This is a genomic window from Nocardioides halotolerans DSM 19273 (assembly GCF_000422805.1).
GTDB lineage: Bacteria > Actinomycetota > Actinomycetes > Propionibacteriales > Nocardioidaceae > Nocardioides > Nocardioides halotolerans.
This window is the reverse complement of the sequence record NZ_KE383923.1, coordinates 186,639-242,937: the sequence shown is the minus strand read 5'-3', so window position 1 is coordinate 242,937 and position 56,299 is coordinate 186,639. Positions and strand designations below refer to the sequence as shown.

Genomic DNA, 56,299 nt, shown 5'->3' with positions numbered 1-56,299 from the left:
GGCGAGGGTCTGACGCCGTGAGGACGTTGCTGGAGGAACAGTTCACCGTGCTCGCGGACTGGCTCGACGAGGTGCCCGTGAGTGCGCACCTCGTCGAGCCGGTCGGCCTCGGCGACTGGACGGTCCGCGAGCTGGTCGCCCATCTCGGACTCGGCATCGGGCTGTCGCGGTACGTCGCCACGGCCGAGCCCGGGGCGGTCCCGCTCTCGCTCGGCGACTACGTGCGCGCGTACCCGCCGGCCTCGGAGCAGATCGCGGAGATGACGCGGGAGATCTCGGCGTCCTTCGGTGACGACGTCGTCGGCGGCTTCCGGCGTACGGCGGCCGAGGCGTTCGCCGCCCTCGACACCACCCCTGGCCACGTGCTCCAGGCGCGGCGCGGCCCGATCGCCCGCGACGACTACCTGCTCACCCGGCTGCTCGAGCTGGTGGCGCACGGCGACGACCTCCAACGGGCGCTCGGCCGCGCGGACGCACCGCTCCTCCCCGAGGCGGTCACGGCGGTCGCGGACGCGCTCGCGGCGGCCTACGCGGAGCGGGCCGGCGCCGCACCGGCCGGGGCCTCGGGACTCGCGTGGATCCGTGCCGCCGCGGGCCGGGTGCCGAGCGACGACCCGCACCTCCCGCTGCTCTGAGCGCTGGCTAGCCTCGACCGGATGAGCGGTGTCGTCCTCCTGACCCTCGGCGGCACCATCTCGATGGCCGGCCACGCGCGCGGGCGCCTCGCCGGCGCGGAGCAGCTCGAGAGCGGCGCCGACCTCGGCGTCGACGTCACCGTGCGCGACCTGCGCGCGGTCCCGAGCGCGCACCTGTCGTTCGTCGACCTGCTCGACGCGATCGCCACGGCGGAGCAGGCGGTGGCATCAGGCGCCCGGGGGTCGTGCTCACCCAGGGGTCGGACACTCTCGAGGAGACGGCCTTCCTCGTCGACTGCCTGTGGACCCGCGACGAGCCGTTCGTCGTCACCGGCGCGATGCGCAACCCGACCCTGCCGGGCGCGGACGGCCCGGCCAACCTCGCCGCCGCGGTCCGGGTGGCCTTCTCGGACCCGGCCCGTGGCCGCGGCGCGCTGGTCGTGTTCAACGACGAGGTCCACGCCGCCCGTCACGTGCGCAAGACCCACAGCACCAGCACGGCCACGTTCGTCTCGCCCGATCTCGGCCCGATCGGGCACGTCGTCGAGGGCACACCGCGCTTCCTGGCCCGCCTGACGCGCACCGAGCCGGTCACCGGCGTGACCGCGGAGGCGGTCGCGGCGACCCGAGTGGCACTGCACACGGTCACGCTCGACGACGACCCCGCGCTCGTCGCCGGCCTCGCGGAGACCCAGCAGGGGCTGGTGGTCGCGGCCTTCGGCGTCGGGCACGTGCCGGCCTCGCTCTCACCGGTGCTCGGGGACCTCGCCGCGGCCGTGCCGGTCGTGCTCACCTCGCGCACCGGCGCCGGTCCCGTGCTCGCCGACACCTACGGCGCGGTCGGGTCGGAGCGCGACCTGCTCGCTCGCGGCCTGGTCAGCGGCGGCTACCTGCACCCCTACAAGGCCCGAGTGCTGCTGCGGCTGCTGCTCGCCGGGGGTGCTACGCGCGAGGAGCTGAGCCGGCGACTTCGCGCGTTCGAGCAGTAGCCGGGACGCCCCGCGGCGCCCGCTGGGTCCCGGAGATCAGCACCCCGCCGACGACGGCCGCGACCGCGCCGACCACGTAGTCCGTCCGCACCCCGGCCGTCTCGATGAGGAGCCCGCCGGCGGCCGCACCCAGGGCGATCGCGAGCTGGAACATCATGACCACCAGCCCGCTCGCCGACTCGAGGCGGTCCGGCTCGACGCGGGCGACCCACGTCTGGGCGAGCGTCGGGATGCCGCCGAAGGCGATGCCCCACGCCGCGGTCGCGACCAGCACGCCGGCGTACCAGTCCGAGAGCACCGCGAACGACGTCGTGGACACGCCCAGGACGAGCGGGCCCAGCAGCAGCGCGAGACTCAGGCGGGCGTCGGCCAGCGGCCCGGCGACGAGGTTGCCGACGAACGAGCCGATCCCGAAGACCAGCAGCAGCGTGGCGAGCCCGGCCGCACCCAGGCCGGGGACCTGGTCGGCCGCCGGTCGCACGTAGGTGAACACCGAGAAGTGCCCGCCGGCGATCAGGCCGATCGCGACCAGCCCGGTCAGCACGACGCGGGAGCGCACGGTGTCCCACAGCGTGCGGAGCCCGGCGGCGCCGGCCGGCGCGATCGAGGGTAGCCAGGCCAGCTGGAGCACGAACGTCACGGCGGCCGCGGCGGCCGCCATCCAGAACACCGCCCGCCAGCCGAGCGCGTCGCCGACGTAGGACCCGAGCGGCACGGCGGCGACGGTCGCGAGCGAGACGCCGGCGTTGACGGCCGTCATCGCCCGCCCGAGTCGCTCGGCCGGCACCAGCTGCGCGACGGCGGACAGCGACATCGACCAGAAGCCCGCGATCGCCACCCCGAGCAGGAGCCGCGACACCAGCAGGACCGGGAACGACGGCGCGAGCGCGACGGTCACGTTGGAGACGAGGGCGAGGCCGGTCAGCAGCGCGAGCAGGAGCCGCCGGTCCATGCGGGGGACCAGCGCCGCGAGCGTCGGCGCCGTGGCCAGGCCCATCAGCGCCGTGGCGGTGACGGCCTGTCCGGCCACCCCCTCGCTGATCCCGAGGTCGGCCGCGATGAGCGAGAGCACGCTGGCCGGGAGGAACTCGCTGGTCACCACCACGAACCCGCCGAGACCGAGGGCCGCGACCGCCAGCCAGACCGAGCGCGCACGCGGGATCGCCTCGTCGCTCGTGATCGGTGTCGTCTCCAGGCGGTCGGGGGCGAGGCAGTCTGCGGTCACCGAGGCGGAACGTCGTCCGCGACCGCGATTGTTCCGGATCGCGATCGTGGATCCGTCAACTACCTCAGGTGCCGCTCGGTCCCTTGACGGCGTGCGGGCGGTACGGCGCCTCGAGCCGCGTGACGACCTCGTCGTCGAGCACGAGCCCGAGCGCGGCCAGTGCGTCCTCGAGGTGGGCGAGCCTGGTGGCGCCGACGACGGGCGCCGTGACGCCTGGCCGGGTGCGCAGCCACGCCAGTGCCACCCGGGCCGGTGGCTCGCCGAGCTCGCGGGCCACCTCGTCGAGGACGTCGACCACGTCGAAGTCGTCCGGCCCGTAGGCCCACTCCGCGACCGGGTCGTCGCTCGACCGCGTCGTCGTCCCCCCGCCCTCGCGGTGCCGGCTGCCGGTGAGCAGGCCGCGGGCCAGCGGGCTGTAGGGCAGCAGCCCGATGCCCTGGTCGAGGCAGAGCGGGATCATCTCCCGCTCCTCCTCGCGGAAGGCGAGGTTGTAGTGGTTCTGCATCGAGACGAACCGGTGCCAGCCGTGGCGCTCGGCGACGTGCTGGGCCTTGGCGAGCTGCCAGGCGTACATGCTCGACGCCCCGAGGTAGCGCACCTTGCCCGCCCGGACCAGCGAGTCGAGGGCCTCCATCGTCTCCTCGATCGGGGTGGCGTCGTCCCACCGGTGGATCTGGTAGAGGTCGATGTGGTCGGTGCCGTGGCGCCGGAGCGAGGCCTCGGCGGAGGCGACGACGTGCTTGCGCGACAGGCCACCGTCGCCCGGCCGGTCGGACATCGGGTAGAAGACCTTGGTGGCCACGACGTAGTCGTCACGCGACGAGAACAGCTCCCGCAGGAGGGCGCCGGTGACCTGCTCGCTGACACCGAGGTCGTAGACGTCGGCGGTGTCGAACACCGTCACGCCGGCCTCAACCGCGCGCCGCACGATCGGTCGCGCGCCCTCCAGGTCGAGGTGCCAGGCCCGGCGGCTGGTGTCGCCGTAGCTCATCATCCCGAGCACGAGCGGCGAGACGACCAGACCGCTGGCGCCGAGCGTCGTGTGGTCCATCAGTGGGTCCTCCTTCGGTGGTGGCTTCCTGTGACCGGTGGGCGGCGACCCCGGCGACGACGAGCGCGAGGCCCGCGAGGTCCTGGCGGCCCGGCAGCTGGTGCAGCACGGCGATGCCGCACACCGTGGCCGTCACCGGGAGCAGCGCGAGCATCAGGCTGTACGTCGCCCGGGGGAGCCGGACCATCGCGAGCTGGTCGGTGAGGTAGGGGATGACGGTCGAGCAGATGCCGACGCCCAACCCCCACAGCAGCCAGGTCGGGTGGCGGACCGCGGGCGTGGCGGCGGCGACACCGAACGGCGTCGAGACGATCGCCCCGATCGCGACGACGAGGCTGAGCCGGTCGAGTGCCGGGCTGCCGCCTCGCGAGGGGACGTTCGCGAGGCGGTGCCCGACGACGACGTAGAGCATGAAGCCGACGCAGTTCCCGGCCGCGAGGAGCAGCCCGACCGGCGTGCCGGCGATGCGGACCTGGGTGAGCAGTGCGACGCCGGCGACCGTGAGCGCCAGCGCCGCGGCGTTGCGGCGGGTGCGGGCGCCGTACGCCGCCAGCACGATGACGCCGAGGAACTCGATCCCGGCGACCGTGGCCAGGGGCAGCCGCTCCAGGGCGAGGTAGAAGGTGGCGTTCATGACCGCAAGCACGATGCCGAGCGCGACCGCGAGGAGCCGCTCGTGGCGACCGGCTGCGCCCCACACTGCCCACGGTGGCCGCAGCAGGGCGAGCACGAGCGCGGCGGTCGCCATCCGCAGCCAGGCCACGCCGACGGCGTCGAGGTGGGTGAAGAGGAGCACGGCGAACGACGGGCCGAGGTAGTGGAACGTCGCTCCCACCACGACCAGGACGACACCCGCCGCCGTCGGGCCACGGAGGATCGTGCCGGTTGCCATGCGGCCATCATCTGTCGCAGGATGGGACCCCTGAAGGCTCACTTGTAGGTCCTGACGACCAATCTCTTTCAGATCGAAGGCGATCACCCTGTCCGACCTTGACCAGCTCGACGACACCAACCGGCTCCTGCTCCGCGAGCTGCACGCGGACCCGCGGATCACCATGTCCGCGCTCGCCCGGAAGGTCGGCATGTCGGCCCCCGCCGTCACCGAGCGCGTCCAGCGCCTGCAGCGTGCCGGCGTGATCACCGGCTTCAGCATGAGCGTCGACCCCGCGGCGCTCGGCCTGCCGGTGACGGCGTTCGTGCGGGTGCGTCCCGCCGCGCGCCAGCTCACCAAGATCGCGGCGCTGGCCGAGTCGCTCGACCAGGTGAGCGAGTGCCACCGCATCACGGGCGAGGACTGCTTTCTGGTCAAGGTGCACGCGGCGACGATCCCCGAGCTCGAGGAGACGCTCGACAGGTTCCTGATGTTCGGCCAGACGGTCTCCTCCATCGTGGTGACGACCCCCGTGCCGCCCCGACCGTTGCCGATCCCCGACTGAGGAGCGAGGGGAGCCTTGCCGTCGCCGACGTGGCAGGGGAGGCTTCCCAGGTGACCCAGGACATGTTGCTCGAGGCGGTCGTGATCCCCGTGGCGGACGTCGACCGCGCCAAGGACTTCTACGTCGGACTGGGCTGGCGGCTCGACGCCGACTTCCCGTTCGACAACGGCTTCCGCGTGGTCCAGCTGACCCCGCCCGGGTCGGGGTGCTCGGTGCAGTTCGGCACCCAGATCACCTCGGCCGCGCCCGGGACCGCCGAGGGCCTCTACCTCGTGGTCTCCGACCTGGCTGCGGCCCGCGAGGAGCTCGCGTCGCGCGGTGCCGAGGTCAGCGAGGTCTTCCACCCCGACAGCCCGGGCGCGCAGTTCCGTGCCGACGGGACCGGACGCGCACCCGGTCCGGGCGCCGACGACGGCAGCTACAGCACGTTCGCCACCTTCGCCGACCCTGACGGCAACCGCTGGCTCCTCCAGGAGGTGACCACCCGGCTCCCCGACCGGGTCGACGCCGTCACGACGTACTCCTCGGTGAGCGACCTCGCCGCAGCGCTGAGGGCGGCCGCCGCCGCACACGGTGAGCACGAGGCGAGGGACGGCGGGAAGTACGACGAGAACTGGCCGGACTGGTACGCCGAGTACATGGTCGCCGCCCGGGCCGGCACCGAGCTGCCGGCGTGAGCCGGTCCGAGGCCGTCCGCTCCGAGATCGACCGCTACGTCGGCCGCAACCCGCGCAGCGCCGCCCGCCAGGAGCGCGCCGCGAAGTCGATGCCCGGTGGCAACACCCGCTCGATCCTCCACTACGAGCCGTTCCCGCTGGCGTTCGAGCGCGGCGAGGGCGCGCAGCTGTGGTCGCTCGACGGGGACCGGTACGACGACTTCCTTGGAGAGTTCACCGCCGGGCTCTACGGCCACTCCGAGCGCGCGGTGCTCGACGCGCTGCGCGATGCCCTGGACCGCGGGCTCGGCTTCGGCGCGGTCAACGACCTCGAGCCGCGGTTGGCCGAGCTGATCTGCGCGCGGTTCCCGAGCGTCGACCTGGTGCGGTTCACCAACTCGGGCACCGAGGCCAACCTGATGACCCTCGCGCTGGCGGTCGCTGTCACCGGCCGCCGGCGGATCCTGGTCTTCCGCGGCGGCTACCACGGCGGCGTGCTCACTTTCGGCGAGACCGCGAGCCCGGTCACCGTGCCCCACGAGTGGGTGCTCGGCGACTACAACGACGTCGACGGCACCCGCGCGCTGGTCCGCGAGCACGGCCGCGACCTCGCCGCCGTGCTGGTCGAGCCGATGCTCGGCGCCAGCGGCTGCGTCCCGGCGGACCAGGCGTTCCTGGAGATGCTCCGGGAGGAGACGAGCGCCACCGGCGCGCTGCTCGTGTTCGACGAGGTGATGACGTCACGGCTCTCGCCCGGCGGCCTGCAGTCGGTGGTGGGTGTGACGCCCGACCTCACGACGCTCGGCAAGTACCTCGGTGGCGGCCTCTCCTTCGGCGCCTTCGGCGGCCGCGCCGACCTGATGGCGGCCTTCGACCCCACCCGGCCCGGCGCGCTCTTCCACGCGGGCACCTTCAACAACAACGTGCTCACGCTGAGCGCGGGGATCGCCGGCCTCGAGCAGGTCCTCGACGACGCGACGCTGACCGACGTCAACGACCGCGGCGACCGGCTCCGCCTCGCCCTCGACGAGGTCGCCCGGCCCGCCGGGCTGCACGTCTCGGGCCGCGGCTCGCTGATGACCATCCACCCGGCGCCTGCCCCCGTGCTCGCCTCGGTGCCGCTCACGGACGCCCAGGCGGCGGCGCGGGAGCTCGTCTTCTTCGCACTGGTCAACCGCGGCTTCTGGCTGGCCCGCCGCGGCATGCTGACCGTGAGCATCCCCGTCACCGACGAGCAGTGCGACGGCCTCGTCGCGGCGTTCGGCGAGGTGGTGACGACGTACGCCGACGCCTGGGGCTGAGCCCGCCGGAGACACGGGACCCCGGGTGGGACCACCCGGGACCTTCTGCCCTGTGCGCCGCCCGCGCCAGCGTCTGTGCTGGTCATCGGTTCTGTTCCGACTCGATGGTGGAGATGCGCATGTCGCCCTTGGCAACGGGGTCCTGCTCGGCAACAGTCATGGGCAAAGCCTCGGGAGGAGCAGTGACCGCCGTGGACGTCGCCAGTCCCGCAACCTCGCAGCGGGCGGCCGTGCCCGGCGCCGCCTGGCTGATGCTGGGGCTGGCCACCCTCGGCTTCGCGGTCAACTTCTGGGCCTGGGCGCTGATCAGCCCGCTCGGACCGATGTTCCGCGACTCCGGGTCGCTGGGCGTCCTGTCCGAGTCCGACGTGGCCCTGCTGGTCGCCGTCCCCGTGCTCGTCGGCTCGCTGGGACGGATCATCGTCGGCGCGCTCACCGACCGCTTCGGCGGGCGCGTGATGTTCCCGCTCGTCTCGGCCGCCACGATCGTGCCGGTCCTCTTCATCGCGTTCGTCGCGCTCGACTCCTACGCCCTCCTCCTGGTCGGGGGGTTCTTCCTCGGCATCGGCGGCACGGCGTTCGCCGTCGGCGTGCCGTTCGTCAACGCGTGGTTCCCGCCCGCGCGCCGCGGCCTGGCGGTCGGCATCTTCGGCGCGGGCATGGGCGGCACCGCGATCAGCGCCCTCACCACCGTCAAGCTCTTCACCCGGGTCGGCGACACCGCGCCGTTCCTGATCACCGCCGTCGCCCTCGCCGTCTACGCCGCGGTCTCGTTCGTCGTGCTCCGCGACGCCCCGGGGCGCACGGTGCCGACCACCAGCCTGGCCAGCCGCCTCTCGGCCAACGCCCGCCTCTCGATCACGTGGCAGGCGTGCATCCTCTACGCGGTCGCCTTCGGCGGCTACGTCGCCTTCTCGGTCTACCTGCCGGCGTACCTGAAGACCGCCCACGGGCTCACCCCCGCCGACGCGGCCAACCGGATGGCGGGCTTCGTGGTGGTCGCCGTGATCATGCGGCCGGTCGGCGGCTGGCTGTCCGACCGGTTCGGCCCGATCCCGGTGCTGGCCAGCGGGTACGCCGTGGTGGTCCTCGGCGCCGCGATCTCCGCCGGCACCCCGCCGCTCGACGGGATCGGCACGGTCGCCTTCCTCGCGATGGCCGCCGCACTCGGCAGCGGCAGCGGAGCGACCTTCGCGCTCATCGCGCGGGTGACGGAGCCGTCGCGGGTCGGCGGCGTGACCGGCCTCGTCGGGGCGGCCGGCGGGCTGGGGGGCTTCCTGCCGCCGTTGATCATGGGTTATGTCTATGGACGGACCGACTCCTACGCGATCGGTCTGATCCTGCTCTCGGTCACCGCCGCGCTGACCCTGGTGCTGACGCTGACCGTCGTCCGCCGCACTGCAGCCGAAGGAGCATCTGCCGAATGACCTCCGAGACCGGGATGGACAACGGACTGACCGACGCGCTGGTGCGCAGCAGACGGTTCTTCACCAAGGGCACGGTCTCGGAGGACCTGCGGACCCTCACCAAGGAGGGCGGCCGCGGAGCCGACGCGTTCTACCGCGACCGGTGGAGCCACGACAAGGTCGTGCGCTCGACCCACGGCGTCAACTGCACCGGGTCCTGCTCGTGGAAGGTCTACGTCAAGGACGGGATCATCACCTGGGAGACCCAGCAGACCGACTACCCGTCGGCCGGACCCGACCGGCCGGAGTACGAGCCGCGGGGCTGCCCTCGCGGCGCGGCGTTCTCCTGGTACACCTACTCGCCGACCCGGGTGCGCTACCCCTACGTGCGCGGCGTCCTCCTGCAGATGTACCGCGAGGCCAAGTCGCAGCACGGTGGCGACCCCGTGAAGGCGTGGGCGCACATCGTCGACAACCCGCAGCGCGCGCGGGCCTACAAGGCCGCCCGCGGCAAGGGCGGACTGGTCCGCGCGAGCTGGGAGGAGGCGACCGAGCTGGTCGCCGCCGCCTACGTCCACACCATCGCGAAGTGGGGGCCCGACCGGGTCGCCGGCTTCTCGCCGATCCCGGCGATGTCGATGGTCTCCCACGCGTCCGGGGCCCGGTTCACCTCGCTGATCGGCGGCTCGATGCTGTCCTTCTACGACTGGTACGCCGACCTCCCCGTCGCCTCGCCCCAGGTCTTCGGCGACCAGACCGACGTCCCCGAGTCCGGCGACTGGTGGGACGCGGGCTACCTCGTCATGTGGGGCTCCAACGTCCCGGTGACCCGCACGCCCGACGCGCACTGGATGACCGAGGCGCGCTACCGCGGCCAGAAGGTCGTCGTGGTCTCGCCCGACTACGCCGACAACGTGAAGTTCGCCGACGAGTGGCTGGCGATCCGGCCCGGCACCGACGGCGCGCTCGCGATGGCGATGGGTCACGTGATCCTCAAGGAGTTCTTCGTCGACCGGCAGGTGCCCTACTTCGCCGACTACACCAAGCGGTTCACCGACCTGCCCTACCTCGTCTCCCTCGAGCCCGGCCCCGACGGCACGCACCGTGCGGGCAAGTTCCTGACCGCAGCCGACCTGCCCGAGCACGCGGCCGAGGAGAACGCGCACTTCAAGACCGTGCTCCTCGACTCGGCGACCGGTGCGCCGGTGGTGCCGAACGGCGCGCTCGGCCACCGGTTCGGCGACGCCGGCGCCGGTCGGTGGAACCTCGACCTCGGTGACGTCGACCCGGTGCTGAGCCTGCTCGCGCCGGGCGCCGAGACGGTGTCGGTCGAGCTGCCGCGCTTCGACGACGTCGACGGCACGCCGGGCTCGCTGCCCCGCGACGTGCCGGTGCGCCGCATTGGTGACCGGCTGGTCGCGACGGTCTTCGACCTGATGCTGGCGCAGTACGGCGTGGGGCGCGAGGGCCTCACCGGCTACGCGTCGTCCTACGACGACGAGTCGGCGCCGTACACCCCCGCCTGGCAGGAGGCGATCACCGGCGTGCCCGCCTCGGCCGCGGCGCGGATCGCCCGGGAGTTCGCCGCCAACGCGGAGGAGTCGCGGGGCCGGTCGATGATCCTGATGGGGGCCGGCACCAACCACTGGTTCCACTCCGACACGATCTACCGCGGCTTCCTCGGCCTCACGACGCTCACCGGCTGCCAGGGCGTCAACGGCGGCGGCTGGGCGCACTACGTGGGGCAGGAGAAGTGCCGGCCGGTGACCGGCTGGGCGCAGCTCGCGTTCGGCCTCGACTGGCGGCGCCCGCCCCGCCAGATGATCCACACGGCGTACTGGTACCTCCACACCGACCAGTTCCGCTACGACACCTTCAGTGCCGACACGGTCTCGGCCGCGACCGGCCGCGGCCTGCTCGCCGGGCTGAGCACGGCCGACGTGATCGCCAAGAGCGCGCGGATGGGGTGGATGCCGTCCTACCCGACCTTCGACCGCAACCCGCTCGACCTCGCCGACGAGGCCGCCGAGGCGGGACGCCCGGTGGCCGAGCACGTCGTCGACCGGCTCAAGAGCGGTGACCTGCGCTTCGCGGCCGAGGACCCCGACGCACCGGAGAACTTCCCGCGGGTGCTGTCGATCTGGCGGGCCAACCTGCTCGGCTCGTCGGGCAAGGGCAACGAGTACTTCCTCAAGCACCTGCTCGGCACCGACAGCTCGCTGCGGGCCGGCGAGGCGCCGGAGGGCCTGCGGCCGCAGGAGGTCGAGTGGCACGCCGACGCACCCGAGGGGAAGCTCGACCTGCTGCTGACCCTCGACTTCCGCCAGACCAGCACGACGATCTTCTCCGACGTCGTGCTGCCGGCCGCCACGTGGTACGAGAAGCACGACCTCAACACCACTGACATGCACCCGTTCATCCACTCGTTCAACCCGGCGATCGCCCCGCCGTGGCAGACCCGCACCGACTGGGACGCCTGGCAGACGATCGCGACGAAGTTCAGCGAGCTGGCGGCGGGGCGGCTCGACACCAGGCGCGACGTGGTCGCGGTGCCGCTCCTGCACGACACCCCCGACGCGATGGCCAACCCGCACGGCGTGGTCCGCGACTGGAAGCACGGTGAGTGCGAGCCGGTGCCGGGGGTGACGATGCCCAAGATCGTCGAGGTCGAGCGCGACTACACCGCCGTCGGCGCGCAGATGCAGGCGCTCGGGCCGCTGATGGAGACGCTCGGCACGACCACGAAGGGCGTGAGCTACGACGTCACCTCGGCGGTCGACTACCTGCGCGACAAGAACGGCGCGATCCGCGGCGGGCCCGCCGACGGGCGGCCGTCGCTGGCGCGTGACGTGCACGCGTGCGAGGCGATCCTGGCGCTCTCGGGCACGACCAACGGCCACCTCGCGACACAGGGGTTCCTGACCCTGGAGAAGCGCACCGGCACCCAGCTGCACGACCTCGCGGCCGAGCACGAGGGTAAGCAGATCACCTTCGCCGACACGGTGGCCGCGCCGGTCCCCGTGATCACCTCGCCGGAGTGGTCGGGCTCCGAGACCGGCGGGCGCCGCTACTCGCCGTTCACCATCAACGTCGAGCGGCTCAAGCCGTGGCACACGCTGACCGGTCGCCAGCACTTCTACCTCGACCACGACTGGATGACCGAGCTGGGCGAGGCGCTGCCGGTCTACCGACCACCGCTCAACATGGGCGCGCTGTTCAGCGAGCCCGACATCGGGTCCACGGGTGAGCTGGGCGTCACGGTCCGCTACCTCACCCCGCACAACAAGTGGTCGATCCACTCGGAGTACCAGGACAACCTCTTCATGCTCTCGCTCTCGCGAGGCGGGCAGACGATCTGGATGAGCGACAAGGACGCCGCCAAGGTGGGAGTCGAGGACAACGACTGGATCGAGGCGGTCAACCGCAACGGTGTCGTGGTGGCCCGCGCGATCGTCTCGCACCGGATGCCCGAGGGGACGGTCTACATGCACCACGCCCAGGACCGGCTGATCGACGTACCGATCGCGGAGACCTCGGGCAAGCGAGGCGGCATCCACAACTCGCTGACCCGGATCCTGGTGAAGCCGAGCCACGTGATCGGTGGCTACGCCCAGCTGTCCTTCGCCTTCAACTACCTCGGCCCGACGGGCAACCAGCGCGACGAGGTCACCGTGATCCGCAAGCGCTCGCAGGAGGTGCGCTACTCGTGAGGGTCATGGCGCAGATGGCGATGGTGATGAACCTCGACAAGTGCATCGGGTGCCACACCTGCTCGGTGACTTGCAAGCAGGCGTGGACCAACCGCACCGGCACGGAGTACGTGTGGTTCAACAACGTCGAGACCCGGCCCGGCCAGGGCTACCCGCGGCGCTACGAGGACCAGGAGGAGTGGAAGGGCGGCTGGACGCTCAACCAGCGCGGCCGGCTGGCGCTCAAGGGCGGCGGGCGGCTGCGCAAGCTGCTCACGATCTTCTCCAACCCGAAGATGCCGTCGATCCAGGACTACTACGAGCCCTGGACCTACGACTACGCCACGCTGACCGACGCGCCCGCCCAGGAGCACACGCCGGTCGCGCGGCCGAAGTCGCTGCTCTCCGGCAAGGACATGAAGGTGACGTGGTCGTCGAACTGGGACGACAACCTCGGTGGCTCCAAGGCCACCGGCGAGCACGACCCGATGCTGAAGAAGATCGCCGACAAGGTGCGCCTCGAGTTCGAGGAGACCTTCATGTTCTACCTGCCGCGGATCTGCGAGCACTGCCTGAACCCGTCGTGCGCGGCGTCGTGCCCCAGCGGGGCGATCTACAAGCGCTCCGAGGACGGCATCGTGCTGGTCGACCAGGATCGCTGCCGCGGCTGGCGGATGTGCATCTCGGGGTGCCCCTACAAGAAGGTCTACTTCAACCACCGGACCGGCAAGGCCGAGAAGTGCACGTTCTGCTTCCCGCGCATCGAGGTCGGCCTCCCGACCGTCTGCTCCGAGACCTGCGTGGGGCGGCTGCGCTACATCGGGCTGATGCTCTACGACGCCGACAAGGTGCTGGAGGCCGCGGCCACCACGGACGAGCACGGGCTCTACGAGGCGCAGCGCGAGGTCTTCCTCGACCCGCACGACCCGGAGGTCCAGCGCGCGGCCGAGCAGGCCGGCATCCCGCGCGACTGGGTGAGCGCCGCGCAGCGCTCGCCGATCCACGCGCTGATCAACCGGTTCAGGGTCGCGCTGCCGCTGCACCCGGAGTACCGCACCATGCCGATGGTCTGGTACATCCCGCCGCTCTCACCGGTCGTCGACGTGGTGAAGGACACGGGCCACGACGCGGAGGACAAGGGCAACCTGTTCGCGGCCATCGACGCGCTGCGGATCCCGATCGAGTACCTCGCCGAGCTGTTCACCGCCGGCGACGTGGCACCCGTCGACGGCGTGCTGAAGAAGCTCGCCGCGATGCGCTCCTACATGCGCGACATCAACCTGGGCCGCGAGCCCGACCCGTCGATCCCCGCGGCGGTCGGGATGACCGAGGAGGAGATGTACGACATGTACCGCCTCCTCGCGATCGCGAAGTACGACGAGCGCTACGTCATCCCGCCGGCGCACTCCGAGCAGGCGCACGCGCTCGAGGAGCTGGCCACCGAGTGCTCGGTCTCGGAGTACGGCGGCGGCCAGCACGGGCTCTTCGGCGAGGGATCGGGTGTGCCGACGCCGATCGCGGTCGAGAACTTCCAGATGCTCCAGGACCGGCAGACCGCCGACACCCTGGCGTCGCCGGCGGACAAGTCGGCGCGGGTCAACCTGCTCAACTGGGACGGCAAGGGCAGCCCGAGCGGGCTGTTCCCGCCGCGGCCCGGGAATGCTGGTGCCGACCAGCCGGAGGGGGAGGCGCCGTGAGCCGCACCGCGACCGGTCGTCGGGCCGAGGCCCTCACCGACACCCAGCTGACCGTGGCGTGGCAGGCGGCCTCGCTGCTGCTCGGCTACCCGGACGACGAGCTCCTCGGCCGGCTCGAGCTGATCGAGGAGGCCGCGACCCGGCTGCCCGAGCGCGTCGGCGGTCCGCTGCGGGGGTGCGTCGTACGCCTGAGGGAGGCGTCGCTCACCGAGCTCGAGGCCGACTACGTCGACACCTTCGACACCCGGCGCCGGCACAACCTGTTCCTCACCTACTTCGCCCACGGCGACACCCGCAAGCGGGGGATGGCGCTGCTGCGCTTCAAGCAGGCCTACCTCGCCTCGGGCTTCGACCTCGTCGACTCCGAGCTGCCCGACCACCTGTGCGTCGTCCTGGAGTACGCCGCCACGGTCGACCGCGAGCAGGGCCGTCGGCTGATGCTCGACCACCGTGCGGGGCTCGAGCTGCTGCGCATCTCGCTCGCCGAGGCCGGCTCGCGCTGGGCGGGAGCGGTCGAGGCGGTCACGGCGACGCTCCCGCCGCTGCGGGGCGAGGAGTGGACCGCCGTCCGCCGGCTCGCCGCCGAGGGGCCACCGGAGGAGGAAGTCGGCCTCACGCCGTACGAGACGCCGGCGTTCGACCCCGGGCCGGCGCTGCCGGACGGCCCCACCCCGCTGCCGATGCCGTCGTTCCCGGCGCCGTCCGTCTCCGGGGGCCGCTGAATGGACGTCTTCCTGTGGGTGATCGTCCCCTACCTGTGCATCGCGACCTTCGTCGTCGGTCACTTCTGGCGCTACCGCTACGACAAGTTCGGATGGACGACGCGCTCCTCGCAGCTCTACGAGGACCGGCTGCTGCGGATCGGCAGCCCGCTGTTCCACTTCGGGATGCTGGGGGTCGTCGGCGGGCACGTCATCGGGCTGCTGGTGCCGCAGGCCTGGACCGACGCGGTCGGCATCGGCGAGCACGCCTACCACCTCGTCGCGGTCACCGGCGGCCTGCTGGCGGGGGTGATGGCGGTGGTCGGCCTCGCGATCCTGGTCTACCGCCGCCGCACGGTCGGCCCGGTGTTCTCCGCGACCACGGTGATGGACAAGGTGATGTACGCCTTCCTCGCCGCGGCCATCGTGCTGGGCATGTGGAACACCATCGCCGGCTCCATCATGACCATCGGCGGTGAGTACAACTACCGCGAGGGCGTCTCGGTCTGGTACCGCTCGTTCCTCGCCTTCCAGCCCGACGCCGACCTGATGGCCGAGGCGCCGCTCGGGTTCCAGCTGCACGCGCTGGTCGCGTTCGGCCTGTTCGCGCTCTGGCCGTTCACCCGCCTGGTCCACGTGTTCAGCGCGCCGGTGGGCTACCTGACCCGGCCCTACATCGTCTACCGCAGCCGCGACGTGCAGCTGGGCAGCCGCAGCAGGCGCCCGGGCTGGTGAGCCCGTTCGTCCTGCCCACCTACCTCACGCCTCACCCGATGGGAGCCCCGCATGGAAGCCACGTCGCTCACCCGAGCCGGTGAGGAGCAGCTGGACAAGGCGCGAGCCGCCAGCAGCGGCCGCGCCGCGGTCACGGTCCACGGCGGGCACGAGCACGACCTGCGCCAAACGCTGATCGCGCTCGCCGAGGGTCGTTCGCTCGGCGAGCACGAGTCGCCGGGGGAGGCGACGCTGCTGGTGATGTCGGGGCGGGTCCGGCTCAGCGCCGGCGACGACACCTGGGAGGGCGCCGAGGGCGACCACGTGGTCATCCCACCGCACCGCCACGACCTCGCCGCCCTCACCGACGCCGTGGTGCTGCTCACCGTCGCGACCCGGGCCTGACGTCGGTCCCTTCGGCCGCTCGGCTCGGGACCAAGGTCCCTGCTGCCTGCTCCGAGGGCGGACGAGACTCGTGGTGTGTGCGAGCACTGCGGCTGCCGGGGCGTGGAGCCCATCGCCGAGCTGATGGACGAGCACTTCGACCTCCTCGACCTGTCCGGGACCATCCGCCGCGCGCTGGCGGCCGGCGACCGCTGCGGCGCCTGGCAGGCGCTCGCCGTGCTGGCCGGTCAGCTCGACGAGCACGTGCGTCGCGAGGAGGGCGGGGTCTTCCGCGCCCTGCGTGACCAGGGCGAGTTCGTCGAGGCCGTCGAGGAGCTCGAGGGCGAGCACCTCGACTTCGACGAGGCGCTCTCCGAGCTGGGCCTCGACGACGCGGACCTGGAGGAGCGGGTGACCGCGCTGCTGGACGAGCTGTCGCTGCACATCGACAAGGAGAACCTCGGCATCTTCCCGGTCGCGGTCGTCACGCTCAACGCCACGGGCTGGGACACGGTGACCGCCGCGCACGCGCGGGCGCACCACCACGGTCATCCACACGACCACGACCACCAGCACGCCTGATCGCTCGCTGCGGGCGACCTGGGTGGCGCCCCCGGCAGGACTCGAACCTGCGCCAAACGGATTAGAAGGCCGTTGCTCTATCCAGCTGAGCTACGAGGGCATGCGGACATTGTGACCTACCCCCTCCGGCGCAGCGACTTCGCCGGAGAGTGTCCGAAAGGACGAATCTGGACCGAAGCTCGGCGGGGCCAGTGGTGCGGATGGTGCGCTGGTGTCATGAGGACGCAAGCCTCGCGGCGTACCGCCGCGCTGTCCGTCGCAACCGCGGCGATGCTCGCCTGCGGGCTCGCTGTGGCGGTGACTCCGTCGGCGATCGGTACGCCGGCGCCGGCCGCGCGCGCCGTGGTCGAGTCGCCCCGGACGCCGGCGGAGACCAACCCGCTCGCCAACCGCACCTGGGGCGTCTACAAGGGCTCGGGCGACCAGGCGTGGACTCCCTACCAGCGCGCGAAGGGGCGGAAGAAGCAGCTGCTCGCGAAGATCGCGCTCGCGCCCAAGGCCAAGTGGTACGGCCAGTGGATCCCGACCAACAAGGTCACCGCGACCGTCCGGAAGCACATCGCGATCGCCCAGGCGGGCGACCCTGAGGCGCTCGTGCAGATGACCGTCTTCCGGCTCAAGCCGTGGGAGGACGAGGCGTGCCGCCGCCTGCCCCGGGCCAGGGAGCAGCGCGACTACAAGCGATGGATCGACAGGTTCGCGGCCGGCATCGGCTCGGCGCACGTCGCGCTGGTGCTCCAGCCGGACGGACCGTTCGCACTCTGCGCGCCGGGTGGCTCGCAGCTGCCGTCGCAGCTCATCGGCTACGCCTCGCACGTGTTCAGCGCGCTGCCGAACGTCAGCGTCTACATCGATGCCGGCGCCTCCGACTGGCTTCGCAACGACCCCGCGAAGGCGCTCAGGATCCTGGTCCCGGCCGGCATCGACACGGCGCGCGGCTTCGCCCTCAACTCGACGCACTACGCCTCGACCTCCGCGGAGATCGCCTTCGGCACCGCGGTGGTGCAGGCGCTGGCGGCGGCGGGCTACGCCGACAAGCACTTCGTCGTGAACACCGCGTCGAACGGGGCGCCGTTCAACGGCTACGACTACCACGGGCCGAACTTCGACAACGCCACCACCTGCAAGACGGCGGGCCAGACGGCGTGCGTCACGCTCGGCATCCCGCCGACCGCGGACGTCGCCAACCCGGCCTGGGGCCTCTCGGCGACCGACGCGGCCAACGCGGCGGCGTACGTCGACGGCTACCTGTGGATCGGTCGGCCGTGGCTCTACATGCAGGCCGACCCGTTCGACCTGAAGCGCGCACTCGCGGTGGCGCGCACCTCGCCGTACTGACCTCCTCGACCAGCGGAGGACCCTGCGCAACCCTCAGGAGGCAGGACCGGGTCGCGGCCGTCCGTGGGTGAGGGCGACGCCGTCGTCGAGGTGGACGCCGTGGGCGACGCGCTGCCGGTCGGTGGAGCCGAGGTGGTGGGCGCGTCGGTCGGGGTGGTGGACGCCGAGGCGGACGGGCTGGGCTCCGTGGTGGGCGTCGTCGTCGGCACGGCGGTCGGGGTCGGGGTCGGTGCCGAGGGCGTGCCGCTCACGGTGGTCCCGGTCCAGCCGGGAGAGCCGGCATCGACGAACGACGCGTCGTCGGTCGACGACGTCGTCGTCGGGTGCGCCGTCGGCGCCATCGGCGCCACCGGGTCGCGACCGACGCCGGTGCGGACCAGGACGACGAGCTCGGTCGCGGCCGCCTCCTCGTAGTCGGACATCACGGCCAGCACGAGCCGCGCGTACCCGCCGTCGGGGTTGAAGCGGAACACGGCCAGGCGCTGACCCGTGCTCGTGCCCAGGTCCCCGCGGCCGGCGCAGAGGAAGACGGAGGCGGCCAGCGCGGCGTCGTCGAGGTCGTGCGGGTCGCGGCGACCGTCGCCGTCCGCGTCGACGCGCACCTGGCTCCAGGTCGCCGGCACGATCTGGAACGGGCCCAAGGCCCGGTCCACGCGTCGATCACCGTCGAGCCGGCCGGCGTCGGTGTCACGCATCCGGCGGGTGTGGTCGGAGCCGGTGAGACGGGGTCCGAGGATCAGCGGGTGGACGCGGCCGTCACGGCGGATAGCGGACCCCGAGAAGCGGCCGTGGTCCGACTCGACCTTGGCGATCGCGGCGAGGAGCGGCCACTCGAGGTGACAGGTCCGGTCGGCGTGGTCGATGACGGTGGCGGCGCGCTGGTAGGCCTCGAGCGCCCGCGCCGGGATGTCTGCGACGCCGCGGACCGCGGGTTCGCGGAGGCCCGCCCGCCACGCGCTGTGCCGCACCGACCGCCCCGACGACGCCGCGGTCGCGGAGCGCAGCACCGGGAGGGGAGGCATGGGCAGCGTCTCGGCCGCCCCAACGGCCGCGACCGGGGCCGAGGACACCTCCGCCCCGCGCAGTGCGGCGACGGGCCCGCGACTCGCGTCGCCCCCTGTGCCTGTCAGGGCGACGGTGGTCGCCGCGGCGAGCACGCCGACCGTCGCCAGCTCGCCGGCCAACCGCCACCTGCTCGCCACGTGATCCCCCTCCGGAGACGTCGCCCGTCCCTGCTCCCAGGAGCATTCGCGGACGGCGGCGCGCCGACCAGTGCCGTACGGCCCGGTCCGACGGTCCGGGTGGACCGGGCCGAGGGGCCGCGGGCCTGACGGGTCAGGGCAGGTTGGCCTGGAGCCACTCCTCGACGCCCGCCGAGGTGCGGGGGAGGTGGTCGGAGAGGTTCACGGGGCCGTCGGCGGTGACGAGGATGTCGTCCTCGATCCGGATGCCGATGCCGCGCAGCTCCTCGGGGACGAGCTTGTCGTCCTCCTGGAAGTAGAGCCCCGGCTCGACGGTCAGCACCATGCCGACCTCGAGGTCGCCCTTGGGGTAGATGTCCGGCGAGGTGCCGTTGCAGTCGTGGACGTCCATGCCAAGCATGTGGCTGACGCCGTGCAGCGTCCAGCGCGCGTAGACCTTCGAGTCCGGGTCGAGCGCCTCCTCGGCCGAGACCGGCAGGAGGTCGAGGTCCTCGAGGCCGTGGGCGAGGACCTTCATCGCGGCGTTGTGGGCCGCGAGGAACGGCGCACCGGGCACGGTCGCCTCGATGCCCTGCTGCTGGGCGTTGTAGACCAGGTCGTAGAGGTCGCGCTGGAGCGGGGTGAACCGGCCGTCGACCGGCAGTGTGCGGGTCACGTCGGCGGTGTAGAGGTTGCGGCCCTCGACGCCCATGTCGAGCAGGACCAGCTTGCCGGGCTCGATCGGCCCGTCGTTGTCGATCCAGTGCAGCGTGGTCGCGTGCGCGCCGCCGCCGACGATCGAGTCGTAGCCGACGTCGTTGCCCATCGCCCGGGCCCGGCGCTGGAAGGTGCCCTCGATCCAGCGCTCGCCGTACTCGAGCACCTGCTTCCACTCGCGCACGGCGTCCTCGAAGCCGAGCGCCGTGATCTCGCACGCCTCGCGGAGCTCGGCGATCTCCCAGTCGTCCTTGATCAGGCGCAGCTCGCCGACCACGCGCTGGAGGTCGGCGTCGAGGCTCTCGTCGGCGGCGACCATCCGGTCGACGGACGGCGAGATGCCGCGGAGCACCCGGGTCTTCGGCGCACTGTTGGTGGTCAGCGCGTCCTGGAGCCGGTCGATGTGGCGGCACTCGATGCCGAGGGCGTCGGAGATCTCTCGGAGCGAGGGACGCCGGCCGACCCAGAGCTGGCCGTACTGGCGGTCGCGGAAGAACTCGTCGGTGTCGCGGCCGGAGCGGGGGCGCGCGTAGAGCACCGCCTCACCGGCCTCGATCACCAGCACCGCGTCGCTCGTCTGGTTGCCGGAGAAGTAGGTGTGTGCGGTGTCGGGCCGGAACTTGTAGTCGGTGTCGTTGGCGCGGACCTTGAACGTGCCCGCGGGCAGCACCAGCCGCTCACCGGGGAACATCCCGGCCAGCTTCTCGCGGCGCTCGGCCGCGCGGTCGGCCACCGGCTGGCGGGGGACCTCGATCTCGCGGTCGTCCCACCCGGTCCGCATGAAGGCGCTGTAGGCCTCCGGGACGGCGGGGTCGTGCGACTCGACGTGCAGGTCGCGTGGGGTCTTGGCGTCGTCCTCGCTCACGCTCGCCACTCTACGCCGGAGGGCGGGTCCGGAGCCCGTGACACCTACACTCCCGCCATGGCCGCACCGCGTCGAGACAGCCGGGCGTTCACCGTCGTGGTGACCGTCCTGGTCTGCCTCGGTGCGCTCCCGATGCTGCTGGTCATCGCGCTCTCCAGCGCCCCGGCCATCGCCGTGCTCGCGACCTGCCTGGCGGCGATCCCCGTCGTGCCGCTGGTGCTGTGCTACCTGTGGCTCGACCGCTACGAGCCCGAGCCGCGAAGCCTGCTGCTCCTCGGGCTGCTCTGGGGGGCGTTCGCGGCCACGTTCGGCGCGCTGGTCGTGCAGGGCATCGGCGGCCTGTTCGCGGGCGTGACCGACAGCGTCAGCCTGGCGGTGCTCGCGCCGGTCACCGAGGAGGCCAGCAAGGGGCTGTTCCTGCTGCTCCTCCTGCTGTTGCGGCGGGCGGAGCTCGACGGCGTGCTCGACGGCATCGTCTACGCCGGGATGGTCGGCATCGGGTTCGCCTTCACCGAGAACATCCTCTACCTCGGCGCCTCCTACAACGGGACCGACGGGATGGGCCCCGGCGGGCTCGTCGGGGTGACGTCGACGTTCGTCATCCGCTGCCTGTTCAGCCCCTTCGCGCACCCGCTGTTCACCGCCTTCACCGGCATCGGCGTCGGCATCGCCGTCGGCACCCGCAAGCCAGCCCTGCGCTGGCTCGCCCCCGTAGCGGGGTACTGCTGCGCCGTGCTTGCTCACGCCACGTGGAACGGCTCCACGATCTTCGGCTTCGAGGGGTTCGCCGGCGCCTACGTGCTGATCATGGTCCCAGCGTTCGCCGGATTGACCTGGCTCGGGGTCTGGTCCCGCCGCTCCGAGCGGAGGATGCTGGCGGCAGCGCTCGGTGACGCCGCTCAACGGGGACTCTTCCCGGCCACCGACATCGGCTGGGTGGTGGACCTGAGGGCGCGGCGCGCGGCCCGGGCATATGCGAAGCAGACCGCTGGCAAGCCAGGGGAGGACGCGATGCGCGACTACCAGCAGGCAGCCATCGAGCTCGGCTTCCTCCACCACCGCTACCTGCACGGCACCGCGCCCGCCGACTACGCCGTCCGCGGCCAGGACTTCCTGGCCCGGATCAACGCGATCCGTCCCGGCATCGCCTTCCCCGGCCAGGTGGTCCCCACTCGATGACCACCGTCCCCGACCCCACCAACCCGTTCAGCATCGCCCACGGTGGCGGTGCCCCGAGCGCGGGCTCCTACGGCACGGTGATGCTCACCGCGCTGGTGCGGCTGCACCAGGCGCTGCAGGAGGTCCGGCTGCCGCTGGAGGTGCCCGGCATCGCCGAGCAGCGTGCCGGTCTCAGCGAGATGGTCGACCAGCTCGAGGACTACGTCATCCCGCGCGTGACCACGCTCGAGGCGCCGCTGCTCGCCGTCGTCGGCGGTTCGACCGGCGCCGGCAAGTCGACGCTGGTCAACTCGCTCGTGGGCCACAAGGTCACCCAGCCCGGGCTGCTCCGGCCGACCACCCGCTCGCCCGTGCTGGTGCACCACCCCGACGACGCCTCGTGGTTCGGCGCCGACCGGCTGCTGCCCGACCTCGAGCGCGTCGACCACCCGACGACCGACCCCGCGGCGCTCCAGCTGGTGCCGGCCGAGTCGGTGCCGCCAGGCCTCGCGATCCTCGACGCGCCCGACGTCGACTCCGTGGTCGAGGAGAACCGCGAGCTCGCGGCCCAGCTGCTCGCCGCCGGCGACCTGTGGCTGTTCGTCACCTCGGCCGCGCGCTACGCCGACCAGGTGCCGTGGGAGTTCCTCCGTCAGGCCGCGGAGCGCTCGACCTCGGTGGCGATCGTCCTCGACCGCACCCCCGAGGACGCCGTGCAGACCGTCGCCACCCACCTCGCCCGGATGCTGGCGAGCCGGGGGCTCAAGGACTCGCCGCTCTTCGTGGTCCACGAGGGGCCGGTGAGCGACCAGGAGCTGCTGCCGGCCGACCACGTCAGCGAGATCCGCGAGTGGCTCGAGGCGCTGGCCGGCGACGCCGGAGCGCGCCAGCAGGTCGTGATCCAGACCCTCGACGGCGCGGTCCGCACGCTGACCCGGCGCACCTACCCGGTGGCCGACGCCGCGGCCGAGCAGGTGGCCATCGCCGACCGGCTCCGAGAGGACGCCGTGGCGGCGTACGACGAGGGGATCCGCAAGGTGCTCGCCGGCGTCGAGGACGGCAGCCTCCTGCGCGGCGAGGTGCTGGCGCGCTGGCAGGAGTTCGTCGGCACCGGCGAGCTTCTCAAGAGCCTCGAGAGCCGGGTCGGCCGGTGGCGCGACCGGTTGGTCAACACGGTCAAGGGCAAGCCCCAGCAGGCCGAGCGGGTCACCGTGGCGATGGAGTCGGGCCTCGAGCTGCTCATCCTCGAGCACGCCGAGGCCGCGGCCGAGCGCGCCGAGGCCTCCTGGCGCCAGGTCGCCTCGGGCCAGGGACTGCTCGCCGACAGCGGCGCCGAGCTCGGCCGGGCCTCCCGCGAGCTGCGTCGCAACGCCGAGCGCGCGGTGCGCGAGTGGCAGTCGGACGTGCTGACGATGGTCCGCACCCAGGGCCAGGACAAGCGCACGACGGCGCGCTTCCTCGCGTTCGGCGTCAACGGGCTGTCGGTGGCGCTGATGATCGTCGTCTTCTCCTACTCCTACGGCCTCACCGGCGCCGAGGTCGGCATCGCCGGCGGCTCCGCGGTGCTCGGCCAGAAGCTGCTCGAGGCGGTCTTCGGCGACCAGGCGGTGCGCAGCCTCGCCGAGCGCGCCCGGACCTCGCTCGAGGCACGGGTCAAGGAGCTCTTCGGCGCCGAGCTGGCGCGCTACACGCACCTGCTCGACGGTCTCGGCCTCGACCCCGAGACGCCCGAGCAGCTGAGGCGCGCATCACGGCGGGTGGAGGACGCGAGGTACGCGGGACAGCGCGGCCCTGAGCAGTGACTAGTGGTCGCCGCCGAAAGTGCGCCGGGTGTCCCGCACCCCGGGCATGCACCTCGCGGCGTTGCCGCCGCTAGCTGGGCGTACGAGTAGAGCGTCGCGTCGGCGCCTTGCGATGCACGCACCCGGAGCACGGGCCACCCCCGACGCACTTCCAGCGGCGACCACTAGGCTCAGTCCGACTGGCGCCGCCCAGCCGGACCGCCAGCACTGCCAGACGATGCCCACCCAGCCACGCCGAGGGAGATCATGACCTCCTTGCTCGAGGGTGCCCGCAGGCTCGTCGCCCGCGGCTCTGACCTCGGCGGCCGGCTCGAGGCACTCCACGACGCCGCCGAGGCGTCCCGCGGGCGGCTCGACGACGAGGTCGTGAACGCCGCCGAGGAGGTCGTCGAGCGCGCGACCGGCCGGCTCCGGCTCTCGGCCGACCACACGGTCGTCGCGATCGCCGGTGCCACCGGCTCGGGCAAGTCGTCGACGTTCAACGCGCTGACCGGTCTAGAGCTCTCGGCCGTCGGCGTGCGGCGCCCGACCACCTCGTGGGCCACGGCGTGCGTGTGGGGGAGCGAGGGCGCCCAGGAGCTCCTCGACTGGCTCGGCATCCCGCCGCGCCACCAGACCACCCGCGACTCCATGCTCGACGGCTCGGGCCTGCTCACGGGTCGCCGCGAGGACCGCGAGATGGAGGGGGTGGTGCTGCTCGACCTCCCCGACCACGACTCCACCGAGGTCTCGCACCACCTCGAGGTCGACCGGATCGTGAAGCTGGCCGACCTGCTGGTGTGGGTGCTCGACCCGCAGAAGTACGCCGACGCGGCGATCCACGACCGCTACCTAGCGCCCCAAGCGAGCCACGCCGGCGTGATGGTCGTCGTGCTCAACCACATCGACACCGTGCCCCCCGACCGGCGCGCCGCCATGCTCGACGACGTCCGGCGCCTGCTCGACCAGGACGGCCTGCACGACGTGCCGGTCATCGCGACCAGCGCCCGCCAGGGCGAGGGCATCGCCGAGCTCCGCGCCGAGATCGCCCGCCGGGTGGCCGACAAGAAGTCGACCCGCCAGCGCATCGAGGCCGACCTGCGGGCCGTGGCCGCGCGCCTCAACGAGGAGTGCGGCAGCGGCAAGCCGCGCTCGCTGGCGGCCGGCCGGGTGCAGGCCATGGAGGAGGCGCTCGCCGACTCGGCGGGCGTGCCCACCGTGGTCGGCGCCATCGAGCGCTCCACCCGGCTGCGCGCCGGACAGGCGACCGGGTGGCCCGTCGTGTCGTGGCTCTCACGGCTCAAGCCCGACCCGCTCCGGCGCCTGCACCTCGACCTCGGGGCAGAGGGCAAGCAGCTCACCGGGCGGGCGCGCACGTCGATCCCCGAGGCCACGCCCGTGCAGCGGGCCAAGGTCGACACCGAGGTGCGCGCGCTCGCCGACGACGTCTCGGCCGGGATGACCCGGCCGTGGGCGGACGCCGTGCGGCGGGCCTCGACCTCGCGCGTCGGCGACCTCGCCGACCGGCTCGACACCGCCATCGCCGGCACCGACCTCGGCGTCGCCAAGATCCCCGCGTGGGCGGGCGCCGTGCGGGTGCTGCAGTGGCTGCTGATCGTCGCCGCCCTGCTGGGCGGCGGCTGGACCGTCGCGCTGGCCGCGTCGGGCGGCCTCGGCGACGACTCGGTGCCGGACTATGGCGGCATCGACCTCCCGATCATGCTGCTGGTGGGCGGGGTGGTGGCGGGCATCCTGCTGGCGCTGGTGTGCCGGCTGCTGGTCGACCTCACCGCGCGGCGGCGGGCCGCCTCGGCCGACCGCAAGCTGCGGGCGGCGGTGCACGAGGTCTCGCAGGAGCTGGTCGTCGCGCCGGTCGAGCACGAGCTCGACGCCTTCAGGACGGTGCGCACCGGCCTGGACAAGGCGCTCGCGTCGTAGCGCCCTCCTCACGCGGCCGCCCCGGCGGCCACCTCCTCGCGCCTCGGCTCCTCGCGCCGCGCCGAGGTGCGCCGGAAGGCGCTCGTGCCGAGGGAGAGGTCGTGGCCGATGCTCACCGCGGTCACCTCGACCACGGTCCGCTCGACGCCGTCCTTGACGTAGCTGCGCTGGCTGAGCCGGCCGTGGACCATCACGGGGTCGGCCCGCCGCAGCGAGTCGCGGCAGTGGTCGGCGAGCTGGCGCCAGGCCTTCACGGTGTACCACGCCGTCTCGCCGTCGGCCCAGTCGGAGCGCTGCTTGTCGAAGTAGCGCGCGGTGACGCCGAGCCGGAACTCGGCGACCGGTGTCTCGCCGGCCAGCCGGTGGCGCACCTCGCCGCCCAGCCAGCCGCGCAGGGTCACGTAGGTCTCGTTCATCGATGGGTCTCCTGATCTGTCGGTGTCGTGCTCCCGGTTGGGAGGACCGACGCTCCGGGAGGCCTCCGACAGCCGCCGCCGGCCGGCGTACCGCCTGTGGAGAACCCGTCTCGACCGCGCGATTGTGGATGGTTCGTGGCTCGCAACTAGGTTGGAGACCATGGCGGAATACGTGTTCACCCTGCGCAACGTGCGCAAGGCCCACGGTGACAAGGTCGTGCTCGACAACGTCACCCTCTCGTTCCTGCACGGCGCGAAGATCGGTGTGGTCGGGCCCAACGGCACCGGCAAGTCGACGCTGCTCAAGATCATGGCCGGGCTCGAGCACGCCAACAACGGCGACGCCCTCAAGGACCCCGACGCGACCGTCGGCATGCTCCAGCAGGAGCCGCCGCTGACCGAGGGCAGGACCGTCCTCGAGAACGTCGAGGAGGCCGTCGGCGAGCTGAAGGGCAAGATGGCCCGGCTCGAGGAGCTCTACATGGCGATGGGTGACCCCGACGCCGACCTCGACAAGCTCAACGACGAGGCGGGCGCGCTGCAGAGCGAGCTCGACGCCGCCAACGTGTGGGACCTCGACAGCCGCCTCGAGCAGGCGATGGACGCCCTGCGCTGTCCGCCGTCCGACGCCCTGGTCGACAACCTCTCCGGTGGCGAGCGCCGCCGCGTCGCCCTGTGCAAACTGCTGCTCCAGCAGCCCGACCTGCTGCTCCTCGACGAGCCCACCAACCACCTCGACGCCGAGTCGGTGCAGTGGCTGGAGGGTCACCTCAAGGGTTACCCGGGCGCGGTGCTGGCGATCACGCACGACCGGTACTTCCTCGACAACGTCGCCGAGTGGATCCTCGAGCTCGACCGCGGCAAGACCCACCCCTACGAGGGCAACTACTCGACGTACCTCGAGACCAAGAAGGAACGGCTCAAGATCGAGGGCCAGAAGGACGCCAAGCGCGCCAAGATGCTCGAGCGCGAGCTCGAGTGGGTGCGCTCCAACGCCAAGGCCCGGCAGACCAAGAGCAAGTCCCGCCTCGCGCGCTACGAGGAGATGGCGGCCGAGGCCGACCGGATGCGCAAGATCGACACCTCCGAGATCAACATCCCCGCTGGCCCGCGCCTCGGCGACGTCGTGCTCGAGGCCAAGGGCCTCACCAAGGGCTTCGGCGACCGCCTGCTGATGCACGACCTGTCGTTCTCGCTGCCGCGCGCCGGCATCGTCGGCGTCATCGGGCCGAACGGCGTCGGCAAGACCACGCTGTTCAAGATGATCAACGGCGAGGAGAAGCCCGACTCCGGCGAGCTCGTCGTCGGCCAGACGGTCAAGCTGTCGTACGTCGACCAGAGCCGCGGCGGCATCGACCCGCAGAAGAACGTGTGGGAGGTCGTCTCGGACGGGCTCGACTTCATCAAGGTCGCGAACTTCGAGATGAACTCGCGCGCGTACGTCGCGTCGTTCGGCTTCAAGGGCCCCGACCAGCAGAAGAAGGCCGGCGTCCTCTCCGGCGGCGAGCGCAACCGCCTCAACCTCGCGCTCACGCTGAAGATGGGCGGCAACCTGCTGCTGCTCGACGAGCCCACCAACGACCTCGACGTCGAGACGTTGCAGTCGCTCGAGGACGCGCTCCTCGACTTCCCGGGCTGCGCCGTGGTCACCTCGCACGACCGGTGGTTCCTCGACCGCATCGCCACCCACATCCTCGCCTGGGAGGGCGACGACCAGGACGACGCCAAGTGGTTCTGGTTCGAGGGCAACTTCGCGTCCTACGAGGAGAACAAGGTCGAGCGCCTCGGCATCGAGGCCGCCCGTCCGCACCGCGTCACGCACCGGCGGCTCACGCGCGACTGACGGGAGCCTGACCTAGGAGCGGCGCAGCCGCCGGCGTACGGCGCCGGCCTTCCGCCGGGCGCGCTTGCGCAGCGAGAGGCCGCGTGAGGCGAGGCTGTGCGAGAACGGCTCGGCGGTGTCGGTCCACTCGGCGGTGCCGCGGACCTCGTGGTGCGGCTTGACGACCTTGTCCTTCTCGAAGACGACGATGCTGTCGTAGAAGTGCATCGAGGCGGTCGTGCGGGTGAACCTGTCCGGCTTGAAGTCGGGCTCCTCGCTGTGCCAGGCGTTGAGCTGGTCGGTGAGCGCCTTGGCGTACTCCATGAAGGTGCCCTGCTGGTTGCGCTTGCCGCCGTAGTCCTTCCAGTAGCTCGTGTGGAGGTCCTCGATGAGGAAGACGCCGCCGCGGCGGATGCGGGGGTAGAAGACCTCGAAGGTCGTGATCTGGTGCAGCGGGAAGTGGCCGCCGTCCTCGATCACGACGTCGACCGGGCCGATCTCGTCGGCGATGCGGTTGAGGAACTCGGGGTCGCCCTGGTCACCGATGAAGACCTGGAAGCCGGGCTCCTCCCACGCCTTGCAGCGCGGGTCGATGTCGACGCCGTAGATCTTGGCGTCGGGGCCGAAGTACTCGCGCCACATCTGGCTCGAGCCGCCGTACTGGACGCCGAACTCGACGACGGTGACGGGCCGTCCGCGGTACTTCTCGAAGTGACGGTGGTAGATGTCGAAGTAGTGGACCCATTTGTGGATCTGCCGGCCCTGGTGCGCCTCGAAGTAGCGCTCGAGCGGGTTGCGGGTCACGTCAGCTCCGGATCTCCATCTCGGGATGTGCGGAGATCAGGTTGTCAGAGACCGCGTCGAAGACGCGCCCCAGGGCCGCGAAGTCGCTCCCGCTGGCGAGATCGACGAGGTGGGCGCGTACGCCGGCCACGTGCGTCGGCGCGGCGCGCTCCAGCAGGTCGCGGCCCTTGTCGGTGAGCGTGGCGAGGATCCCGCGGCCGTCCTCGGGCGAGCTGGAGCGCTGCACGAGACCGACCTTCTCCATCCGCGTCACGGTGTGGGTGACGCGGCTGCGGCTGTGGGCGAGGGCGTCCGCGAGGGCCGCCATCCGCATCTGGCCGTCGCGCTCGGAGAGGCGGACCAGGATCTCGTACTCGACCAGCGAGATGTCGTGGTGGCGGCGCAGGTCGTCGTCGAGGCGGTCGAAGAGGAGCGTCGTTCCCATGACCAGGGCCCGCCAGGACCGCTGCTGTCCGTCGTCCAGCCAGTCGACCCGCTCTGCACCCACGACAGGGGAGTGTATGACGTCCTCGGATCGAGGTCGCGCCGGTCACCCGGACGGGTAGGTCTCCTTCAGGAGATCCGCTCCAGGATCACGGCCATGCCCTGGCCGCCGCCGACGCACATGGTGATCAGCCCCGTGGTCTTGTCGTGGAAGTCCAGCGAGTTGAGCATCGTGTTCTGCAGCCGCGCGCCGGTCATGCCGAACGGGTGCCCGACGGCGATCGCACCGCCGTTGACGTTGAGCCGGTCGAGGTCGATGCCGAGGTCCTGGTAGGACGGCACGACCTGCGCCGCGAACGCCTCGTTGATCTCGACCAGGTCGATGTCGCCGATGCTCATGCCGGCGTTGGCCAGCGCGCGCTTCGACGCCTCGACCGGACCGAGGCCCATGATCTCGGGGGAGAGGCCGCTGACGCCCGTCGAGACGATGCGTGCCAGCGGCGTGAGACCGAGCTCGGCGGCGCGGGTGTCGCTCATGACGATGACCGCGGCGGCGCCGTCGTTGAGGGCGCAGCAGTTGCCGGCGGTGACGACGCCGTCGGGGCGGAAGACCGGGTCGAGCTGCGAGACCGCCTCGTAGGTCACGCCCGCGCGCGGACCGTCGTCCTTGCTCACCACCGTGCCGTCGGGAGTGGTGACCGGGGTGATCTCGCGTTCCCAGAAGCCGTCCGCGATGGCCTTCTCGGCGAGGTTCTGCGAACGCACGCCGAACTCGTCGAGCTCCTTGCGGTCGAGGCCGCGCAGCCTGGCGACGTTCTCCGCGGTCTGGCCCATCGCGATGTAGATGTCGGGGAGGGTGTCGTCCTCGCGCGGGTCGTGCCAGTCCTGGCCGCCCTTCGCCTGCTCGTCGGTGCGCGCCTTGGCGTCGTCGAAGAGGTGGTTCTGGGTGTCGGGCCAGTGGTCGGAGGTGCCCTTGGCGAACCGCGAGACGGTCTCGACGCCGGCCGAGATGAAGGCGTGCCCCTCGCCGGCCTTGATCGCGTGGAAGGCCATCCGGGTGGTCTGCACGGACGACGAGCAGTAGCGGGTGATGGTGGCGCCGGGCACCTCGTCGAGGCCCATCAGCACGTTGACGACGCGCGCCATGTTGTTGCCCGACTCGCCGCCGGGGAGGCCGCAGCCCAGGTAGTGGTCGTCGATCGTCGTGGGGTCGAGCTCGGGCACCTTGGCGAGCGCGGCCTGGATGATCGTCGCGGTCAGGTCGTCGGGACGCAGGTCCTTGAGCGAGCCCTTGTTGGCGCGGCCGATGGGGGAGCGGGCGGCGGAGACGATCACGGCTTCAGGCATGTCCCGACCCTAGATCAGAACAGGTTCCACCGGGATGTGGGCGCCGTCACCCTCCGGGGTTGAGCGCGTGCATGACCAGCGTGAGCGAGGTGGAGAGGAAGGCGCGGCGCTCGTGCTGCGGCTTCTGCAGCGCGGCGACCAGCAGCCCGTCGAACGACGCCACGAGCGCCTCCGCGCGAGCCTGCCCGTCGTCGGTGCCGGTCGACGGGTCGACCGGGGCCATGAGCCCGCGCACCACGCCGACGAGCCGCGCACGCGAGGCCACCAGCGCCTCCGCGACCGCCGGGTTGCGCGGGGCCTCGAGCGACAGGTCGAGCTTTGCCGAGATCAGCTCGCGCTCGTCGAGCCACCGCTCGAACAGCGCGAGGGTGAGCGCCACCGCGCGCGCCTCGTCGCCGGTGCAGCCGACGAGCTCGGCCGCGAGCGCGTCGACGTCGGCCGCCAGGGTCGCGGCGACGTACTCGGTGACCGCGAGCTGGAGCGCCTGCCGGGTGCGGAAGTACGCCGAGCAGGTGCCCTCGGGCAGGCCGGCGCGTCGGTCGACGGCGCGGTGGGTCAGGCCGCGCAGGCCCTCATCGGCCACGACGTGCACCGCCGCTGCGAGCAGCTCGCGCCGCCGCGGGCTCAGGGCCTGCGGTGTCGGAGCGGCTGTGACGGAGGGCACCTCTCGAATCTACCCAAGGGCTTGCCACCGGGCGGGGAGGAGCGTACTTTCTACATCGGTAGAAGAATTCTACAGAAGTAGAAAGGATCGATCATGTCCTACGCGCTCCCCGCGGTCCTCCCGTTCGTCGTGGTCGTCGCCCTGCTCGCCCTCGTCGGCAGCATCGCCTCGGCCACCGTCCTCGCCCAGTCGACGGCCCGCCACCACCGCACCCGCGTGGCCCGCCACGAGAGCATCCCGTCGTACTACCGCCGGCTCGTCCTCGCTCACTGAGCTCACTGAGCCCCCTGGCGGCCCACTGGCGGCCCACTGGCGCCCCTCCCGGCGCGCGCCCCGCTCTCTGGCAGAGTCGGGGCGTGCGCCATCGCTACGAGTGCCCGATGCGCTGGGCCGACCTCGACCAGCTGGGGCACGTCAACAACGTGGTGTACGTCGACTACCTCCAGGAGGCGCGCGTCGACCTGCTCCGCGCCCACGGGCGCGGCCCGCGGGCGCTCGCTGAGGGCCTGGTCGTGGTCCGCCACGAGGTCACCTACCTCAAGCCGCTGACCTTCGACTTCAAGCCGGTCTCCATCGAGTGCTGGGTGACCGACATCAGGGCCGCGACGTTCACGATGGCCTACGAGGTCTTCCACGACGCGCCCGCCGGCGACGGGGCCGACGGCGACCGCGTCGTCTACCTGCGCGCCACGACGGTGCTGACGCCGTTCGTCTTCGCGGAGGAGCGGCCGCGACGGATCACCGCGGAGGAGCGCGCGGCGCTGGAGCCGCACCTCGAGCCCGACCGGGGGCCGCGCCGGCGCACGCCCGCCCTGCCCGAGCAGGCCACCAGCACCTACCCGATCCACGTCCGGTTCTCCGACGTCGACGTCTACGGCCACGTCAACAATGTGAAGTACTTCGAGTACCTCCAGGAGTCGCGCATCTCCCTGATCGCGGAGCTGGTGCCTCTGCGGCAGTTCAGCGTGGTCGTCGCGCAGACCGACGTCGACTACCTCCAGCCGCTGCTGTTCCGGGCCGAGCCCTACGAGTGCCGCTCGGCGATCACCCGGGTCGGCACGCGCTCGATGACCGTCGAGTCGGAGATCCTCGACGAGCGGCGGGTGCTGGCGCGGGCCCGCGTGGTGGTGGTCTTCTTCGACCTCGCCAGCGGACGGTCGACCGAGCCGAACGCCGAGGTCCGCGACGCGCTGGTCGCGGCCAGCCACCCGCGCGACTAGGCGTGACCAGGCGCAACCAGGACGGCGACCGTCAGGCGATCGTCGCAGCGAGCAGCGTCGTGCTCGTCTCGGCGCGCAACCGCCGCAGCGCCCGGTGGCGCGCGACCCGCACCGCCACCTGGGTCATGCCGAGCGCGCGGGCCGTGTCGGCCGAGCTGAGCCCGACCACGTCGATGCAGGCGACGACGTCGCGCTCGCGGGGGCTGAGGCCCGCCAGGAGGTCGGCGATCCAGGCGCGTTCGGGGACCGTCGCGTCGGGGCCGTCGACCTCGGCGCCGGGGGCATCGGCCACCGGGTCGGTACGCCGCCGGCCGCTGCGCCGACGGTAGTTGGCGGCCACCCGCCGCGCGATGCCGAACAGCCAGGCTCCGAACTCCTCGGCGCCGCCGGTGTAGTCGGCCACCTTCTCGGCGGCGGTCAGCCACGTCTGGGCCGCGACGTCCTCGGCCGCGACCGCGCTGTCGGACCCCGAGCGGGTCTCCAGCCACACGACCAGGCGGCCGGCGTGGGCGCGGTAGAGCGATCGCCAGGCGTCCTGGTCGCCGCGCTTGGCCGCGGCGACGACGGCGTCGTCCGTCACGACCGGTGGCCGTTCCCGTGGACGTGCGGCTTGGTCTGGCCGCTGTGGTGCCCGTTGTCCTGATGGGGCTTGGTCTGGCCGGTGTGGTGGCCGTTGTTCTGGTGGGGCTTGGTCTGGCCGGTGTGGTGGCCGTTGTTCTGGTGGGGCTTGGTCTGGCCGGTGTGGTGGCCGTTGTTCTGGTGGGGCTTGGTCTGGCCGGTGTGGTGGCCGTTGTCCTGGGGCGGCGTGGTCCGGCCGCCGTGCTGGGCCTTGCCGTGGTGCGCCCCAGCGTGGCCATCGGCCACCGCCGGAGGTGCGTCGGCTTCGGTGTCCTCGTCCGCGAGGGCCAGCGTGCCCGGCTCGGCTGCGGCGTGCTGGGGCGCCGGGCGCGTCTCGGGCTCGCGGGTGAACGGCGAGGCGACACCCGGCAGCGTGCCGGTGAGCCAGGCGACGGAGGCGAGCACGCTCACGCTGACGGCCGCGAGGAAGGCCTTCACGATGCCGGGACCGTCGTGTGGAGCGGAAGCCGCGCCCTGCCGCGAGAGCTGGGCGAGCTGCTCGAGCAGCACTGCCGGCGGCTCGAGCTCGGGTACGTCGATCCTCAGGTCCGGAAGCACCGAGCCCACCTCCTTGGTCGTCCAAGAGGGCGGCCCGGCGGTGGCGCGGGGGGCACGACCGCCGGGCCGACCTCTTCCGCCCCATCTCGGGTCGAGACGGAGGTCCCCAATGGCGAGGACCGCTCGTGGGGAGCGGGCCACACACCCTCGTATGTCGTGAGCCGGGTCGAGCGTTACAGCCGGTCCCAGGTGAGCCGGATGGTCTAGGTCGGGGTCCCGCGCGCCTCGTCGAAGGTGTTGACCATGAACTGGGCCGCGTGGGTGACGTAGTCCCAGAACTTCGTCTCCTGCTCGGTGGTCAGCGTCCCGTCTGCCACGACCTCGTCCAGCGCGGCCCGGAAGTGGGTCAGCCAGTGGTCCTTGGCCGTCGGGGTCACCGCGAAGGGCGCGTGCCGCATCCGCAGCCGCGGGTGCCCGCGGGTGTCGGAGTACGTCGAGGGGCCGCCCCAGTACTGCACCAGGAACAGCCGGAACCTCTCCTCGGCCGCGGTGAGGTCCTCCTCGGGGTACAGCGGCCGGAGCACCGGGTCGTCGGACACCCCGGCGTAGAAGCGGGCGACGATGCGGCGGATGGTCTCGTAGCCGCCGATCTCGTCGTAGAAGGTGCTCACCCGTCCATTCTGCAAGGTGGGTGCGTCTGGAAGACTCGCGGGCATGGCGACCACACGCAACGCGACCACCCATTGGGAAGGCAGCCTCTTCGAGGGCGCCGGCCAGGTGACCCTGGAGAGCTCCGGCTCCGGCACCTACGACGTCTCCTGGGCCTCGCGGGCCGAGGAGGCGAACGGCAAGACCAGCCCCGAGGAGCTGATCGCGGCCGCTCACTCGGCGTGCTTCTCGATGGCCCTGTCCAACGGGCTGGCGAAGGCCGGCACGCCCCCGACCTCCCTCGACACCTCCGCCGAGGTCGACTTCGTGCCCGGCACGGGCATCACCGAGATCCGGCTGCGGGTCCGGGGCAGCGTCGAGGGCATGAGCAACGACGACTTCGTCGCCGCCGCCGAGGACGCGAAGGCCAACTGCCCGGTGAGCCAGGCGCTCGCGTCGGTGCCGTCGATCACCCTCGACGCGGCGCTCGCCTGACCTCACGCGTCAGGCGTCGGCGACCTCAGCGTCGTCGTCACCAGCGTGCGGCCGCCCCTCGCGGTGCCAGACCACCCGCTGGGGGAACGGGATCTCGATCCCCTCGTGGTCGAACCGCGCCTTGATCCGCTGCCGCAGCTCGCGCGCGATCGCCCACTGCTCCATCGGCGCGGTCTTGACCAGCACCCGCAGCGTGATGGCGTCGGGCGCCAGCGCCTCGACGCCGGTCACCTCAGGCTCCTCGATGATCACGCTGCGGTAGTCGTCGTCCTCCCACAGGTCGTGGGCCACCTCGGACAGCACCCGCCGCGCGCGGGCGAGGTCCTCGTCGTAGCCGACGCCGACGTCGACGACCGCGCGCGACCAGTTCTGGCTCTTGTTGCCGACGCGCAGGATCTCGCCGTTGGGGACGTACCAGACGGTGCCGTCGAGGTCGCGCAGCCGGGTGACGCGCAGGCTCACCGCCTCCACCGTGCCCGCGGCCTCGCCGACGTCGACCACGTCGCCGACGCCGAACTGGTCCTCGAAGATCATGAAGACGCCGGAGAGGAAGTCCTTCACCAGCGACTGGGCGCCGAAGCCCAGCGCGATGCCGATGATGCCGGCGCTGGCGATGATCGGCGCGATGTCGACCCCGACCTGGCTCAGGATCATGGTGCCGAAGATCGCGACCAGGACGCCGGTGATCACGCTCTTGAGCAGGTCGCCCATGGTCTTGGCGCGCTGCACCCGGCGGGTGGCCGCCGCGAGGTCGCGCAGCTCCTGGGTGTGGGTGATCTCCGTCGTACGACGGCGGCGCGAGAACCAGCTGACCTTGGCCGGCAGGACGCCGCCCTCGGCCCGGGAGACCAGGCGGTCGACGAGCCGGTGCAGCACGAACCGGATCAGCACGGCGAGGGCGGCCAGGCCGGCCACGGCCAGCGGGAGCCCGATGAACCAGTCGGTGAGGTTGGCGAGCCCGCGTGAGTCGGTGCCCTTGTAGACCCACTTGCACAGCGACTCGTCGTCCTCGCACGGGCTGCCCAGGAACATGGCCCCCAGTATTCACACCGCCCGGGCTGGCTATCGTGGGGGCGTGACCACCGCACTCAGCGCCCTGGCCGCCCTCGTCCCCATGGACGTGCCGGTGGGGTGGAGCGACCCCGACGACGTGAACACCTTCCACGCCGTGCTTCTGCTGGGCGGTGTGCCGCTGCTGCTGTTCCTCGCGATCACCATCGCGGTCTACGTGCCGTCGCTGGTCCGCGGCGAGCGGATCGCACCCGGCCAGCCGCCGGTGGAGAACCAGTGGCTGGGCGGCCCGCGCGCCGGCACGGCCGAGCTGAAGGGCCCGGACTCCGAGGACGCCGACGCGGGAGGCGCCAGTGGCCGGTGGTGACCGCTCCGGCACCCGCCTGGGCGCGCGGTTCGGCGCCCACGACAAGGTCGCGCTGGACGAGACGATCCGCAAGGCCGAGCGCGTCTCGAGGGTCGAGTTCTCGGTGTTCGTCGGGCACGCCGAGGGCGACCCGCGCTCCTACGCCGTCAGCCTGCACCGCACCCTCGTCGCCCCGGCCCGGAGCATCCTGATCCTGGTCGACCCCGACGCCCGGGCGCTCGAGGTCGTCACCGGCAGCCACGTGCGCCGTACCCTCCGCGACTCGCAGGTCGAGCTCGCCGTGGTGCAGATGCAGAGCCTGTTCGCCGAGGGCGACCTCGTCGGCGGGCTGCGGCGCGGCATCCAGATGCTCGCAGAGCACGCCCGCGCCCCCCAGCTGCTGCACGCGGACCAGTAGTGACCTTCCTCCTGGCGGGAGTCGCGGTCTTCGCGGTCCTCTGCGTGTGCCTGGTGCTGTTCTTCCGCTCCCTCGCCGAGGAGCGGGCCCGGACCGCCGAGGCCGAGGCGCGGCGGCTCCAGGCGGTCCTCGACGACGTCAAGGACATCGCCTGGACCAACCGCGACATCGCGCCGGAGCTGGCGACGATCGTGATCGACACGATCCGCACCGCCGAGCGGCAGCACCGACCCGGGTTGCCCGGCTGACCGGCGCGCCTCCGTCGTACCGCGCGCACCTGCCGACAATCTGGCCGCCATGGCCAACGACGTCGCCCGGGGCGGCCGCGCCCGCATCTTCCTGCCGCTCGTAGCGCTCCTGGTGGTGGTGCTGTTCTGCCTGGTCTTCGTGCGGCCCTCGACGGCGTCGACCGGTCCCGACCAGGTCGCCCTGCACTACAAGGGCGGTGCGTTCACCTCGAAGCGGTTCTCCGACTGCATCGCGCCCTCCAACCGGGTCTTCGACGGCCCCGGTGACGGCCACTTCGCCTACCCGTCGTCGCAGACCAACTACGTCTTCGACTCCATCAACGGCGACGGCGGGCCGATCACGTTCGTCACCAAGGACGGCATCGAGATGACCGTCGAGGGTGTGGCCAACTTCCTGCTCAACACCTCGTGCGAGTCGCTGAAGATCGGCGACACGCGCTACCCGGGTGGCGCCCTGCAGCGGTTCCACGAGCTCATCGGCAACCGCTACGCGGCGTACATGACTCCCGACGGGCTCAGGTCGGACGGCTGGCGGCAGATGCTCGGCGTCTACATCGCCCGGCCGCTCGACACCGCGATCGACCGCGCGGGGCAGGCCTACACCTACGCCGAGCTCTACACCGACCCGGCCAAGAAGGCCGCCTGGGAGCAGTCGGTGCTCGACCAGCTGCCCGGGCTCGTCGACCGGCAGACCGACGGCGAGACCCAGTTCTTCCTCAACTTCGCGATCACGCTGCAGAAGCCCGAGCCCCCGCAGTCCATCAAGGACGAGCTGGTCAAGCAGCAGGCCGCGGTGGCCGCCGCGAGGGCCGCCCAGGCCGAGGCGGAGGCCCGCGAGGCCGCCGCCCTCGCCCAGGTCGAGGTCGAGAAGGCCGAGGCGAAGAAGATCCAGGCCCGGGTCGACGTGCTGGGTCAGGGCGGCTTCCTGCAGCAGTACGCCATCGACCACGGCCTCAACCCGTTCCAGCCCTCGACCAACAGCCTGATCACGGGCGACAGCGGCACCTTCGGCGGCCAGTAGGGGCTTGCTCGTCGAACTGGGCTCGGGCGCGTCCCAGCCGGGCGTACGAGGTTTCGAGACGGTCGCTGCTCGGCCTCCTCAACCGACCGCGCCGGCGTCCTTTGCCTGCGCTCGCAGAGCGCGGGCGACGTCGTCGCGGCCCTCGCGCACGTAGCGCTTGGCGGCAGGGTTCGCCGGTGAGCTCTCCAGCCAGGCGTCGACGCGGTCGAGGAGCTCCTGGCTCGCGAGCTGCTTGGGGAAGATGTACTCCAGCGCGGTGGACGCGCGCTGGGTGCCCTTCTCCTCCCACATCGTGTCGGCGGCGGCGAGGTACTTCTCGACGTACGGCGCGAGCACGTCGTCCTGACCGTAGGCCTGGAACGCCAGCACGATGCTGCGCTGGGTCTCGTTGGGGACGTCGTCGCGGACCATCGCCAGCTCCCACGCCTCGGCCTTCGCCTCGGCCGTGGGCATGAGGGCGCGGGCGGCGGCCGCGTGCTCCTTGCCGGAGATCGTGTTGTCGCGTGCCAGCTCCTCGTCGATGCGGGCACCGTCGGCGCGGCCGTTCTTGGCCAAACCGGACAGCAGCGTCCAGCGCAGGTCGGTGTCGACCGCGAGGCCGTCGATCACGAGCGAGCCGTCGAGCAGGCCCTCGAGGTCGGCGAGCGCCTGGTCGCTGTGGGCGGCCGAGGCGTAGGCGCGGGCGAACGACAGCTGGTGGTCACCGCCGGCCTCGGCGGTCATCAGCAGCTCGCGCAGGCCCGACTCCCACGTGCCGCGCAGCTCCGCGCGGTGCTCGGGGGCGGAGTAGAGGGTCGCGGCCGTCGAGGCGTAGCCCGGCAGGCGGTTGACGCCGAACGCGTCGGTCTCGGACGCGATGCCCGAGAGCACCAGGGTGACGAAGTCGCTCGCGCTCATCTCGGCGTCGCGGGTCATGTCCCAGGCGGCGCCCCAGCACAGCGCGCGGGCCAGCGAGTCGTCGATGGTCTCGATGCTCGTGACCAGCGTGTCCAGCGAGCGCTCGTCGAGCCGGATCTTGGCGTAGGCGAGGTCGCCGTCGTTGAGGAGCAGCAGGTCGGGCTGCTTCTCGCCCACCAGCGCGGAGACCTCGGAGAGCTCGCCCTCGACGTCGGTCTCGACCGACGTACGGCGGACCAGCCGGCCCTCGACCTTGTCGTAGAGGCCGACGCCGAGCCGGTGCCGGCGCAGCGTCGGGTAGTCCGGCGCCGCGGTCTGGCGGATGGCGAACGACGAGAACGTGCCGTCCTCGGCGAGCTCGAACTCCGGGGCGAGCGTGTTGACGCCCGCGGTCTGGAGCCACTCCTGCGCCCACGACTCGAGCTCGCGGCCCGACGCCTTCTCCAGCGCCATCAGGAGGTCCTTGAACTCGGCGTTGGAGAACGCGAAGTCCTCGAAGTAGCCCCGCAGGCCCTCGAGGAACGGGTCGAGCCCGACCCACGCGACGAGCTGCTTGAGCACCGAGGCGCCCTTGGCGTAGGTGATGCCGTCGAAGTTGACCTCGACCGCCTGGAGGTCGTAGTTGTCGGCCGCGATCGGGTGGGTGCTGGGCAGCTGGTCCTGGCGGTAGGCCCAGTTCTTGCGGGCGTTGGTGAAGCCGGTCCAGGACTCGGTGAACTCGGTGGCGTTGACGGCCGCGTGGTAGCACGCCCACTCTGCGAACGACTCGTTGAGCCAGAGGTCGTCCCACCACTTCATGGTCACGAGGTCGCCGAACCACATGTGCGCCATCTCGTGGAGGATCACCTCGGCGCGGAACTCGTAGAACGAGCGGTCCTGGCGGCTGCGGGGGAGGTACTCGTCGCGGAAGGTGACGCACCCGGCATTCTCCATCGCGCCCATGTTGTACTCCGGCACGAAGAGCTGGTCGTACTTGCCGAACGGGTAGGGGAAGCCGAACGTCTTCTCGAAGAACTCGAAGCCCTGCTCGGTGATCTTCCACAGCTCGTCGGCGTCGAGGTGCTCGACGAGCGACTGGCGGCAGTAGAGGCCCATCGGGATCTCGCCGTGCGCGCCGGAGTAGGTCTTGTGCACGGAGTGGTACTCGCCGGCGACCAGCGCGGTGATGTAGGTCGACATCGGCTGGGTCTCGGCGAACCGCCAGACCAGCTTGCCGTCGTTCTCCCCGTCGAGCGCCTCCGGCTCGGGCGTCGCGGCGTTCGACGACGCGACCCAGCCGGCCGGGGTGGTGACGGTGAACGTGTAGGGCGCCTTGAGGTCAGGCTGCTCGAAGGTCGTGTAGACGCGGCGGGCGTCCGGCACCTCGAACTGCGTGTAGAGGTAGACGCGGTCGTCGGCCGGGTCCACGAACCGGTGCAGGCCCTCGCCGGTGCGCGAGTAGGTGCAGTCGGCCTTGACCACGAGCGTGTTCTCGGCCGCGAGGCCGCTCAGCGCGATCCGGCTGTCGGCGTACGCCGAGGCGTCGACGGGCTCGCCGTTGAGGGTGATCTCGTGGATCGTCGCTCCCACGAGGTCGGCGAACGTCGAGGCGCCGGGCTCGCGGCATCCGAAGACGATCGTCGTGGTCGAGCCGAAGGTCGTGTCACTGGTCGTGAGGTCCAGGTCGATGGAGTACGACGTGACGTCCAGGAGGGAGGCGCGGGTCGCGGCCTCGTCCCGAGTGAGGTTGGTTCCGGGCATGCCGGTGATCCTGCCATCCGTGCAGTGATCCTCACCACGCGGAGGGGGAGGAAGGATGCAGTCGTGACCGGATCGCGACCTGAGGCCGATCCTTCGGCCTTCGGCCCTGCCCGAGAGGTCGCCCTGGTCTTCCTCCGCCTGGGCGTCGTGGCCTTCGGCGGCCCGGCCGCGCACATCGCGATGATGCGCGAGGAGCTGGTCCGCCGCAGGGGGTGGCTGAGCGACCAGCGGTTCGTCGACCTGATGGGTGCGACCAACCTGATCCCGGGCCCCAACTCCACCGAGCTCGCGATCCACCTCGGCCACGAGCGGGCGCGCTGGCGCGGGCTGCTGTTGGCCGGCGTGCTGTTCATCCTCCCGGCCGCGGTGATGGTCACGGTGCTCGCCTGGCTCTACGTCCAGCACGGCGACACGCCCGCCTTCGACCACGTGCTGCGGGGCGTCGTGCCGGTGGTCGTCGCGATCATCGTCTGGGCGCTGGTGCCGCTGACGCGCACGGTGGTGCACTCGTGGTGGCTCGGCCTGCTGCTCGGCGCCGGCCTGGCGGCGTACCTGCTGGGCGTCAACGAGCTCGTCGTGCTGTTCGGGGGCGCTGCGCTCGCCGTCGCGGGTTACGCGACCCGGTCCCTGGTCCGCTCGCCGGGGAGCCGGGGCAGGCATGCGCTGGTGCTGGCGGCGCTGCCCGTCTTCGAGCACCCCACCGCGGGCCAGCTGGCGACGCTGTTCCTGACGATGCTCAAGATCGGGTCGATCCTCTACGGGTCGGGCTACGTGCTGCTGGCCTTCCTCGAGGGTGACTTCGTCGACCGGCTCGGCTGGATCACCCACGACCAGCTGCTCGACGCGATCTCGGTCGGCCAGGTTACGCCGGGGCCGCTGTTCACGACCGCGACGTTCGTGGGCTACCTGGTCGCGGGGCTGCCCGGCGCCTTCCTCGCCACGGTCGCGATCTTCCTGCCGTCGTTCGTCTTCGTCGGCCTGCTCACGCGCCTCGCGACCTGGCTCCGGGCGCGCTCGTGGACCGCGGTGCTGCTCGACGGCATCAACGCGACGGCGTTGGCGCTGATGGCCGGCGTGACCTGGACGCTGGGCCGCGAGGCACTGGTCGACGGCTGGACGGTCGGGCTGTTCGCGGTGACGCTGCTCCTGCTGTGGCGGACCCGGCTCAACTCGGGTTGGTACGTCGCCGGGGGAGCGGTGGCCGGAATACTTCTGGGTCTGCTCGGTTGATGGTTGACATGAGCAACGTTGACTTCTGGTTCGACCCGCTGTGCCCGTTCGCGTGGATCACCTCCCGCACGATGCTGGAGGTGGAGAAGGTGCGCGACGTCGAGGTGACGTGGCACGTGATGAGCCTGGCCTACCTCAACCAGGACAAGGACGACATCTCCGACAGCTACCGCGAGTTCCTGAAGGACGCCTGGGGTCCGGTGCGGGTGTGCGTGGCCGTGGAGCAGGAGTACGGCCAGGAGAAGCTCGCCGCCCTCTACACCGCGCTCGGCACCAGGAAGCACACCGAGGGCGCCGAGAAGCTCGGTCGGCCGCTCATCGAGGACGCGCTCGAGGAGATCGGCGTCCCGCGCGAGCTGGCCGCGGCGATGGACGACTCGTCGTACGACGACGCGATCAGGAAGAGCCACCACCTCGGCATGGACCAGGTCGGCACCGACGTCGGCACCCCCACGATCGCGGTCGACGGCCACGCCTTCTTCGGCCCCGTGCTCAGCAGGATCGCCCGCGGAGAGGAGGCCGGCCGGATCTGGGACGCCGCCGTCACCCTCTCGTCGGTGCCGTACTTCTTCGAGCTCAAGCGCACCCGCGACCGGGATCTCGACTTCAGCTGACGGATTACCCCCGCGAGCTTAGGCCTCGCACCTCAGCCTCCGTCTGCTCGGCTCGGTCGCTCGTCGGGGCTGGGACTGGTGGCCCGGCGGGTGCCTTCGCTGCGGTGGCTTCGAGGCTCGGCCGTAGCCGGCCTCGCACCTCAGCCTCCGTTGCTCGGCTCGGTCGCTCCTCGGGGCTGGGACTGGTCCACCGCTCATCGAGCTTGTCGAGATGTCCGCAGCCTGCGCTGGGACGTACTGGTCGGCGGTGGCTCGGCGGGTGCCTTCGCTGCGGTGATCTCGACAGGCTCGATCAGCGGTGGCTCGGCGGGTGCCTTCGCTGCGGTGATCTCGACAAGCTCGATCAGCGGTGGCTCGGCGAGTGCCTTCATTGCGGTGATCTCGACAGGCTCGATCGGCGGTGGCTGGGTGGGTGCCTTCGCTGCGGTGATCTCGACAGGCTCGATCAGCGGCGGCCCGGCGAGTGCCTTCGCTGCGGTGGCTTCGAGGCTCGGCCGTAGCCGGCCTCGCACGTCAGCCACCGTTCGCCTAACTGCGTCGCAGGCCCCAGACACGCCCTCCTAGGATCGTCCGGTGAGCAAGATCCTGTCCGCCGTCGCCTGGCCGTACGCCAACGGCCCGCGCCACATCGGCCACGTGGCCGGTTTCGGCGTGCCCTCCGACGTGTTCAGCCGCTACATGCGGATGGCAGGCCACGACGTGCTCATGGTCTCGGGCACCGACGAGCACGGGACGCCGATCCTGGTCGCGGCCGACAGCGAGGGCGTGAGCGCCCGCGAGCTCGCGGACAAGAACAACACCGTGATCGTCAACGACCTCGTCGACCTCGGGTTGTCCTACGACCTGTTCACCCGCACGACGACGGGCAACCACTACAACGTCGTGCAGGAGCTGTTCAAGGGCGTGCACGCCAACGGCTACCTGATCGAGCAGACGACGTACGGCGCGATCTCGCCGTCGACCGGCCGCACGCTGCCCGACCGCTACATCGAGGGCACCTGCCCGATCTGCGGGTACGCCGACGCGCGCGGCGACCAGTGCGACAACTGCACCAACCAGCTCGACCCGATCGACCTGATCAACCCGCGGTCGAAGATCAACGGGGAGACGCCGGAGTTCGTCGAGACCCAGCACCTCTTCCTCGACCTGCCGGCGCTGGCGGAGGCGCTGCAGGAATACCTGCGCGACCGCGAGGCGAGCGGCACCTGGCGGCCCAACGTCATCAAGTTCTCGCTCAACCTCGTCGAGGACCTCAAGCCGCGGGCCATGACCCGCGACATCGACTGGGGCATCCCGGTGCCGATCGAGGGCTGGACCGAGCAGAAGACCAAGCGCCTCTACGTGTGGTTCGACGCGGTCATCGGCTACCTGTCGGCGTCCATCGAGTGGGCGCGCCGGCTCGGTGAGCCCGAGAAGTGGCGCGAGTGGTGGAACGACCCGGAGGCGCTGTCCTACTACTTCATGGGCAAGGACAACATCGTCTTCCACGCGGTCATCTGGCCCAGCGAGCTGCTCGGCTACAACGGCCGCGGCTCGAAGGGCGGGGAGCCGGGCGGCTACGGCGTGCTCAACCTGCCGACCGAGGTGGTCAGCTCGGAGTTCATGACGATGGAGAGCAAGCAGTTCTCCACCAGCCGGGGCCACGTGATCCTGGTCAGCGACATGCTCGCGCGCTACCAGGCCGACGCGCTGCGCTACTACATCTGCGCGGCCGGGCCCGAGAGCTCCGACGCCGACTTCACCTGGGCCGACTTCGTGCTGCGCAACAACTCCGAGCTGGTCGCCGGCTGGGGCAACCTGGTCAACCGCACCGCGACCATGCTGGCCAAGAACTTCGGCGAGATCCCGCCGGCCGGCCCGCTCGAGCCGGAGGACGAGGCCGTGCTGGCGGCGGTGCGCGCCGGCTTCGACACCGTCGGCGACCTGATCGGCCGGCAGCGGCTGCGCGCCGGCATCGCCGAGGCGATGCGGGTGGTCGGCGAGGTGAACAAGTACCTCACCGTCACCGAGCCCTACAAGATGAAGGACGAGTCGCAGCGCGAGCGCCTGGCCACCGTCCTGCACGTCGCGGCGCAGTGCGTGGCCGACTGCAACACGCTGCTGGCGCCGTTCCTCCCGCACTCGTCCAACAAGGTGCACCTCGCGCTCGGCGGACGGGGCGAGTTCATGCCGATGCCGCGCATCGAGACCGTCGAGGAGCTCGACCCCGACAACGGCGCGGGGCTCGACTTCTACCCGATCATCACCGGTGATTACTCCTCGACGCCGTCGTGGTCCTCGCACCCGGTGACCGTCGGCGCGAAGGTCGAGAAGCCGACCCTGATCTTCACCAAGCTCGACCCGGCGATCGTCGAGGAGGAGCTGGCGAGGCTGGGTTCGTGAGGCTGGGTTGATGAGCCTGGGTTCATGAGGCTGGCTCGATGAGGCTGGGCAGGTGAGAGCCCTGCTCGGGGCCGAAGCCCGTGCGTGAGGGCGAGCCCTCGCGGACCGCGTGGGGCGCCGCCGTGCACCGCGCGGTGCACCCGGTCCTCGACCGGCCGGTCCTCTTCGACGACCCGCTGGCCTTTCCGATCCTCGGCGTCGACCGCGACGAGGTGCTGGCCTCCGTCGCGCCGCGCTCGAGGCTGCGGCTGTTCGTCGCGCTGCGCCACCGGCTCGCCGAGCAGACCCTCGCCGCGGCGTACGACCGCGGCACCCGGCAGTGCGTGGTGCTCGGCGCCGGCCTCGACACGATCGCCTACCGCAACGAGCACGCCGACCTGCGGGTCTTCGAGGTCGACCACCCCGACACCCAGGCGTGGAAGCGCGAGCGCCTCGCCGAGGCGGGCATCCCCGCGGTCGCGACGTACGTCGCCGTCGACTTCGAGCGCGACGACCTGAGGTCGCGCCTGGTCGAGGAGGGGTTCGACGTGGCCCGGCCCGCGGTGTTCGTGTGGCTCGGTGTGGTGCCCTACCTGAGCCGCGAGGCCGTCGGAGCCACGCTGCGGGCGCTCGCGACGGTGCCGGGCGCGGAGGTCGTGCTCGACCACGCCGGCACCGAGCGCGACGCCGAGGGCGAGGAAAGGCACCGGCGCCTCGCCGAGCGCGTCGCCGCGGTCGGCGAGGAGCTCACCGAGGCGTGGGCGCCCGGCGAGATGGCGGCGCTGCTGACCCGGTCGGGGTTCGCCGAGGTCGAGGAGCTGCTGCCCACCGGCAGCGGCGCCCACGTGGTGAGAGCCAGCAGCTAACCGGCCTTGCCGCCGCCTCCGAGCACGGCGCGGACGCCGTTGACGCCGTGGATCTTGAGCTCGACCACGCCGACGTCGACGGTGCCGCCCTCGGTCAGGGTGATGCCCTGCTTGCGCGCGGTGAACCAGTACGGCGTGCCGACCTCGTTGCGCGCGGAGCTGACCAGGTTGTCGGGGATCAGAACGTCGGGGTGCTCGGCGTAGAGGTCCTCGAGGTCGAGCAGGCGACCGGCGGCCTTGCCCGCGTGGAGCATCTCCACCCGGAACGGCTTGCCGTACTTCTGCTTGTCCGAGACGGTCGGGAACAGCCACGACCGGTCGCCGGGCCCGAAGACGCGGAAGCCGAACGGCGCGATCACCGGGCGGTGGCCGCGGGCGTAGCGCAGGAGGCCGCGCACCTTCGCGCCCTTGGGCGCGGTGAACGCCGCGACCGGCGCTGGGCCGTCGACGAGCACCGTCGAGTGCGTCGCGGCGAGGTTGGCGCCGGTGGTGGACGGCTTGTCGCCGCGCTCCTTGCGCGCGGTGGTGACGGCGGCGGAGTAGATGCCAGGGACGATGCCGCGGACGACGTAGGCGCCGCCGTTGGACTGCACCGTCCAGTTGAGCGCGAGCGGCGTCGCCTGGTCGCCGTCGACGTGCGAAGGCCGCAGCCAGCTGTCCTCGGGGATCGCGGTCAGCTTGACCTGGCCGCCCGCGGGCAGCGTGCCGGTGAGGTTCGTGGTCGGCTGGCTCAGCAGGAGCGGCAGCGTGACCGTCGTGTTGGCGACGAGGTCGACCGCCGCTGCGGTCCACGGGAAGTCCACCTGCTCGGGACCGTCGCTCGGCACCGCGCTGCGGCGGACGTAGAGGCTGTAGGTGCCGATCGGGAGCCCCGTGAAGACGGCCACGCCGCCCGGCAGCGCACCGGTGTTGCCCTGGAAGACCTTCACGACCCGGCCGTCGGCGTTGCGCAGCTCGGCGTCGACCGAGCCGTTGGCGCCCGGGTAGACCACGTCGGCCGCGGAGAACGCAACGGAGCGGCCCGGGTCGAGTGCGAGGTCGGCGACCGCAACGGTCTTCTGCGACACCGCGACGATCTGCGACTTCGGCACGTACGCCGACCCGGCGTACGACGTGGTCACGGTGTACGCGCCGGGCTCGAGCGAGCTGACGACGTAGCGGCCGATCTCGTTGGTGACCACGCCGGCCGCGAAGTCGCCGTCCTTGTCGAGGATGGCGAGGAACTGGTCGGGCAGCGGGACACCCCCGCTGGTCACCAGGCCGCGGACGATCCCCGCGTGCCTGGTCTTGAACGAGTCGTGGACGGTGCGGCCGGCGCGCAGGAGGAGCCGCTTGGAGCGGTAGCCGGGGACCGTCGAGTCGGTGTGCAGGCCCTCGTCGCGGTCGGCCTCGAGGCGGTAGGGGCCGGGCGCGACCTCGAAGCGGAAGCTGCCCTTGCTGTCGGTCAGCGTCGTCGCGGCGACGCTGCCGTCGACGCGGGTCAGCTTGAGGAGCCGGTTGGCGCCGTCGGCCTTCCACGTGCCGGTGAGCACGGCCGGCGGCTGGACCACGACCCGGCCGAGCGAGCGGTGCGCCTGGGGGCGGAAGAAGCGGGTGTGCCGCATCCAGCTGTTGAGGTTGCCGTCGGGGCCGAGGTAGGACGGCGTGAAGCGCTTGCTGCTCTCCTGGTCGCACTCGCCCGACCGGACGGCGCGGTGCCCTCCGCCGCCGCTGGACACCGACTCCGAGCACACGCGGATGAGGTAGGGCTCGCGGAGCTGCTTGAGGGTGAACGCGCCGCTGCGGTCGGTGCGCGCCAGCACGCGCTTCTCCTCCGTGACGTCGACGGGCAGGCCGAGGTCGGAGAAGCGGATGCCGGTGACCAGCGCGTTGGCGATCGGCGTGCCCTGCGGGCCGGTGACCCGGCCGGTGACGGTCCCCCTGGTCGGCGGGGGCTTCGGGCGCTTGTCGCTGCGGTGCGCCGGCGCCTTCGCCGCCAGCGGGTCCGGCGGCGCGCTGAAGTAGGTGTTGGCTCCGCCGTCGCCCTGCGCGGCCAGCGGGGCCGAACCGGCCAGGGCGGACCCGGCCGCGGTCGCCGTGGGCGTCCGTGGGCCTGCGACGGCGATCTGCTGGGGGAGGAGCGCGGTGGCTCCGGCGAGGACGATCGTCAGGGAAGTGGCGACGGCTAGGGGTCGCGTCCGCGTCATGCCCCGGATCATCGCCTCTCGGGAGCGCCGGAGCCAGCCTCGTCCGCAGCGTGTCCCGCGGGCGGCAGCAAACTCGTCCGGTCGTCACACCCGCCGTCACACGGCCGCGTCGTCTCATGGGCTCCTCGGCCCGGCAACAAGGCGGGGCCGAGGAACGGAAGGAACCGAGATGACCCTCTTCATGGACGCTCACACCCTCGAGGGCGGCGTATCGGCCGCCGACGTCGCGGCGGCCCACCAGGCCGACGTCGAGACGCAGGGGAAGTACGGCGTCAACTACCTGCGGTACTGGGTGGACGAGGCGGCGGGCAAGATCTTCTGCCTGGTCGACGCGCCGGACGCCGAGACCGCCACGACGGTGCACCGCGAGGCGCACGGTCTCGTTGCCGACGAGATCTACGCCGTCATCGAAGGCACGTGAGCAGCATGAGCTCACTACACCGGGACGTCGTGCGGGCGACCGACCAGGCGCGGCTCGCGGCGGCGGCGGAGCGCCACCTCGCCGACCGCGTGCGGCGCGAGGCGAAGGCCGAACGCCGTGCCAGGCACCGGGCCTCGCGCCCGGCGACGCCGGTGTGGCTTCGGTGGGCGCAGCGGCTCGCGACCTGGCGGGCGCAGGCGCGGACGCCGCTCGCGGCCGTCGCCGACCGCCGGCCCGAGGATGTGGCGGCCGAGCTGAGCGGGCTGCTGGAGCGGATCGCGGGGCGGATCGCCGCCCGCGGCACTGAGGCCGAGCAGACCGCGTGCGAGGCGCTCGCGTCGGCCACGCGCTGGACCGCTCCGGGGGCGGCGGCCGCGCTCGTGGACTGGGACGGCGCCGAGGTGGCGCGGCTGCGCGCGTTCGGCGTCCTGCATGGTGTCGCGATGGGGCAGCTCGCCCCGCACGACCAGGCCTGGCTGCGCGACCGGCTCCACCCCGGCGGGGCGAGCCGGGGCGACCTGGTGGCATGACCCGCCGCCATCCCGCCGGTCCGTGGCGCGAGCATCGCGCCGCGGGCCGGAGGGCCGCCCTCTGTGCGACGCTGCATCTTGCGAACGACCTGGTGGAGGACGAGAGGACGAGCACGCCGTGAACGCGTCGGCGGGGCTCTCGATCCACCTGCTCGGACGTCCCTCGATCGAGATCGACGGCGACGTCGGCTACCGGTTCCGCAGCCGCAAGAGCTGGGCCCTGCTCGCCCTGCTGCTGCTCTCCGAGCGGCCACCCACCCGGTCCGCGCTCGCCTCGCTCCTCTTCAGCGAGGCCGACGACCCGCTGGGCGCGCTGCGGTGGTCCCTTGCCGAGGTCCGCCGTGGCCTCGGCCCGTCCGCCGTGCTCGACGGCGACCCGGTGCAGGTGCAGCTGCCACCCGGCACCAGCGTGGACGTCGACGTCCTCGTCCACGGTCACTGGAACGACGCCGTCAAGCTCCCCGGTCTCGGGCTCGAGCTGCTCGACGGGCTGAGCCTCGCGCACGCCGAGCCGTTCGAGGCGTGGCTGCTCTCCCAGCGCCGCCGCCTCTCCGCGGCGACGGAGTCGATCGTCCACGAGGCTGCGCTGGGGCTGCTGGCCCGCGGTGAGATCGACCGGGCGCGCGACCTCGCCGTGCGGGCGACCCTGATGAGCCCGCTCGACGAGAACCACCAGGCGCTGCTCATCCGCATCTACCGGCTCGCCGGCGACACCGACGCGGCCGAGCGCCAGTTCCGAGCCTGGACCACGACGGCCGAGCGCGAGCTCGGCACCTCCCCGGGCGCCGCCGTCCTCCTGGCGCTGCGGGAGCCGCCGGCGACCGCGCAGGTCGTGGACGTCGCGGCCATCGACGCGGTCGCCGAGGGGGGAGCGGCGGCCGTCTCCGCCGGTGCGGTGGTGGCCGGGGTGGCGTCGTTCGAGGCCGCCGTGCGGATGGCCGACCAGGCCGAGGTCGACAGTGCGCGGGTCGAGACGAGGCTGGTGCTGGCCGAGGCGCTGATCCACGCGTGGGGCGGCCTCGACGAGGCCGGGCTCGCACGGCTCACCGAGGCGGAGCGGATCGCCATCGCGATGGGTGACCTCGCCGCGGTCGCACGGGCGCGTGCCGAGCTCGGCTACGTCGACTTCCTGCGGGCGCGCTACGACCGTGCCGAGCGGCTGCTGGACCAGGTGCTCACGGCGGGTGATGCCGCACCCTCCACGCGCGCCAAGGCGATGACCTACCTCGGGTCGGTCGCCAGCGACCAGGCCGACTACCCCCGCGCGACGACCCTCCTCGAGGGGGCGATCCGCGCCTCCCGGGCGGTGGGCGAGCCACGCCGCGAGGCCTACGGACTGTCCATGCTCGGTCGGATCGGCCTGCTGCGGGGAGACCTGGACGCCGCCGTCGAGCACCTGACGGCCGCCATCGGCGTCGCGGGCGACGAGCACTGGCTGAGCTTCCTGCCGTGGCCCCAGGCGCTGCTCGGCGACGTGCTGCTCGCCCGGGGTGACATCGACGGCGCGGCCGGGTGCCTCGCGCAGTCCTTCGCCCGTGCCTGCCAGATCGGGGACCCGTGCTGGGAGGGCATCTCGGCCCGCGGTCTGGCGCTGCTGTCGGAGGCGCGCGGGGAGCCCGACCGCGCCGTCGACCAGCTCCTCGACGCCCGGTCGCGCGCCAACCGGCTCACCGACCCCTACGTCTGGCTCGACGTCCACATCCTCGACGCGCTGTGCGGGATGGGGGTCCGGCACGGGCACCCCTCGACCGCGGCGTGGGTCGAGGAGATGCGTGAGCGGGCCTCGCGCACCGGGATGCGCGAGCTGACCGTGCGCGCCATGCTGCACGGCGCTCGCCTCGGCCACGCGGCCGACGCCGAGGCAGCCGTGCTGCTGGCCGGCGCGATCGACAACCCGGTGCTGGTGCCGATGCTGGCCGGGAGCAGCTGAGCCGATCGGCGTCGACGCGCGACCGGCTACCGAGTCGCGGTGGCCGCCAGGTCGCGGATGGCGGGGATCATCGCGAGCCCGTTGACGACCACGGAGAACACCAGCAGCGCGACCGCCAGCGAGTGGTGACCGGCGACCCAGAGGCCCCACGAGGCGGCCCCGAACACGACGACCTTGACCACCGGCCGCACGACCGCGGAGCCGAAGCGCGCCCGCGGCGACGCGAACAGGAACCACACGAGCATCCCCAGCAGGGGTAGGAGCCAGACCAGCAGCCAGCGCGGCGAGGCGGACCAGCCGTAGACACCCAGGCCGGCCATCGCGAGCAGCTCGTCGAGGAAGACGAGGGCGAGCACGGTCCAGCCGAAGGCAGCCACGGCGGCCATTCTCCAGGCGCGTCCTAGGGTCGGTGCATGCTCTACCCCGAGGCCAGGGCCGCCGTCGAGGCGGCGGCCGCCGACGTCCGCGTGTGGACCGAGGGCTACGACGTCGTGGCCGCACGGGACGCAAACCGGGCGGTCGCCCTGGCGGAGCCGCCCGAGGAGGTCGCCGAGGTCCGCGACCTCGACGCCGACGGCGTCCGCGTCCGGCTGTTCCGCCCCGCGGGCGCCGACTCGGGTCTGCTCGTGCACCTCCACGGCGGAGGGTTCGTCTTCCACGACGTCGACGTCCACGACCGGGTGTGCCGGCGGCTGGCCAACCGACTCGGCGCGGCGGTGCTGAGCGTCGACTACCGGCTGGCGCCCGAGCACCGGTTCCCGGCCGCGCCGGACGACGTCGACACCGTGCTGGCCTGGCTCGAGGGCGAGGGCGCCGCGCTCACCGGCGGCGGACCGACGTACGTCCACGGCGACAGCGCCGGCGGCAACCTCGCGCTGGTCGCGGCGCTGAGGAACCCGGGACGCTTCCGCGCCGTGGTGCTGCACTACCCCTTCCTCGACCCGGAGGCGGGTTGGGAGTCCTACGCGCTCGGGGCGGACGCGGCCTTCGACCCGCGCGAGGCGGAGTGGTACTGGCAGCAGTACGCCGCCGACGAGGCCGACCTGACCGATCCCGACCTGGCGCCGCTGCGGTCGGACCGGCTCGGCACCCTGCCGCCCACGCTGGTCACCACGGCCGAGCACGACCCGCTGCGCGACGAGGCCGAGCACCTCGCCGTGCTCATCGCCGAGGCGGGCGGCGAGGTCACCTGCACCCGCTACCTCGGACAGATCCACGGCTTCTGGCGCGACGCGTCGTTCCCGGCGTCCGAGCAGCTGATCAGGCACACCTGTGCGTTCCTCAGGGGCCGCTGACAAGATGACCGCATGCGCGTCCACCTGGGCTCGGACCACGCCGGTCTCGACCTCAAGGCACACCTGACCGGCTGGCTGACCGACCACGGCTACGAGCCGGTCGACCACGGGCCGTTCGTCTACGACGCCGTCGACGACTACCCCGTCTTCTGCCTGCGCGCCGCCGAGGGGGTGGCCCTCGACCGCAAGGAGGGCCTCGACAGCCTGGGCGTGGTCATCGGCGGGTCGGGCAACGGCGAGCAGATGGCCGCCAACAAGGTCCCCGCCATCCGCTGCGCACTCGCCTGGTCGGAGGAGACCGCGCGGCTGGCCCGCGAGCACAACGACGCCCAGGTCGTCTCGGTGGGCGGCCGGATGCACCCGATCGAGGACATGACCCGGTTCGTCGAGGTCTTCCTCACCACGCCGTTCAGCGGCGACGAGCGGCACGCGCGCCGGATCGCCCAGATCTGGGGCTACGAGCGCACGCGCGAGCTGCCGCCGCTGCCGGAGTCGGCCCAGCACGGCGGGCAGCAGACGGGGCAGGAGCCGGATGCCTGAGGGACACACCCTCCACCGGCTCGCCACCGCGCTCGACGAGACCTTCGCCGGACACCCCGTGCGGGTGAGCAGTCCGCAGGGGAGGTTCGCGGAGTCGGCGACGTTGCTGGACGGTCGCGTGGTCGAGCGTGCGGAGCCGTGCGGCAAGCACCTCTGGGTCCACTTCGCCCACGACGACCTCGTGCACGTGCACCTGGGGCTCTACGGGCGCTTCGACGTGACCCGCGACGCCGACGCGGTCCCGGCGCCGGTGGGGCAGGTGCGGCTGCGGCTCGTCACCGCAGACGCGGGCGCGGCCACGGCGTCGTACGCCGACCTGCGTGGCGCCACCGCCTGCGAGCTCCACACGCCCGAGCAGCGCGAGGCGCTGATCGCCCGTCTCGGGCCCGACCCGCTCCGACCCGACGCGGACCCCGACCTCGCGTGGCACCGGCTCCGTCGCAGCCGCGCGCCGATCGCCGGCCTGCTCATGGACCAGTCGGTGGTGGCCGGCATCGGCAACGTCTACCGCGCCGAGCTGTTGTTCCGGCACCGGGTCGACCCGTTCCGACCGGGCACCAGCATCCGCCCGAGCCGCTGGACGGCGATGTGGAAGGACCTGGTGGCGCTGATGCAGGACGGCGTGCGCGACGGGGTGATCCGCACGGTGCGCCCCGAGCACCTCACCGAGCGCGAGCGGCTCGGCTCCGACCGGGCCTCCTACGTCTACCGCCGGGCGGGGGAGCCGTGCCGCGTGTGCGGCACCAGGGTGCGGACCCGGGAGCTGCTCGGCCGCAACCTCTACTGGTGCGCGAGATGCCAACCCCGGTTCAGGTCGCGAGCCCTACAGTGACGGCCTCGACGATGCCCGAGAGTGGGGTGCGATGACCAGCGGCGACCTCCAGCTCTCGCGCGCCCGCGCGGGCGACGTCGCTCCGGCCCGGCACACCCTGCGCCGGTTCACCCGGCGCGGCGCCTTCCTCGACGTCAAGGTGCTCGCCGTCCTGGTCGCGATGGGGCTGCTGATCGTGACCGCGGTCGTCCTCGCGCCGACCAGCTTCCCGTTCACGAGCCTGATGGTGCCGCTGCTGCTCGCGAGCCTGCTGCTCAACCCGCGGCACCTGCCCTGGTTCGTCATCTACATCTTCGCGCTCCTCGTGGTCTGCATGTCGGTGCAGGTGAACCCGACCGGCCGGACCTTCGCCTCGGGCGGCATCCAGGTGCTGATGTGCCTGATCGTGCTGGCCGCCTCGCTGCGCCGTTCGCGGCTCGGTGTCGCGGGGGCGATGGGCGAGTCGATGTTCGTCGACCTCCGCGACCGGATCCTCCAGCAGGGCGGCATCCCCCAGCTGCCGGACGGCTGGCACGCGGAGTCGGCCCTGCGCTCGGCCGGCGGCACGGCGTTCGCTGGCGACTTCGTGGTGGCCACCCTCGCGACGCCGACCCGCCTCGAGCTCGCCGTGATCGACGTCTCGGGGAAGGGCGAGGACGCCGGCACCCGCGCGCTGCTCCTCTCCGGCGCGTTCGGCGGGCTGCTCGGGGCGCTGCCCCCGGAGGGGTTCCTGCCGGCGGCCAACGACTACCTGCTCCGCCAGAACTGGTCCGAGGGGTTCGCCACCGCCATCCACCTCTCCCTCGACCTCGCGGACGGGAGCTACGAGGTCCGCTCGGCGGGCCACCCGCCCGCGGCGCTGCGCCAGGCGGGCACCGGGCGGTGGAGCGTGCTCGCGAGCGAGGGGCCGGTCCTCGGCCTGATGCAGGACGCCGAGTTCCGGGTCGCTCGCGGCCGGCTCGGTCGCCACGACGCCCTGCTGCTCTACACCGACGGCATGGTCGAGGAGCCGCGCCGCGACATCGACCTCGGCATCGACCGGATGCTGGGGGAGGCGGAGCACCTGCTCCGCGGCAGCTTCGAGGGTGCCGCCCGCCGGCTCGTCGAGGCCCTGGGGTCCCGCGACGACGACCGCGCGATGGTCGTCGTTTCGCGGAGCTGAGGCTCCGAACGGTAGATTTCCACGGTCCTTCGCGCACGCCCTCCGGGCGGCGGTGGAGGTCGCGCGGATGTAGCTCAATGGTAGAGCCCCAGTCTTCCAAACTGGCTACGCGGGTTCGATTCCCGTCATCCGCTCCAAGCCGGGTCTCCGGCGGCCGAACGCCGGCCGAGGACCCTGTTTGGCGGGGCGTAGCGTAGTGGCTAGCGCGCCTGCTTTGGGAGCAGGAGACCGCAGGTTCGAGTCCTGTCGCCCCGACCAGATCAGCCGAGATCAGCCAGGACCACCATGCAGGACACCAGCAGGACCATCAGCAGGACCATCAGAAGGAGAAGCAGTTGAAGAGCGCCGTCGAGACCTTGAGCCCGACCCGGGCCAAGCTCACCGTCGAGGTGCCCTTCGAGGAGCTCAAGCCGAGCCTCGACGCGGCGTACAAGCAGATCGCCAAGCAGATCAACGTCCCCGGCTTCCGCCGCGGCAAGGTGCCCCCGGCGGTCATCGACCGCCAGGTCGGTCGCGAGGCGGTGCTCGACCAGGCGATCAACGACCTCCTTCCGCAGAAGTACATGGAGGCGCTCCAGAGCAACTCCCTCGAGCCCCTGGCGCAGCCGGAGATCGAGGTCACCAAGCACGGCGAGGAGGGGCTGGAGTTCACCGCCGAGGTGGACGTGAAGCCCGAGATCACGCTGCCCGACTACGACGCCCTCGAGGCGACCGTCGACGACATCACGATCACCGACGCCGACGTCGAGGAGCAGGTCCAGGCGCTGCGCGAGCGCTTCGCCACCCTGTCCGACGTCGAGCGCCCGGCCGCTGACGGCGACTTCGTCGTCATCGACCTCACCGCGACCCGCGACGGCGAGGTCGTCGACGGCGCCGAGCTGACCGGCATGAGCTACCAGGTCGGCCGCGGCGGCATGATCGACGGCCTCGACGAGGCGCTGACCGGGATGGCCGCCGGCGACGAGAAGACGTTCGAGACCGAGCTGGTCGGTGGCGACCTGGTGGGCCAGTCGGTCGAGGTCCGCGTCAAGGTCTCGCAGGTGCAGGAGCAGGAGCTCCCCGAGCTCGACGACGACTTCGCGCAGGAGGCGTCGGAGTTCGACACCGTCGCCGAGCTGAACGACGACGTGCGCGAGCGCCTCGGCCGCGGCAAGCGGCTCGAGCAGGCTGCCGCCGCGCGCGACGCCGTCCTCGAGGCGCTGCTGGAGAAGATGGAGGTGCCGATCCCCGAGGGCATCGTCACCGACGAGCTCAACGCCCGGCGCCAGTCCATCGAGCAGCAGATCGCCTACGCCGGCATGACCATGGAGGCCTACCTCGACGAGCAGGGCCAGACCGTGGAGGAGTTCGAGGCCGACCTCGAGCGCCGCGTCCGCGACGCCGTCGCCGCGCAGTTCGTGCTCGACGCCATCGCCAAGAAGGAGGCGATCGGCGTCGACCAGAACGAGCTCACCCAGCTCATGGTCCGCCGTGCCCAGCAGTCCGGCGAGGACCCGCAGGCCTTCGCCAACCACATGTTCGAGCACAACCACATCCCCGAGCTGGTGCAGGAGATCCTGCGCGGCAAGGCCCTTGCCCAGCTGGTCGAGGGGGCGACGGTCACCGACGGGTCCGGCAACCGCGTCGAGCTGAAGAACCTGCGCCCCGACGGCACCATCGGCGAGCCGGAGGACGAGTCCGGGTCCGACGGTGCGGCCGAGGCCGCCGATGACGCCGTCGACGAGGCCGCGGACGGGGAGCCTTCCGAGCAGGAGTGACACGCCGCCGGGGGTGAGTGCACGACCGTTCACCGGACGGTTAGGGTCAGCGCCATGGCCCAGGTCGCTGCCCCCGGTCCGAGCGTGCTCGACGCGCTCTCGCTGCTGGCCGAGGTCGGTGACGAGCTCGTGGTCCGCACCGTGCGCGACACCCACCTCGCCCTGCTCGACCGCACGCCGGCCGGCCGGGTGCACCGCGGCGTCGCCACCGCGGTCTACCGCGGGCTGACCGGCGGGCTCGGCGGCGCGTCACGGGCGCTCGACCGGGTCGCCGCGACCGGCGTGGGGCCGCGGCTCGAGGCCGACCCGCGCGGCCGGTTCGTCAGCGCGGCCGTCAACGGCCTGATCGGCGACCGGCTGCTCCGGGAGCGGCCGCAGCTCGCGATCCCGATGGCGGTGCGGCTGCACGGCGCCGACGTCGAGCCCGACGCCTCGTCCCTGGTGGAGGCCTTCCCGGAGGCGACCGGCCGGCTCGTGGTGTTCCTGCACGGGCTCTGCGAGAACGAGGCCTACTGG

At 72.1% G+C, this 56,299-nt stretch carries 55 protein-coding genes and 3 tRNA genes (1 of these 58 running past the window's edge); 39 read left to right on the top strand and 19 right to left on the bottom strand.

Annotated elements, in window-relative coordinates; all coding sequences use genetic code 11:
• Nucleotides 1-17 precede the first annotated feature (17 nt).
• Together G514_RS27160 and G514_RS27155 are read left to right on the top strand one after the other, a co-directional pair.
• A complete protein-coding gene (locus G514_RS27160; protein WP_169576455.1) occupies nucleotides 18-635 on the top strand; it encodes a maleylpyruvate isomerase N-terminal domain-containing protein in 618 nt (205 codons plus the stop codon).
• Between the two features lie 245 nt (nucleotides 636-880).
• Nucleotides 881-1,624, top strand: coding sequence for an asparaginase domain-containing protein (locus tag G514_RS27155; RefSeq protein ID WP_245582238.1), 744 nt, complete (start codon nucleotides 881-883; stop codon nucleotides 1,622-1,624).
• Here the strand turns inward: G514_RS27155 and G514_RS27150 are convergent.
• The 3 genes from G514_RS27150 to G514_RS31165 form a co-directional block, all read right to left on the bottom strand.
• Nucleotides 1,578-2,849: an MFS transporter gene (locus G514_RS27150; protein ID WP_051247538.1), complete on the bottom strand. Its 1,272-nt coding sequence runs from the start codon at nucleotides 2,847-2,849 to the stop codon at nucleotides 1,578-1,580. The two genes, G514_RS27155 and G514_RS27150, sit on opposite strands and share 47 nt — an antisense overlap.
• A gap of 64 nt (nucleotides 2,850-2,913) precedes the next feature.
• The gene (locus G514_RS0115845) at nucleotides 2,914-3,840 is read right to left on the bottom strand and encodes an aldo/keto reductase (RefSeq protein WP_342662595.1); all 927 of its coding nucleotides are present in this window, start codon (nucleotides 3,838-3,840) and stop codon (nucleotides 2,914-2,916) included.
• Nucleotides 3,761-4,792, bottom strand: a complete 1,032-nt coding sequence (locus tag G514_RS31165) for an EamA family transporter (RefSeq protein WP_245582237.1) — start codon at nucleotides 4,790-4,792, stop codon at nucleotides 3,761-3,763. Before G514_RS31165 ends, G514_RS0115845 begins: the two co-directional genes overlap by 80 nt.
• A gap of 61 nt (nucleotides 4,793-4,853) precedes the next feature.
• Between G514_RS31165 and G514_RS0115835 the strand changes: the two genes are divergently transcribed.
• The 10 genes from G514_RS0115835 to G514_RS27130 all read left to right on the top strand — a co-directional run bounded on the left by G514_RS0115835 (nucleotide 4,854) and on the right by G514_RS27130 (nucleotide 16,466).
• Complete coding sequence (locus G514_RS0115835; RefSeq protein ID WP_342662594.1) at nucleotides 4,854-5,336, top strand: Lrp/AsnC family transcriptional regulator; 483 nt, start codon at nucleotides 4,854-4,856, stop codon at nucleotides 5,334-5,336.
• A 50-nt stretch (nucleotides 5,337-5,386) separates the two neighbouring features.
• Nucleotides 5,387-6,013, top strand: coding sequence for a VOC family protein (locus G514_RS0115830; RefSeq protein WP_245582236.1), 627 nt, complete (start codon nucleotides 5,387-5,389; stop codon nucleotides 6,011-6,013).
• Complete coding sequence (locus G514_RS27140; protein WP_036565032.1) at nucleotides 6,010-7,293, top strand: aspartate aminotransferase family protein; 1,284 nt, start codon at nucleotides 6,010-6,012, stop codon at nucleotides 7,291-7,293. Before G514_RS0115830 ends, G514_RS27140 begins: the two co-directional genes overlap by 4 nt.
• Before the next feature lie 182 nt (nucleotides 7,294-7,475).
• Nucleotides 7,476-8,720, top strand: a complete 1,245-nt coding sequence (locus tag G514_RS27135) for an MFS transporter (RefSeq protein WP_036565030.1) — start codon at nucleotides 7,476-7,478, stop codon at nucleotides 8,718-8,720.
• Nucleotides 8,717-12,409 (top strand): nitrate reductase subunit alpha, encoded by a 3,693-nt coding sequence (locus G514_RS0115815; protein ID WP_028652547.1) that lies wholly within the window; start codon nucleotides 8,717-8,719, stop codon nucleotides 12,407-12,409. Before G514_RS27135 ends, G514_RS0115815 begins: the two co-directional genes overlap by 4 nt.
• Entirely contained in the window at nucleotides 12,406-14,085 is a 1,680-nt protein-coding gene (gene narH, locus G514_RS0115810; protein WP_028652546.1) for a nitrate reductase subunit beta, read from the top strand. Before G514_RS0115815 ends, narH begins: the two co-directional genes overlap by 4 nt.
• Nucleotides 14,082-14,807 carry a nitrate reductase molybdenum cofactor assembly chaperone gene (gene narJ / locus G514_RS0115805; protein ID WP_028652545.1) on the top strand — a complete coding sequence of 242 codons (726 nt, stop codon included), beginning with the start codon at nucleotides 14,082-14,084 and terminating at the stop codon, nucleotides 14,805-14,807. Before narH ends, narJ begins: the two co-directional genes overlap by 4 nt.
• Entirely contained in the window at nucleotides 14,808-15,521 is a 714-nt protein-coding gene (gene narI, locus G514_RS0115800) for a respiratory nitrate reductase subunit gamma (protein ID WP_028652544.1), read from the top strand.
• A gap of 51 nt (nucleotides 15,522-15,572) precedes the next feature.
• A complete protein-coding gene (locus tag G514_RS0115795) occupies nucleotides 15,573-15,905 on the top strand; it encodes a cupin domain-containing protein (RefSeq protein ID WP_028652543.1) in 333 nt (110 codons plus the stop codon).
• A 75-nt stretch (nucleotides 15,906-15,980) separates the two neighbouring features.
• Nucleotides 15,981-16,466, top strand: a complete 486-nt coding sequence (locus tag G514_RS27130; RefSeq protein WP_157544866.1) for a hemerythrin domain-containing protein — start codon at nucleotides 15,981-15,983, stop codon at nucleotides 16,464-16,466.
• A 23-nt stretch (nucleotides 16,467-16,489) separates the two neighbouring features.
• Here G514_RS27130 and G514_RS0115785 read toward each other — a convergent pair.
• Nucleotides 16,490-16,566 (bottom strand) — tRNA-Arg (locus G514_RS0115785).
• A gap of 116 nt (nucleotides 16,567-16,682) precedes the next feature.
• Here G514_RS0115785 and G514_RS29370 point away from each other — a divergent pair.
• Entirely contained in the window at nucleotides 16,683-17,804 is a 1,122-nt protein-coding gene (locus tag G514_RS29370) for a glycoside hydrolase family 6 protein (RefSeq protein ID WP_084152150.1), read from the top strand.
• Here the strand turns inward: G514_RS29370 and G514_RS27120 are convergent.
• Both G514_RS27120 and G514_RS0115770 read right to left on the bottom strand, forming a co-directional pair.
• The gene (locus G514_RS27120; protein WP_157544864.1) at nucleotides 17,738-19,006 is read right to left on the bottom strand and encodes a lytic transglycosylase domain-containing protein; all 1,269 of its coding nucleotides are present in this window, start codon (nucleotides 19,004-19,006) and stop codon (nucleotides 17,738-17,740) included. The genes G514_RS29370 and G514_RS27120 overlap by 67 nt on opposite strands.
• A 133-nt stretch (nucleotides 19,007-19,139) precedes the next feature.
• Nucleotides 19,140-20,567, bottom strand: coding sequence for an aminopeptidase P family protein (locus G514_RS0115770; protein WP_051247712.1), 1,428 nt, complete (start codon nucleotides 20,565-20,567; stop codon nucleotides 19,140-19,142).
• Nucleotides 20,568-20,624: 57 nt separating this feature from the next.
• Between G514_RS0115770 and G514_RS0115765 the strand changes: the two genes are divergently transcribed.
• The 3 genes from G514_RS0115765 to G514_RS0115755 all read left to right on the top strand — a co-directional run bounded on the left by G514_RS0115765 (nucleotide 20,625) and on the right by G514_RS0115755 (nucleotide 25,444).
• Nucleotides 20,625-21,746, top strand: a complete 1,122-nt coding sequence (locus tag G514_RS0115765; RefSeq protein ID WP_028652540.1) for a PrsW family intramembrane metalloprotease — start codon at nucleotides 20,625-20,627, stop codon at nucleotides 21,744-21,746.
• Complete coding sequence (locus G514_RS0115760) at nucleotides 21,743-23,527, top strand: dynamin family protein (protein WP_245582235.1); 1,785 nt, start codon at nucleotides 21,743-21,745, stop codon at nucleotides 23,525-23,527. The genes G514_RS0115765 and G514_RS0115760 overlap by 4 nt, the downstream gene beginning before the upstream one ends.
• 246 nt (nucleotides 23,528-23,773) lie before the next feature.
• A complete protein-coding gene (locus tag G514_RS0115755) occupies nucleotides 23,774-25,444 on the top strand; it encodes a GTPase (RefSeq protein ID WP_028652538.1) in 1,671 nt (556 codons plus the stop codon).
• 8 nt (nucleotides 25,445-25,452) lie between these two features.
• On the opposite strand, the gene G514_RS27115 is transcribed toward G514_RS0115755, so the two are convergent.
• The gene (locus G514_RS27115; protein ID WP_051247534.1) at nucleotides 25,453-25,860 is read right to left on the bottom strand and encodes a single-stranded DNA-binding protein; all 408 of its coding nucleotides are present in this window, start codon (nucleotides 25,858-25,860) and stop codon (nucleotides 25,453-25,455) included.
• A gap of 160 nt (nucleotides 25,861-26,020) precedes the next feature.
• Here G514_RS27115 and ettA point away from each other — a divergent pair, with 160 nt between their 5' ends.
• Nucleotides 26,021-27,703 carry an energy-dependent translational throttle protein EttA gene (gene ettA, locus G514_RS0115745; RefSeq protein ID WP_028652537.1) on the top strand — a complete coding sequence of 561 codons (1,683 nt, stop codon included), beginning with the start codon at nucleotides 26,021-26,023 and terminating at the stop codon, nucleotides 27,701-27,703.
• A 12-nt stretch (nucleotides 27,704-27,715) separates the two neighbouring features.
• Here ettA and G514_RS27110 read toward each other — a convergent pair whose 3' ends face one another.
• From G514_RS27110 to G514_RS31160, 4 genes are all read right to left on the bottom strand, one after another.
• The gene (locus G514_RS27110) at nucleotides 27,716-28,486 is read right to left on the bottom strand and encodes an O-methyltransferase (protein ID WP_051247533.1); all 771 of its coding nucleotides are present in this window, start codon (nucleotides 28,484-28,486) and stop codon (nucleotides 27,716-27,718) included.
• A 1-nt stretch (nucleotide 28,487) separates the two neighbouring features.
• Nucleotides 28,488-28,973 (bottom strand): MarR family transcriptional regulator, encoded by a 486-nt coding sequence (locus G514_RS27105; RefSeq protein ID WP_036565026.1) that lies wholly within the window; start codon nucleotides 28,971-28,973, stop codon nucleotides 28,488-28,490.
• Between the two features lie 65 nt (nucleotides 28,974-29,038).
• Nucleotides 29,039-30,256 (bottom strand): acetyl-CoA C-acetyltransferase, encoded by a 1,218-nt coding sequence (locus tag G514_RS0115730; protein ID WP_028652536.1) that lies wholly within the window; start codon nucleotides 30,254-30,256, stop codon nucleotides 29,039-29,041.
• 46 nt (nucleotides 30,257-30,302) lie between these two features.
• A complete protein-coding gene (locus G514_RS31160) occupies nucleotides 30,303-30,920 on the bottom strand; it encodes a TetR/AcrR family transcriptional regulator (RefSeq protein ID WP_051247532.1) in 618 nt (205 codons plus the stop codon).
• A gap of 93 nt (nucleotides 30,921-31,013) precedes the next feature.
• Between G514_RS31160 and G514_RS0115720 the strand changes: the two genes are divergently transcribed.
• Complete coding sequence (locus G514_RS0115720) at nucleotides 31,014-31,193, top strand: hypothetical protein (protein ID WP_028652535.1); 180 nt, start codon at nucleotides 31,014-31,016, stop codon at nucleotides 31,191-31,193.
• Between the two features lie 83 nt (nucleotides 31,194-31,276).
• Entirely contained in the window at nucleotides 31,277-32,140 is an 864-nt protein-coding gene (locus tag G514_RS0115715; RefSeq protein WP_084152147.1) for an acyl-CoA thioesterase, read from the top strand.
• Between the two features lie 31 nt (nucleotides 32,141-32,171).
• On the opposite strand, the gene G514_RS30395 is transcribed toward G514_RS0115715, so the two are convergent.
• The 3 genes from G514_RS30395 to G514_RS0115700 all read right to left on the bottom strand — a co-directional run bounded on the left by G514_RS30395 (nucleotide 32,172) and on the right by G514_RS0115700 (nucleotide 33,927).
• Nucleotides 32,172-32,720, bottom strand: coding sequence for an RNA polymerase sigma factor (locus G514_RS30395; RefSeq protein ID WP_051247531.1), 549 nt, complete (start codon nucleotides 32,718-32,720; stop codon nucleotides 32,172-32,174).
• Nucleotides 32,717-33,316 carry a hypothetical protein gene (locus tag G514_RS30390; protein WP_157544857.1) on the bottom strand — a complete coding sequence of 200 codons (600 nt, stop codon included), beginning with the start codon at nucleotides 33,314-33,316 and terminating at the stop codon, nucleotides 32,717-32,719. The genes G514_RS30395 and G514_RS30390 overlap by 4 nt, the downstream gene beginning before the upstream one ends.
• Nucleotides 33,317-33,519: 203 nt before the next feature.
• A complete protein-coding gene (locus tag G514_RS0115700) occupies nucleotides 33,520-33,927 on the bottom strand; it encodes a globin (RefSeq protein ID WP_028652532.1) in 408 nt (135 codons plus the stop codon).
• Nucleotides 33,928-33,970: 43 nt separating this feature from the next.
• Here G514_RS0115700 and G514_RS0115695 point away from each other — a divergent pair, with 43 nt between their 5' ends.
• Nucleotides 33,971-34,399, top strand: coding sequence for an OsmC family peroxiredoxin (locus G514_RS0115695; protein WP_028652531.1), 429 nt, complete (start codon nucleotides 33,971-33,973; stop codon nucleotides 34,397-34,399).
• A gap of 9 nt (nucleotides 34,400-34,408) precedes the next feature.
• On the opposite strand, the gene G514_RS27090 is transcribed toward G514_RS0115695, so the two are convergent.
• Nucleotides 34,409-35,431, bottom strand: coding sequence for a mechanosensitive ion channel family protein (locus G514_RS27090; protein WP_084152146.1), 1,023 nt, complete (start codon nucleotides 35,429-35,431; stop codon nucleotides 34,409-34,411).
• A 43-nt stretch (nucleotides 35,432-35,474) separates the two neighbouring features.
• Between G514_RS27090 and G514_RS0115685 the strand changes: the two genes are divergently transcribed.
• The 4 genes from G514_RS0115685 to G514_RS0115670 are packed head-to-tail and all read left to right on the top strand — an operon-like array spanning nucleotide 35,475 to nucleotide 37,443.
• Nucleotides 35,475-35,777 carry a hypothetical protein gene (locus G514_RS0115685; RefSeq protein ID WP_028652530.1) on the top strand — a complete coding sequence of 101 codons (303 nt, stop codon included), beginning with the start codon at nucleotides 35,475-35,477 and terminating at the stop codon, nucleotides 35,775-35,777.
• Nucleotides 35,764-36,174 carry a DUF5130 family protein gene (locus G514_RS0115680; protein WP_157544855.1) on the top strand — a complete coding sequence of 137 codons (411 nt, stop codon included), beginning with the start codon at nucleotides 35,764-35,766 and terminating at the stop codon, nucleotides 36,172-36,174. Before G514_RS0115685 ends, G514_RS0115680 begins: the two co-directional genes overlap by 14 nt.
• On the top strand, nucleotides 36,174-36,422 hold the full coding sequence (locus tag G514_RS0115675; protein WP_028652528.1) for a hypothetical protein: 249 nt from the start codon (nucleotides 36,174-36,176) through the stop codon (nucleotides 36,420-36,422). The genes G514_RS0115680 and G514_RS0115675 overlap by 1 nt, the downstream gene beginning before the upstream one ends.
• Nucleotides 36,423-36,471: 49 nt before the next feature.
• Nucleotides 36,472-37,443: an SPFH domain-containing protein gene (locus G514_RS0115670; protein WP_028652527.1), complete on the top strand. Its 972-nt coding sequence runs from the start codon at nucleotides 36,472-36,474 to the stop codon at nucleotides 37,441-37,443.
• Nucleotides 37,444-37,521: 78 nt separating this feature from the next.
• On the opposite strand, the gene pepN is transcribed toward G514_RS0115670, so the two are convergent.
• The gene (gene pepN, locus G514_RS0115665) at nucleotides 37,522-40,080 is read right to left on the bottom strand and encodes an aminopeptidase N (RefSeq protein ID WP_028652526.1); all 2,559 of its coding nucleotides are present in this window, start codon (nucleotides 40,078-40,080) and stop codon (nucleotides 37,522-37,524) included.
• A 63-nt stretch (nucleotides 40,081-40,143) separates the two neighbouring features.
• Here pepN and chrA point away from each other — a divergent pair, with 63 nt between their 5' ends.
• Complete coding sequence (gene chrA / locus G514_RS0115660) at nucleotides 40,144-41,310, top strand: chromate efflux transporter (protein WP_028652525.1); 1,167 nt, start codon at nucleotides 40,144-40,146, stop codon at nucleotides 41,308-41,310.
• A gap of 8 nt (nucleotides 41,311-41,318) precedes the next feature.
• Nucleotides 41,319-41,924: a mycothiol-dependent nitroreductase Rv2466c family protein gene (locus G514_RS0115655; protein ID WP_245582234.1), complete on the top strand. Its 606-nt coding sequence runs from the start codon at nucleotides 41,319-41,321 to the stop codon at nucleotides 41,922-41,924.
• Nucleotides 41,925-42,118: 194 nt separating this feature from the next.
• On the opposite strand, the gene G514_RS30385 is transcribed toward G514_RS0115655, so the two are convergent.
• Nucleotides 42,119-42,445, bottom strand: a complete 327-nt coding sequence (locus tag G514_RS30385; RefSeq protein WP_157544853.1) for a hypothetical protein — start codon at nucleotides 42,443-42,445, stop codon at nucleotides 42,119-42,121.
• A gap of 52 nt (nucleotides 42,446-42,497) precedes the next feature.
• On the opposite strand from G514_RS30385, the gene metG reads away from it, so the two are divergent.
• Nucleotides 42,498-44,306, top strand: a complete 1,809-nt coding sequence (metG, locus tag G514_RS0115650) for a methionine--tRNA ligase (protein WP_028652523.1) — start codon at nucleotides 42,498-42,500, stop codon at nucleotides 44,304-44,306.
• An 80-nt stretch (nucleotides 44,307-44,386) separates the two neighbouring features.
• Entirely contained in the window at nucleotides 44,387-45,151 is a 765-nt protein-coding gene (locus G514_RS27085) for a class I SAM-dependent methyltransferase (protein WP_051247530.1), read from the top strand.
• Here G514_RS27085 and G514_RS0115640 read toward each other — a convergent pair.
• Complete coding sequence (locus G514_RS0115640; RefSeq protein WP_169576452.1) at nucleotides 45,148-47,337, bottom strand: carboxypeptidase-like regulatory domain-containing protein; 2,190 nt, start codon at nucleotides 47,335-47,337, stop codon at nucleotides 45,148-45,150. The two genes, G514_RS27085 and G514_RS0115640, sit on opposite strands and share 4 nt — an antisense overlap.
• Nucleotides 47,338-47,506: 169 nt before the next feature.
• Between G514_RS0115640 and G514_RS0115635 the strand changes: the two genes are divergently transcribed.
• From G514_RS0115635 to G514_RS0115625, 3 genes are all read left to right on the top strand, one after another.
• Nucleotides 47,507-47,758, top strand: coding sequence for a DUF4242 domain-containing protein (locus G514_RS0115635; RefSeq protein ID WP_028652521.1), 252 nt, complete (start codon nucleotides 47,507-47,509; stop codon nucleotides 47,756-47,758).
• A 5-nt stretch (nucleotides 47,759-47,763) separates the two neighbouring features.
• Nucleotides 47,764-48,288, top strand: a complete 525-nt coding sequence (locus G514_RS0115630) for a hypothetical protein (protein ID WP_157544851.1) — start codon at nucleotides 47,764-47,766, stop codon at nucleotides 48,286-48,288.
• 118 nt (nucleotides 48,289-48,406) lie between these two features.
• Nucleotides 48,407-50,218, top strand: coding sequence for an AfsR/SARP family transcriptional regulator (locus tag G514_RS0115625; RefSeq protein WP_028652519.1), 1,812 nt, complete (start codon nucleotides 48,407-48,409; stop codon nucleotides 50,216-50,218).
• Between the two features lie 26 nt (nucleotides 50,219-50,244).
• Here G514_RS0115625 and G514_RS27080 read toward each other — a convergent pair whose 3' ends face one another.
• On the bottom strand, nucleotides 50,245-50,595 hold the full coding sequence (locus G514_RS27080) for a DUF2568 domain-containing protein (RefSeq protein ID WP_169576450.1): 351 nt from the start codon (nucleotides 50,593-50,595) through the stop codon (nucleotides 50,245-50,247).
• Between the two features lie 36 nt (nucleotides 50,596-50,631).
• On the opposite strand from G514_RS27080, the gene G514_RS0115615 reads away from it, so the two are divergent.
• The 8 genes from G514_RS0115615 to G514_RS27075 all read left to right on the top strand — a co-directional run.
• A complete protein-coding gene (locus tag G514_RS0115615; RefSeq protein ID WP_028652518.1) occupies nucleotides 50,632-51,513 on the top strand; it encodes an alpha/beta hydrolase in 882 nt (293 codons plus the stop codon).
• 12 nt (nucleotides 51,514-51,525) lie between these two features.
• Nucleotides 51,526-52,053 (top strand): ribose-5-phosphate isomerase, encoded by a 528-nt coding sequence (locus tag G514_RS0115610; protein ID WP_028652517.1) that lies wholly within the window; start codon nucleotides 51,526-51,528, stop codon nucleotides 52,051-52,053.
• The gene (locus tag G514_RS0115605; RefSeq protein WP_028652516.1) at nucleotides 52,046-52,885 is read left to right on the top strand and encodes an Fpg/Nei family DNA glycosylase; all 840 of its coding nucleotides are present in this window, start codon (nucleotides 52,046-52,048) and stop codon (nucleotides 52,883-52,885) included. Before G514_RS0115610 ends, G514_RS0115605 begins: the two co-directional genes overlap by 8 nt.
• Before the next feature lie 31 nt (nucleotides 52,886-52,916).
• On the top strand, nucleotides 52,917-54,026 hold the full coding sequence (locus G514_RS0115600; RefSeq protein ID WP_084152143.1) for a PP2C family protein-serine/threonine phosphatase: 1,110 nt from the start codon (nucleotides 52,917-52,919) through the stop codon (nucleotides 54,024-54,026).
• 63 nt (nucleotides 54,027-54,089) lie between these two features.
• Nucleotides 54,090-54,163: transfer RNA gene (locus G514_RS0115595), tRNA-Gly, on the top strand.
• A gap of 45 nt (nucleotides 54,164-54,208) precedes the next feature.
• Nucleotides 54,209-54,284: transfer RNA gene (locus tag G514_RS0115590), tRNA-Pro, on the top strand.
• Nucleotides 54,285-54,361: 77 nt separating this feature from the next.
• Entirely contained in the window at nucleotides 54,362-55,783 is a 1,422-nt protein-coding gene (gene tig / locus G514_RS0115585; protein WP_028652514.1) for a trigger factor, read from the top strand.
• A 54-nt stretch (nucleotides 55,784-55,837) separates the two neighbouring features.
• A protein-coding gene (locus tag G514_RS27075) for a lipase family alpha/beta hydrolase (protein ID WP_051247528.1) crosses the window boundary here: on the top strand, nucleotides 55,838-56,299 show its beginning. 672 nt of this gene lie beyond the right edge of the window; 462 of the gene's 1,134 nt are visible here — the first part of the coding sequence; the start codon lies at nucleotides 55,838-55,840; the stop codon falls past the right edge of the window.

Excerpts from the sequence above, each read along its gene's own strand:
- G514_RS0115845 (WP_342662595.1), bottom strand. The coding sequence starts at position 3,840 with ATGAGCTACGGCGACACCAGCCGCCGGGCCTGGCACCTCGACCTGGAG.
- G514_RS31165 (WP_245582237.1), bottom strand. The coding sequence starts at position 4,792 with ATGGCAACCGGCACGATCCTCCGTGGCCCGACGGCGGCGGGTGTCGTC.
- G514_RS0115815 (WP_028652547.1), top strand. The coding sequence starts at position 8,717 with ATGACCTCCGAGACCGGGATGGACAACGGACTGACCGACGCGCTGGTG.
- narI (WP_028652544.1), top strand. The coding sequence starts at position 14,808 with ATGGACGTCTTCCTGTGGGTGATCGTCCCCTACCTGTGCATCGCGACC.
- G514_RS0115795 (WP_028652543.1), top strand. The coding sequence starts at position 15,573 with ATGGAAGCCACGTCGCTCACCCGAGCCGGTGAGGAGCAGCTGGACAAG.
- G514_RS29370 (WP_084152150.1), top strand. The coding sequence starts at position 16,683 with ATGAGGACGCAAGCCTCGCGGCGTACCGCCGCGCTGTCCGTCGCAACC.
- G514_RS0115765 (WP_028652540.1), top strand. The coding sequence starts at position 20,625 with ATGGCCGCACCGCGTCGAGACAGCCGGGCGTTCACCGTCGTGGTGACC.
- G514_RS0115760 (WP_245582235.1), top strand. The coding sequence starts at position 21,743 with ATGACCACCGTCCCCGACCCCACCAACCCGTTCAGCATCGCCCACGGT.
- G514_RS0115755 (WP_028652538.1), top strand. The coding sequence starts at position 23,774 with ATGACCTCCTTGCTCGAGGGTGCCCGCAGGCTCGTCGCCCGCGGCTCT.
- G514_RS27115 (WP_051247534.1), bottom strand. The coding sequence starts at position 25,860 with ATGAACGAGACCTACGTGACCCTGCGCGGCTGGCTGGGCGGCGAGGTG.
- ettA (WP_028652537.1), top strand. The coding sequence starts at position 26,021 with ATGGCGGAATACGTGTTCACCCTGCGCAACGTGCGCAAGGCCCACGGT.
- G514_RS0115730 (WP_028652536.1), bottom strand. The coding sequence starts at position 30,256 with ATGCCTGAAGCCGTGATCGTCTCCGCCGCCCGCTCCCCCATCGGCCGC.
- G514_RS0115720 (WP_028652535.1), top strand. The coding sequence starts at position 31,014 with ATGTCCTACGCGCTCCCCGCGGTCCTCCCGTTCGTCGTGGTCGTCGCC.
- G514_RS0115695 (WP_028652531.1), top strand. The coding sequence starts at position 33,971 with ATGGCGACCACACGCAACGCGACCACCCATTGGGAAGGCAGCCTCTTC.
- G514_RS27090 (WP_084152146.1), bottom strand. The coding sequence starts at position 35,431 with ATGTTCCTGGGCAGCCCGTGCGAGGACGACGAGTCGCTGTGCAAGTGG.
- G514_RS0115670 (WP_028652527.1), top strand. The coding sequence starts at position 36,472 with ATGGCCAACGACGTCGCCCGGGGCGGCCGCGCCCGCATCTTCCTGCCG.
- pepN (WP_028652526.1), bottom strand. The coding sequence starts at position 40,080 with ATGCCCGGAACCAACCTCACTCGGGACGAGGCCGCGACCCGCGCCTCC.
- G514_RS0115655 (WP_245582234.1), top strand. The coding sequence starts at position 41,319 with ATGAGCAACGTTGACTTCTGGTTCGACCCGCTGTGCCCGTTCGCGTGG.
- G514_RS0115640 (WP_169576452.1), bottom strand. The coding sequence starts at position 47,337 with ATGACGCGGACGCGACCCCTAGCCGTCGCCACTTCCCTGACGATCGTC.
- G514_RS0115635 (WP_028652521.1), top strand. The coding sequence starts at position 47,507 with ATGACCCTCTTCATGGACGCTCACACCCTCGAGGGCGGCGTATCGGCC.
- G514_RS0115630 (WP_157544851.1), top strand. The coding sequence starts at position 47,764 with ATGAGCTCACTACACCGGGACGTCGTGCGGGCGACCGACCAGGCGCGG.
- G514_RS0115615 (WP_028652518.1), top strand. The coding sequence starts at position 50,632 with ATGCTCTACCCCGAGGCCAGGGCCGCCGTCGAGGCGGCGGCCGCCGAC.
- G514_RS0115610 (WP_028652517.1), top strand. The coding sequence starts at position 51,526 with ATGCGCGTCCACCTGGGCTCGGACCACGCCGGTCTCGACCTCAAGGCA.
- G514_RS0115605 (WP_028652516.1), top strand. The coding sequence starts at position 52,046 with ATGCCTGAGGGACACACCCTCCACCGGCTCGCCACCGCGCTCGACGAG.
- G514_RS0115600 (WP_084152143.1), top strand. The coding sequence starts at position 52,917 with ATGACCAGCGGCGACCTCCAGCTCTCGCGCGCCCGCGCGGGCGACGTC.